General features: G+C 72.1%; 40 protein-coding genes, 1 rRNA gene and 1 pseudogene. 30 read left to right on the forward strand and 12 right to left on the reverse strand.

Annotation, left to right across the window (positions count from 1 at the left end):
• Positions 1–83: ribosomal RNA gene (gene rrf, locus P3T29_RS10615) — 5S ribosomal RNA — on the forward strand; the annotation flags it as partial.
• A gap of 64 nt (positions 84–147) precedes the next feature.
• Positions 148–987 carry a phosphatase PAP2 family protein gene (locus P3T29_RS10620; RefSeq protein WP_280716084.1) on the forward strand — a complete coding sequence of 280 codons (840 nt, stop codon included), beginning with the start codon at positions 148–150 and terminating at the stop codon, positions 985–987.
• Between the two features lie 78 nt (positions 988–1,065).
• Here P3T29_RS10620 and P3T29_RS10625 read toward each other — a convergent pair whose 3' ends face one another.
• On the reverse strand, positions 1,066–1,629 hold the full coding sequence (locus tag P3T29_RS10625) for an acetate uptake transporter (RefSeq protein WP_280716085.1): 564 nt from the start codon (positions 1,627–1,629) through the stop codon (positions 1,066–1,068).
• A gap of 320 nt (positions 1,630–1,949) precedes the next feature.
• Complete coding sequence (locus tag P3T29_RS10630; RefSeq protein WP_280716086.1) at positions 1,950–4,523, reverse strand: SpoIIE family protein phosphatase; 2,574 nt, start codon at positions 4,521–4,523, stop codon at positions 1,950–1,952.
• Between the two features lie 515 nt (positions 4,524–5,038).
• Here P3T29_RS10630 and P3T29_RS10635 point away from each other — a divergent pair.
• The 9 genes from P3T29_RS10635 (at position 5,039) to P3T29_RS10675 (ending at position 18,301) form a co-directional block, all read left to right on the forward strand.
• Positions 5,039–9,568 carry a HAMP domain-containing protein gene (locus P3T29_RS10635; protein WP_280716214.1) on the forward strand — a complete coding sequence of 1,510 codons (4,530 nt, stop codon included), beginning with the start codon at positions 5,039–5,041 and terminating at the stop codon, positions 9,566–9,568.
• Between the two features lie 253 nt (positions 9,569–9,821).
• A complete protein-coding gene (locus tag P3T29_RS10640) occupies positions 9,822–10,457 on the forward strand; it encodes a response regulator (protein WP_280716087.1) in 636 nt (211 codons plus the stop codon).
• A gap of 250 nt (positions 10,458–10,707) precedes the next feature.
• Entirely contained in the window at positions 10,708–13,422 is a 2,715-nt protein-coding gene (locus P3T29_RS10645) for a DNA translocase FtsK (RefSeq protein ID WP_280716088.1), read from the forward strand.
• Positions 13,423–13,684: 262 nt separating this feature from the next.
• A complete protein-coding gene (locus P3T29_RS10650) occupies positions 13,685–14,509 on the forward strand; it encodes a helix-turn-helix domain-containing protein (RefSeq protein WP_280716089.1) in 825 nt (274 codons plus the stop codon).
• A 94-nt stretch (positions 14,510–14,603) separates the two neighbouring features.
• On the forward strand, positions 14,604–16,115 hold the full coding sequence (rimO, locus tag P3T29_RS10655) for a 30S ribosomal protein S12 methylthiotransferase RimO (RefSeq protein WP_280716090.1): 1,512 nt from the start codon (positions 14,604–14,606) through the stop codon (positions 16,113–16,115).
• The gene (gene pgsA / locus P3T29_RS10660; RefSeq protein WP_280716091.1) at positions 16,112–16,750 is read left to right on the forward strand and encodes a CDP-diacylglycerol--glycerol-3-phosphate 3-phosphatidyltransferase; all 639 of its coding nucleotides are present in this window, start codon (positions 16,112–16,114) and stop codon (positions 16,748–16,750) included. Before rimO ends, pgsA begins: the two co-directional genes overlap by 4 nt.
• Positions 16,747–17,286: a CinA family protein gene (locus tag P3T29_RS10665; protein WP_280716092.1), complete on the forward strand. Its 540-nt coding sequence runs from the start codon at positions 16,747–16,749 to the stop codon at positions 17,284–17,286. Before pgsA ends, P3T29_RS10665 begins: the two co-directional genes overlap by 4 nt.
• 287 nt (positions 17,287–17,573) lie before the next feature.
• On the forward strand, positions 17,574–17,942 hold the full coding sequence (locus P3T29_RS10670) for a helix-turn-helix transcriptional regulator (RefSeq protein ID WP_280716093.1): 369 nt from the start codon (positions 17,574–17,576) through the stop codon (positions 17,940–17,942).
• Positions 17,943–18,013: 71 nt separating this feature from the next.
• Positions 18,014–18,301 (forward strand): hypothetical protein, encoded by a 288-nt coding sequence (locus tag P3T29_RS10675; RefSeq protein ID WP_280716094.1) that lies wholly within the window; start codon positions 18,014–18,016, stop codon positions 18,299–18,301.
• Between the two features lie 18 nt (positions 18,302–18,319).
• On the opposite strand, the gene P3T29_RS10680 is transcribed toward P3T29_RS10675, so the two are convergent.
• Complete coding sequence (locus tag P3T29_RS10680; RefSeq protein WP_280716095.1) at positions 18,320–22,945, reverse strand: ATP-dependent helicase; 4,626 nt, start codon at positions 22,943–22,945, stop codon at positions 18,320–18,322.
• 289 nt (positions 22,946–23,234) lie between these two features.
• Between P3T29_RS10680 and P3T29_RS10685 the strand changes: the two genes are divergently transcribed.
• The 5 genes from P3T29_RS10685 (at position 23,235) to rny (ending at position 28,745) form a co-directional block, all read left to right on the forward strand.
• On the forward strand, positions 23,235–24,755 hold the full coding sequence (locus P3T29_RS10685; protein ID WP_280716096.1) for a S8 family serine peptidase: 1,521 nt from the start codon (positions 23,235–23,237) through the stop codon (positions 24,753–24,755).
• An 83-nt stretch (positions 24,756–24,838) separates the two neighbouring features.
• Positions 24,839–25,033 carry a DUF3046 domain-containing protein gene (locus P3T29_RS10690; RefSeq protein WP_280716097.1) on the forward strand — a complete coding sequence of 65 codons (195 nt, stop codon included), beginning with the start codon at positions 24,839–24,841 and terminating at the stop codon, positions 25,031–25,033.
• 187 nt (positions 25,034–25,220) lie between these two features.
• Positions 25,221–26,339: a recombinase RecA gene (gene recA / locus P3T29_RS10695; protein ID WP_280716098.1), complete on the forward strand. Its 1,119-nt coding sequence runs from the start codon at positions 25,221–25,223 to the stop codon at positions 26,337–26,339.
• 4 nt (positions 26,340–26,343) lie between these two features.
• On the forward strand, positions 26,344–27,129 hold the full coding sequence (gene recX / locus P3T29_RS10700) for a recombination regulator RecX (protein ID WP_280716099.1): 786 nt from the start codon (positions 26,344–26,346) through the stop codon (positions 27,127–27,129).
• Positions 27,130–27,278: 149 nt separating this feature from the next.
• The gene (gene rny, locus P3T29_RS10705) at positions 27,279–28,745 is read left to right on the forward strand and encodes a ribonuclease Y (protein WP_280716100.1); all 1,467 of its coding nucleotides are present in this window, start codon (positions 27,279–27,281) and stop codon (positions 28,743–28,745) included.
• A 24-nt stretch (positions 28,746–28,769) separates the two neighbouring features.
• Here rny and P3T29_RS10710 read toward each other — a convergent pair whose 3' ends face one another.
• From P3T29_RS10710 to P3T29_RS10730, 5 genes are all read right to left on the reverse strand, one after another.
• Complete coding sequence (locus P3T29_RS10710; RefSeq protein ID WP_280716101.1) at positions 28,770–30,452, reverse strand: FAD-dependent monooxygenase; 1,683 nt, start codon at positions 30,450–30,452, stop codon at positions 28,770–28,772.
• Between the two features lie 275 nt (positions 30,453–30,727).
• Positions 30,728–31,555: an amino acid ABC transporter permease gene (locus P3T29_RS10715; RefSeq protein ID WP_280716102.1), complete on the reverse strand. Its 828-nt coding sequence runs from the start codon at positions 31,553–31,555 to the stop codon at positions 30,728–30,730.
• Entirely contained in the window at positions 31,552–32,211 is a 660-nt protein-coding gene (locus tag P3T29_RS10720) for an amino acid ABC transporter permease (RefSeq protein WP_280716103.1), read from the reverse strand. The genes P3T29_RS10715 and P3T29_RS10720 overlap by 4 nt, the downstream gene beginning before the upstream one ends.
• A 43-nt stretch (positions 32,212–32,254) precedes the next feature.
• On the reverse strand, positions 32,255–33,151 hold the full coding sequence (locus P3T29_RS10725) for a glutamate ABC transporter substrate-binding protein (RefSeq protein ID WP_280716104.1): 897 nt from the start codon (positions 33,149–33,151) through the stop codon (positions 32,255–32,257).
• A gap of 154 nt (positions 33,152–33,305) precedes the next feature.
• Positions 33,306–34,034 carry an amino acid ABC transporter ATP-binding protein gene (locus P3T29_RS10730; RefSeq protein WP_280716215.1) on the reverse strand — a complete coding sequence of 243 codons (729 nt, stop codon included), beginning with the start codon at positions 34,032–34,034 and terminating at the stop codon, positions 33,306–33,308.
• 387 nt (positions 34,035–34,421) lie between these two features.
• Here P3T29_RS10730 and P3T29_RS10735 point away from each other — a divergent pair, with 387 nt between their 5' ends.
• The gene (locus P3T29_RS10735; RefSeq protein ID WP_280716105.1) at positions 34,422–35,204 is read left to right on the forward strand and encodes a response regulator transcription factor; all 783 of its coding nucleotides are present in this window, start codon (positions 34,422–34,424) and stop codon (positions 35,202–35,204) included.
• 6 nt (positions 35,205–35,210) lie between these two features.
• Entirely contained in the window at positions 35,211–36,638 is a 1,428-nt protein-coding gene (locus P3T29_RS10740; RefSeq protein ID WP_280716106.1) for a HAMP domain-containing sensor histidine kinase, read from the forward strand.
• 43 nt (positions 36,639–36,681) lie between these two features.
• Here the strand turns inward: P3T29_RS10740 and P3T29_RS10745 are convergent, their stop codons facing one another.
• Positions 36,682–37,692: a TAXI family TRAP transporter solute-binding subunit gene (locus P3T29_RS10745; RefSeq protein ID WP_280716107.1), complete on the reverse strand. Its 1,011-nt coding sequence runs from the start codon at positions 37,690–37,692 to the stop codon at positions 36,682–36,684.
• Positions 37,693–37,781: 89 nt separating this feature from the next.
• Between P3T29_RS10745 and miaB the strand changes: the two genes are divergently transcribed.
• Positions 37,782–39,275 (forward strand): tRNA (N6-isopentenyl adenosine(37)-C2)-methylthiotransferase MiaB, encoded by a 1,494-nt coding sequence (gene miaB / locus P3T29_RS10750; RefSeq protein WP_280716108.1) that lies wholly within the window; start codon positions 37,782–37,784, stop codon positions 39,273–39,275.
• Positions 39,276–39,449: 174 nt separating this feature from the next.
• A complete protein-coding gene (locus P3T29_RS10755; protein WP_280716109.1) occupies positions 39,450–40,148 on the forward strand; it encodes a class III extradiol dioxygenase subunit B-like domain-containing protein in 699 nt (232 codons plus the stop codon).
• Positions 40,149–40,201: 53 nt separating this feature from the next.
• Here P3T29_RS10755 and P3T29_RS10760 read toward each other — a convergent pair whose 3' ends face one another.
• Entirely contained in the window at positions 40,202–40,450 is a 249-nt protein-coding gene (locus P3T29_RS10760; RefSeq protein WP_280716110.1) for an antitoxin, read from the reverse strand.
• 165 nt (positions 40,451–40,615) lie between these two features.
• Between P3T29_RS10760 and miaA the strand changes: the two genes are divergently transcribed.
• The 5 genes from miaA to hflX all read left to right on the forward strand — a co-directional run bounded on the left by miaA (position 40,616) and on the right by hflX (position 47,353).
• Positions 40,616–41,578 carry a tRNA (adenosine(37)-N6)-dimethylallyltransferase MiaA gene (gene miaA, locus P3T29_RS10765; RefSeq protein ID WP_280716111.1) on the forward strand — a complete coding sequence of 321 codons (963 nt, stop codon included), beginning with the start codon at positions 40,616–40,618 and terminating at the stop codon, positions 41,576–41,578.
• 240 nt (positions 41,579–41,818) lie between these two features.
• Positions 41,819–42,298 (forward strand): hypothetical protein, encoded by a 480-nt coding sequence (locus P3T29_RS10770; protein WP_280716112.1) that lies wholly within the window; start codon positions 41,819–41,821, stop codon positions 42,296–42,298.
• Between the two features lie 49 nt (positions 42,299–42,347).
• Positions 42,348–43,250 carry a diaminopimelate epimerase gene (dapF, locus tag P3T29_RS10775; protein WP_280716216.1) on the forward strand — a complete coding sequence of 301 codons (903 nt, stop codon included), beginning with the start codon at positions 42,348–42,350 and terminating at the stop codon, positions 43,248–43,250.
• A 230-nt stretch (positions 43,251–43,480) separates the two neighbouring features.
• Complete coding sequence (locus P3T29_RS10780) at positions 43,481–45,778, forward strand: HD domain-containing protein (protein WP_280716113.1); 2,298 nt, start codon at positions 43,481–43,483, stop codon at positions 45,776–45,778.
• Between the two features lie 72 nt (positions 45,779–45,850).
• A complete protein-coding gene (gene hflX, locus P3T29_RS10785) occupies positions 45,851–47,353 on the forward strand; it encodes a GTPase HflX (RefSeq protein ID WP_280716114.1) in 1,503 nt (500 codons plus the stop codon).
• Between the two features lie 150 nt (positions 47,354–47,503).
• On the opposite strand, the gene P3T29_RS10790 is transcribed toward hflX, so the two are convergent.
• Positions 47,504–48,682 carry a hypothetical protein gene (locus P3T29_RS10790; RefSeq protein ID WP_280716115.1) on the reverse strand — a complete coding sequence of 393 codons (1,179 nt, stop codon included), beginning with the start codon at positions 48,680–48,682 and terminating at the stop codon, positions 47,504–47,506.
• Between the two features lie 305 nt (positions 48,683–48,987).
• Here P3T29_RS10790 and P3T29_RS10795 point away from each other — a divergent pair, with 305 nt between their 5' ends.
• From P3T29_RS10795 to P3T29_RS10815, 5 genes and pseudogenes are all read left to right on the forward strand, one after another.
• Positions 48,988–50,808: an IucA/IucC family protein gene (locus P3T29_RS10795; protein WP_280716116.1), complete on the forward strand. Its 1,821-nt coding sequence runs from the start codon at positions 48,988–48,990 to the stop codon at positions 50,806–50,808.
• Between the two features lie 20 nt (positions 50,809–50,828).
• Positions 50,829–51,350: pseudogene (locus P3T29_RS10800) on the forward strand (GNAT family N-acetyltransferase); the annotation flags it as partial.
• Positions 51,351–51,358: 8 nt separating this feature from the next.
• A complete protein-coding gene (locus tag P3T29_RS10805) occupies positions 51,359–52,741 on the forward strand; it encodes a SidA/IucD/PvdA family monooxygenase (protein ID WP_280716117.1) in 1,383 nt (460 codons plus the stop codon).
• A gap of 58 nt (positions 52,742–52,799) precedes the next feature.
• Positions 52,800–54,530, forward strand: coding sequence for an IucA/IucC family siderophore biosynthesis protein (locus tag P3T29_RS10810; RefSeq protein ID WP_280716217.1), 1,731 nt, complete (start codon positions 52,800–52,802; stop codon positions 54,528–54,530).
• A gap of 12 nt (positions 54,531–54,542) precedes the next feature.
• Positions 54,543–56,639, forward strand: coding sequence for an ATP-dependent DNA helicase (locus P3T29_RS10815; RefSeq protein ID WP_280716118.1), 2,097 nt, complete (start codon positions 54,543–54,545; stop codon positions 56,637–56,639).
• A gap of 123 nt (positions 56,640–56,762) precedes the next feature.
• On the opposite strand, the gene lexA is transcribed toward P3T29_RS10815, so the two are convergent.
• Complete coding sequence (gene lexA, locus P3T29_RS10820; protein ID WP_280716119.1) at positions 56,763–57,641, reverse strand: transcriptional repressor LexA; 879 nt, start codon at positions 57,639–57,641, stop codon at positions 56,763–56,765.
• Between the last annotated feature and the right edge of the window lie 30 nt (positions 57,642–57,671).

Consider the following 57,671-nt stretch of genomic DNA (forward strand, 5'->3'; position numbering starts at 1 on the left):
ACATTCCGAACCCGGAAGCTAAGCCTCGTAGCGCCGATGGTACTGCAGGGGGGACCCTGTGGGAGAGTAGGACGCCGCCGAACAATCATTCACAATGTAGCCCCCCTCCGGGAACGGATGGGGGCTACATTGCGTTAACCTCTGCGAATGCAGAACCTGACCCTCGACTGGCAGAGTGCCGGCGGAGCTGCCGTCGCCCTTTTCGGAGCGGCGTACGCGGCAAAGCGCGCGCACCGCCCGTCAGCTGCCTCGACTGCCGCCGTGCTGCGCGAGGCGGGTACGTTGCTCGCGCTCTTCGCCCTGTGGCAGTTGGTCGGCCATCTCTCCGTGATGAGTGCGGACCATGCGCTCGACCGGGCCGCCTGGATCCACCGGACCGAACTCACGCTGGGGTTCCCGGACGAGGCGGCCTGGCAGCAGGCGGTACTGCCGTACCCGTGGGTGGTCGCGGCGAGCAACTACTACTACGCGACCGTGCACTTCGCGGCGATGATCGCCCTGCTGGCCTGGGTCTTCCTGCGGCATCGCGAGTGGTACGGCTGGGTCCGGAACACCGTGGTGCTGACGACAGCGGCCTGCCTGGTCATCCAGTTCATCCCGATCGCGCCGCCCCGGATGCTCGCCGGCAGCGGGTTCGTGGATGTGGCGGCGCAGTACGGACAGTCGGTGTACGGCGGTGCGGTCGGCGGGGTGGTGCCGGACCAGCTGTCGGCGATGCCGTCGGTCCATGTCGCGTGGTGCTCCATCGTGGCGGTCACGGTGGTGAAGGTGGCCCGGGGGCCGTGGCGTTGGTTGGTGGTGCTGCATCCGCTCATCACGGTGTTCGTCGTCGTGGTGACGGCGAACCACTTCTGGGCGGACGGCCTGGTGGCCGTGGCGCTGCTGCTGGTCGCGTACCTGGTGCAGTACGCGTTCAGCGGCTGGCGTCCGGAGCAGCAGCAGAGCGCCGAGACGCCGGAGCCGGAGCGGACCTCGGTCGGTAGTTGAGCGCAGTGCAGCCAAAGGTGGGCCGGACCTCCCCCGGGAGGGTCCGGCCCACCAGCACGTGCGGTGCGGTGAGATGGGTTACCTGACCGGCAGTGCGGCCCTGCCCCACCCGCTGTTGACCAGCGAGGTGGTGGCCCAGTACCAGGCGGTCAGGCCGGAGACGGCGGCGATCCAGCCGGCGGCCTTGGTGAGCCCGCCGTTGCCGGCGAGGGTGGCTATGGCGTTGAGCAGCAGGGAGAGCGTCAGCAGGCCGTAGACGACGCGGCTGAACAGCCCGGCGTGCCAACTCGCCGCCGTCAGGGTCAGTGCGAGCAGGGCCCACAGCAGCAGGAACAGGCCTGCGGCGTCCTTGCTCATGCTGCCGCCGGCCGACCAGACCGCCCAGAAGGCGCCCAGGCTGGTGAAGGCGGTTCCGGTGAACCCGTCGCCGCCGCGCAGCTGCCAGAGGCCGGCGATGAACAGGGCGAGCCCGCCGAGCAGGTGGGCGAGGGAGGCGGCGTCCTTGACGCCGGCGCCGCTGATGACGCCGGTGCTGAGCAGGCCGTACGCGAGGAGGGTGAGGCCGAGTGCCAGGTATCCGAGCGGACCCGCGTCGGCTCCTGCGGGTCGGGCGTTCTGCGCCCCGGTAGCTTCGTTGCTCACCGGAGGCTCCTTTCACTCTGTGCGCCGGCATGGCGCGTTCAGTGCGATCAGGTGGGTGGTGGTGTGTCTGCCGGGCCGGGGCGCACGGAACCAGGGACTACTGGCGGAGTGCGGGCGGCTGCGGCTGAGTGAAGAACCAGCAGCTCGACAACCGCTGGTCGATGTCCCCTACCGGGGGATTCCCCGGTGACAGCGGTGTACCCGTCCCCACCACGCTTGTACCCTTGTGAATCTCACATTTTGTACAGTCGTCAGCTGTGGGGTGACGCCGATGGACGGTTGCTGAACGAGAGTGAGCAACCGGGTGACCGGACGGGCCGTCAGCCCTGGCGCTGGGTCGGGACCCGCAGGGTGAGGATGGCCATGTCGTCCGAGGGCGGCTCGGGTGCGAAGCGTTCGACGGCCCGCTGGACGCGCGCCGAGACCGCGCCGGCCGTCAGCCCGGTGCAGCCGGTGAGCACCTGGACGAGTCCGTCCTCGCCCAGCATCCGCAGCCCCTCCCGGCGTTCGGTCACGCCGTCGGTCACGCAGAGCAGGACCTCGCCGGGCAGCAGGACGAGATCCTCCGCCGTCAGCTCCAGGTCGTCCATCACCCCGAGCAGCGGCTGCGGGGAGGCGGCCAGGTCGACCTGGCCGTCGGTGCGCAGTCGCAGCGGCAGCGGGTGTCCGGCGCAGACCAGCGAGAGTGCGGTGCTGCCGTCCGTGCGAGGCGTCAACTCCCCGTACAGCAGGGTGAGGAAGCGGCTGCGGGCGCCCTCGTCCAGGATCGCCGAGTTGAGCCGGGTGAGGACCTGCGGGGCGTCCAGGCCCTCGCGGGCGAGCAGCCGGAGTGCGTGCCGGGCCAGGCCGGTGACGGCGGCGGCCTCCGGGCCGGTGCCGCAGACGTCGCCGATCGCGAAGCCGTAGGTGCCCTCGCGGATCGGGAAGATGTCGTAGAAGTCGCCGCCGACCTCGTTGCCCTCGCCGGCCGCCTGGTAGAAGACCTCCACCTCGACACCCGGGATCTTCGGCAGCTCGGGCGGCAGCAGGGCGCGCTGGAACGCCTGGCTGGTGGCGTTCCGCTCGGAGTAGAGCCGGGAGTTGTCGAGCGCGAGGGCGGCTCGGCGGGACAGGTCCTCGGCGAGTTCGAGGATCTCCTGACGGAACCGCATGCCCGCACCGACGCCGAGGACCAGCAACCCGATCACCCGGTTGCGGGCGGCGAGCGGCAGTACCACCGTCTCGCCGAGCAGGCCGGAGAGTTCGGGGCTGTCGGCCAGCCCGGAGGTCCGGGCGGTCTCGGTGGGGGCGGTCCAGAACCGCGCCCCGGGTGCCGGGTCGGTGTCGGGGGCGGGCGTCTTGTCGAGGAGCGCGCGCAGCGGGTCGATCCGGTCCTCGTCCTCGTGCAGGACGAAGGCGAGGTCGGCTCCGGCGCCCTGCTCGCCGGTGGTGTAGACGGCGCACCAGGACGAGAGGGTGGGCACGGCCATCTGTGCCATCAGGGCCAGCGTCTGTTCGTGTTCCAGCGTCCCGGCGAGCAGGTCGGAGGCTTCGACCAGGAAGGAGAGCGAGCCGCGGCGGAGGCGTTCGAGTTCGGCGAGCCGGGCGCTCTCCAGGGCCAGCGCGATCCGGTCGGCGGCGAACTGCAGCCGGAGCGCGTCCTCGTTGTCGAACCTGCCGGGGGCGGTGGCGGCGACGCCGAGCGAGCCGGTGAGCCGGCCCTCGACCTTGAGCGGTACGGTGATCAGCGAGCGCAGCCCGGTGCCGATCAGCAGCGGCGCGGCGGTGGGCCGGACGGCGAGGTCCTCGTGCACGGTCGGCAGCCGGGCGGAGTCGTAGCGGCCCGCGCCGGACTCGATCGGGATGGGGGCGAGTCGGCGGCCGGCGGCGGTGAGGCCGGTCGAGGCGCGCACCTCGAACTCGGTCTCGTCCTCGGTGGTGAGCATCAGGAAGGCGGCGTCGGCGTCGAGCAGGTCGCGGGCCCGCTCGACGATGCCCTGCAGCAGCTCGCCGAGGTCGTCGGGGTTGGCCGGGCCGACCAGCAGGTCCAGCGGTTCGATGGCGGCCGGCCTCTCGGCGGAGCCGTCGGGGGAGCGGAGCACGCCCTGGTCGGTCTCGCGGACCAGCAGGCAGAGGGTGGACGGGGTGCCGTGGGTGTCGCGGACCCGGACCTGGAGCCCGTAGACCTCCGCCACCGGCCCGGTGGCACGCCGCACCCCGAAGGTGCCCTCCCAACGGGCCAGCCGCAGCGTCTCGGTGAGTGCCAGCCCAGTCCCGAGAACACTGGCGGATTCCGCCGCCTGCGGCCAGACGGTGAGGTCGGCCCAGGGCCGGCCGAGTACCTGCTCGGCGGCGTGCAGGAAGAGCGCTTCGGCGTCCGGGTTCCAGGCCCGGACCAGGCCGTCCTCGCCGACCTGGACGACGCCGACCCGGACGGGGCTGGCGGCGTCGGGCAGTTCGCCACCGGGCAGGCTCGGTAGCGCGTACCGGGTGCCGGCCTCGTGCGCGGGCAGCAGCAGTCGGAACCAGACGGTCTTCTGCCCGGCGGAGTACTCGACACCCCAGCTGGACGAGAGGGCTGAGCACATCAGCAGGCCGCGACCGCCTTCGCCGTCGGGATCGGCGTACCGGTCGGCGGAGTTGGTGGGGACGTGCGCGAACGAGGGCAGGCCGCGTTCGGGGTGGCGGTCCGTCACCTCGATCCGTACGGTCTCCTCCTCGCGCAGGCAGCGGACCTCGGCTGCCGTGCCCGCGTGGACGACGGCGTTGGTGACCAGCTCGCTGACCAGCACGACCGCGTCGTCGACGACCTCGGGCAGGCCCCAGCCGAGCAGTGCGTCGCGGACGAAGCCGCGCGCTGCGGCGGCCGACCGGCCGACCGGTTCGAAGGTGGCGGCTGCGCGCGCGGTGACCACGTGCCACTTCTCCCATCAGGTCGACGTCTCTGCCCGGCTCGGCGGCGGATGTCCCCGCTGTCCGCGCCCGGAGGCGGGTGAGGCGGAGCACCCTTGGCGCGGTGCAGCGTTCCACCCTACTTTCCGGTTGGTACCCCGTGGGGCCAGGGCGCTGAAACAGGCACCTGCGGGTGATTCTGAACACCAGTTTCGCCCCTGTCACGTTGACCCTGTGCAACCCGACGGACACGCGACGCCGGGACTGACAGACTGGGGGGTCGGCAGTACCCCGGCCGGGGAAGTACGGTCGAGGCGCGGTAGGCCGCTGTCAGGAATCGGCGGGGCACGTAGCGGCAAGCGGCACACAGCAGCACGGAACAGTCACGATGTGGGAGGGCCCGTTGAGTTCGGCCACCAAGGACGTACCCGGTACGACTCCGGCGCCCGCGCCCGCGCGCGGCACCCGCGCGGCGACCTCGTCCCGCAGCGGGACAGGGCGGCGCCCGAACCACAACCGGGGCGCCGAACCGGCCGACCTGCGCAAACTGCTCGCCGCGCTCACCGCGATGCGGGACGGGAACTTCCGCCGCCGGCTGACCGTGCCGGGGGACGGGCCGCTGGCCGAGATCGCGGCGGTGTTCAACGAGGTCGCCGAGCGCAACCAGCACCTGACGGGCGAGCTGGCCCGGGTGCGCCGCGCGGTCGGCCGGGAGGGCCGGCTCTCCGAGCGCCTGGAGAGCGGGGTCGGCGAGGGCGCCTGGATGGCGGCCGTCGACAACTGCAACGCGCTGATCGACGACCTGGCCCGCCCGATGGCCGAGGTCGGCCGGGTGCTCAGCTCGATCGCCGAAGGTGACCTGGACCAGCGGATGGAGCTGCGGTCCGTCCACACCAACGGGGTGAGCCACCCGCTGCGCGGCGAGTTCCTCAAGGTCGGGCGGACGGTGAACGGGCTGGTCGACCAGCTCTCGGAGTTCACCGACGAGGTGACCAGAGTCGCCATCGAGGTCGGTACCGAGGGCAAACTCGGCGGCCAGGCCCGGGTGAAGGGTGCGACCGGCAGCTGGAAGGACCTGGCCGACTCGGTCAACACGATGGCCGGCCGCCTCACCGCCCAGGTGCGCAACATCGCCGAGGTGACCACGGCGGTCGCCAAGGGCGACCTCTCGCACAAGGTCACGGTGGACGTGGCCGGCGAGATGCTGGAGCTGAAGAACACCGTCAACACGATGGTGGACCAGCTCAACGGCTTCTCCGCCCAGGTGACCAGGGTCGCCCGCGAGGTCGGCACCGAGGGGCGGCTCGGCGGTCAGGCACAGGTTCCGGGCGTTGCCGGGGTGTGGCGGGACCTCACCGACTCGGTGAACTTCATGGCGAACAACCTGACCGGCCAGGTGCGCAACATCGCCCAGGTGACGACGGCGGTGGCCAAGGGCGATCTCTCGCAGAAGATCGAGGTGGACGCCCGGGGCGAGATCCTGGAGCTCAAGAACACCATCAACATCATGGTGGACCAGCTCTCCGGCTTCGCCGAGCAGGTCACCAGAGTGGCCCGCGCGGTCGGTACCGAGGGCATTCTCGGCGGTCAGGCGGAGGTGCCCGGCGTCGCGGGCGTCTGGAAGGACCTGACCGAGAACGTCAACTCGATGGCGAACAACCTGACCGGCCAGGTGCGCAACATCGCCCAGGTGACGACGGCGGTGGCCAAGGGCGATCTCTCGCAGAAGATCCAGGTGGACGCGGCCGGCGAGATCCTGGAGCTGAAGAACACCATCAACACCATGGTCGACCAGCTCGGCGCCTTCGCCGACGAGGTCACCAGAGTCGCCCGGGACGTGGGCACCGAGGGCATCCTCGGCGGCCAGGCGAGCGTGCCGGGGGTGTCCGGTACCTGGAAGGACCTGACCAACAGCGTCAACCTGATGGCCAACAACCTGACCAGCCAGGTCCGTAACATCGCCGAGGTGACCACGGCCGTCGCCCGGGGGGACGTGTCGAAGAAGATCACGGTCGACGCCCGTGGTGAGATCCGCGAGCTGGTGATGACGGTCAACACCATGGTCGACCAGCTGTCCGCGTTCGCCGACGAGGTCACGCGCGTCGCCCGCGAGGTGGGGACGGAAGGCAACCTGGGCGGTCAGGCCCGGGTGAGCGGTGTGTCCGGCATCTGGCGGGATCTGACCGACAACGTCAACTTCATGGCCTCCAACCTGACCAGTCAGGTCCGTAACATCGCCGAGGTCGCCACGGCGGTGGCCCGGGGTGACCTGTCGAAGAAGATCACCATCGAGGCGCAGGGCGAGGTCGCCGCGCTGGCGGGCACCCTGAACACCATGGTCGACCAGCTGTCGGCCTTCGCCGTCGAGGTGACCCGCGTCGCGCGCGAGGTGGGCACCGACGGCATCCTCGGCGGCCAGGCCGGCGTGCCCGGAGTCGCCGGGATCTGGAAGGACCTGACGGACAACGTCAACCAGATGGCCAACAACCTGACCGGGCAGGTCCGAAACATCGCCCTGGTCATCACCGCCGTCGCCCGTGGCGACCTTTCGCAGAAGATCGACGTGGACGTCCGGGGCGAGATCCTGGAGCTCAAGACCAGCATCAACACCATGGTCGACCAGCTCGGTGCCTTCGCCGACGAGGTCACCCGGGTCGCCCGCGAGGTCGGTACCGACGGCCGCCTCGGCGGCCAGGCCCGCGTCCCGGGCGTGGACGGCACCTGGCAGGACCTCACCGAGTCGGTGAACGAACTCGCCAACAACCTGACCCGCCAGGTCCGCGCGATCGCACTGGTCGCCACCGCCGTGACGCGCGGCGACCTGTCCCTGCGGATCGACGTGGACGCGTCCGGAGAGCTCGACGAGCTCAAGGACAACATCAACCAGATGATCGCCAACCTGCGCGAGACCACCCGCACCAACCAGGAGCAGGACTGGCTCAAGACCAACCTGGCCCGGATCTCCGGCCAGTTGCAGGGCCGCCGCGACCTGGAGGCCGTGGCCGCGCTCATCATGACCGAGCTGACCCCGGTGGTCTCCGCCCAGCACGGCGCGTTCTTCCTCGCCCAGCCGGCCGGCCGGACCGCCGAGCTGATCAACGAGGACGACGACGAGAACGACACCGTGCTGCGCCTGATCGGCAGTTACGGCTACCAGCGCCGTGCGATGCCGACCACCTTCCGCCCCGGCGAGGGCCTGGTCGGGCAGGCGGCCATCGAGAAGCGTTCGATCATTCTCAAGGGGACGCCGCCCGGCTACCTGAAGATCGCCTCCGGGCTCGGCGAGGCGTCACCGGCCCATGTGGTGGTGCTCCCGGTGCTGTTCGAGGGCCGGCTGCTCGGGGTGATCGAGCTGGCCACCTTCAGCTCCTTCACCACCGTCGCGCTGGACTTCCTCAACCAGATCGCCGACCTGATCGGCGTCACCGTCAACACCATCAGCGTCAACACCAAGACCGAGGGCCTGCTGCTGGAGTCGCAGCGGCTCACCGCCGAACTCTCCATGCGGTCGGCCGAGTTGGAGGCTCGCCAGGAGGAGTTGGAGCGCACCAACGAGGAGCTCCAGGAGAAGGCCGAGCAACTCGCCCAGCAGAACCGCGACATCGAGATCAAGAACAGCGAGATCGAGGAGGCCCGCCAGGTCCTGGAGGAGCGCGCCGAACAACTCGCGCTCGCGTCCCGGTACAAGAGCGAGTTCCTCGCCAACATGTCGCACGAGCTGCGCACCCCGCTCAACTCGCTGCTGATCCTGGCCAAGCTGCTCTCCGACAACAACGAGGGCAACCTCTCCTCAAAGCAGGTCGAGTTCGCCGAGACCATCCACGGCGCCGGCTCCGACCTGCTCCAGCTGATCAACGACATCCTCGACCTCTCCAAGGTCGAGGCGGGCAAGATGGACGTCCGCCCGGCCAAGATCGCGCTCGTCCAGCTGGTCGACTACGTGGAGGCGGCGTTCCGCCCGCTCACCGCCGACAAGAGCCTGGACTTCGCGGTGGTCGTCTCGCCCGACCTCCCGGTGACCCTGCACACCGACGAGCAGCGCCTCCAGCAGGTGCTGCGCAACCTGCTCTCCAACGCGGTGAAGTTCACCGATACCGGAGCGGTCGAACTACGAATCCGCCCGGCAGACGGGACCGTCCCGCAGCACGTCCGCGAACAGCTGCTGGAGAGCGGCGCGATCACCGACCCGGACGAGCAGCTGATCGCCTTCTCGGTCTCCGACACCGGGATCGGCATCCCGGACAACAAGCTGCGGGAGATCTTCGAGGCGTTCAAGCAGGCCGACGGCGGGACGAGCCGCAAGTACGGCGGTACGGGGCTCGGGCTCTCGATCAGCCGGGAGATCGCCCGGCTGCTCGGCGGCGAGATCCACGCCGAGAGCGAGCTCGGCCAGGGCTCCACCTTCACGCTCTACCTGCCGCTGCGCAGCGAAGCCCCCGGCGCGGTGGCGCTGGAGCGCCCCTCGGGGCCGCCGATCCGGGCCGTCGTCGCCGTCACCCCGATGGGCACACCCGTGCCGGTGGGGGAGAACCCGGCGGAGCACTGGGCCCAGGAGGTCCGGGAGTTGGCGGAGGAGCGGCGCCGAGGAGCAGCCGCCCGGCGGCGGGCGGCTGCCGAGGAGGAGGCAGGCCAGCGGCAGCAGGCCGAGTCCGCCTCCCGCCCGGCGGCGCCGGCGCAGTTCCAGGGGCGCTTCCACGGCGAGCAGGTGCTGATCGTCGACGACGACATCCGCAACGTCTTCGCGCTCACCAGCGTGCTGGAGCAGTACGGGCTGACGGTGCTCTACGCGGAGAACGGCCGCGAGGGCATCGAGGTGCTCGAACAGCACGAGGACGTGGCGCTGGTCCTGATGGACATCATGATGCCGGAGATGGACGGCTACGCGACCATGAAGGCGATCCGCCGGATGCCCCAGTTCGCGAGCCTGCCGATCGTCGCGCTGACCGCCAAGGCGATGAAGGGCGACCGGGAGAAGAGCCTGGACGCGGGCGCAACCGACCACGTCACCAAGCCGGTCGAGACCGACCACCTGCTGGCGGTGATGCGGCACTGGCTGCCGACCCCGTGAAGTTGCCCGAACCCTGAACGTACTGGCGGGTCGAGCGGGGAACCCGATAGGGTCACCCATCGTTGCGAACAGTGACCGATCGGTGACTTGGCGCGTAGGGTCCGTCCCGTAGCGGGGCGCGGCCCGCCGGTGTGCCGGGCTGTATCGCCTATCGCGACGCGGCGGGCGAGGGGGTGCGGCTAGCATGACCGGGGCAGTGGTGGGTGGCACGCGGGTGCCTTCCCTCGGAAGACAACCGGCAGGAGGGCGGGTCGTGGTGCAGAAAGCGAAGATCCTCCTGGTAGACGACCGACCGGAGAACCTGCTGGCCCTGGAGGCCATCCTCTCCGCACTGGACCAGACCCTGGTCCGGGCCGCGTCCGGTGAGGAGGCGCTGAAGGCGCTGCTCACCGACGACTTCGCGGTGATCCTGCTCGACGTCCAGATGCCCGGCATGGACGGCTTCGAGACCGCCTCGCACATCAAACGGCGCGAGCGCACCCGGGACATCCCGATCATCTTCCTGACCGCGATCAACCACGGCCCGCACCACACCTTCCGGGGTTACGCGGCGGGCGCGGTGGACTACATCTCCAAGCCGTTCGACCCGTGGGTGCTGCGCGCCAAGGTCTCGGTCTTCGTCGACCTCTACATGAAGAACTGCCAGCTCAAGGAGCAGGCGGCGCTGTTGCGCCTCCAGCTGGAGTCGGGTGGGCAGCCCGCGCTGGGCGGCGCACTGCTCGGTGAGTTCTCTGCCAGGCTGGTCGCGGTCGAGGAGCAGACCGAGGCGCTCACCAAGCAGCTCGACGGCACGGCGGAGCCGGCCGTGGCTGCGACGGTGCTGCACCTGGAGCGCAAGCTGGCCGCTCTCCGGCAGGCGTTGGACGCCCTCCGGCCCGGAGCGAACTGAGCTGCGCTCAGCTGACTGCATCAGCCATGCACCTACCAGGCGCGGGGAGGTGCGCGACCGGGGCTCCACGGAGGTGCACGGTTGCGCGCGCAGTTCCCCGCGCCCCTGGTGTGCTTGCCGTCAGCGGTCATCCTCAGGTTCACCCCTGTGGGTGACGGCGGGTCGGGGTGACGGTGTGTCGGGGACACGTGGCGGGGTTTGTCCGTGGCCGCGTGTCCGGGGGAGACGCCCGCCGGTAGGCTGCTGACTCATGGCCACACGTACGCCCGGCAGCGCGGCACGCAACCCGAAGCCCGGACCGGCCAAGAAGGCTTCCGCGGCAGCCAAACCCCCCGCGAAGAAGGCCGCCGCCAGGCCCCCGGCGAAGCGGGCCCCGGCGAAGAAGGCCGTGGTCAAACCCCCGGTGGCACCGCCGCCCGCGACGCGGGCGCCCGCCTCCCGGCCGATCCTGTTCCGGGCCGTCCGGGCCGTCTGGCTCGGTCTCGCGCACAGTGTCGGCGCGCTCTTCCGGGGCTTCGGCGACGGTGCCAAGAACCTGCACCCCGCGCACCGCAAGGACGGCGTGGGGCTGCTGCTGCTGGCGCTGGCCCTGGTCACCGCCGCCGGGACGTGGTTCACCCCGCAGGGGTGGCTCGGCGAGGTGGCCACCACCGTGGTGGCCGGCCTGTTCGGCCGGCTCGACGTGCTCGTCCCGCTGCTGCTCAGCGGCATCGCTGTCCGGTGGTTGCGCCACCCGGAGCTGCCGGAGGCCAACGGCCGGATCGCGGTCGGCCTGAGCGCGCTGGTGGTCGGCGTGCTGGGGCTGGTGCACATCGGCTGCGGCGCGCCCGTGATGTCCAGCGGCGCGACCCGGATACGGCAGGCGGGCGGCATCCTCGGCTGGGCGGTGTCCACCCCGATGATGGCCGCCGCCGGGCCGCCGCTGGCGGTGCCGTTGTTGCTGTTGCTGGCCTTCTTCGGCCTGCTGGTGGTCACCGCGACACCCGTCAACCGGATCTTCGAGCGGCTCCGCCTCCTGGGCGAGAAGCTCGGCGTGGTCGAGCCCGGGTACCCGGAGGAGGGGTATGACGAGCAGGGCGCGGCCGACCACGAGTACTCCACCGACCCGCCGGAGGACGCCGACCCGTCGGCGCTGCCGATCACCGTCGAGGGCTCGCCGGAGGAGGAGATCGCCGGCCGTCGCCGCCGTCGTCGCAAGAAGCTGGACGAACCCGAGTTGGCCTCGGCCGTCCCCGACCTGTTCGGCAAGAACCCGCCGGGCGACGACCCGTACCAGACCAGGGACATCGCGGCCGGTGTCGCCGCCGACCTGGACGGCGCGCTGCTGTACGGGGTGCCCGCCTCCCCGGCGGTGGCCAGCATGATGCACCAGGTGCAGGACCGTACGGCGCCGCCCGAGGAGCCCGCCGTCCCGGCCGCCCGTAACGCCGACGCACCCAAGGGCGTCGACATGGAGAAGCACACCCCGGCGCCCGCCCGGATGGAGCAGCTCCAGCTCTCCGGCGGCACGTACACCCTGCCGCCGCTCGACCTGTTGGAGCGCGGCGGTCCCGGCAAGACCCGCAGCGCCCTCAACGACGAGGTGGTCGCGCAGCTCACGCTGGTCTTCTCGGAGTTCAAGGTGGACGCCCGGGTCAGTGGGTTCACCCGCGGCCCGACGGTCACCCGTTACGAGGTCGAGCTCGGCCCGGCGGTCAAGGTCGAGCGGATCACCGCGCTGGCGAAGAACATCGCCTACGCGGTGGCCAGCGCGGACGTGCGGATCATCAGCCCGATCCCGGGCAAGTCGGCGGTCGGCGTGGAGATCCCCAACAAGGACCGGGAGATGGTCAACCTCGGCGACCTGCTGCGCTCGCGCACGGCGGCCGAGGACGACCACCCGATGCTGGTCGGCATGGGCAAGGACGTCGAGGGCCACACCGTGATGGCCAACCTCGCCAAGATGCCGCACATCCTGGTCGCGGGCGCGACCGGTGCGGGCAAGTCCTCGTGCATCAACTGTCTGATCACCTCGGTGCTCGCCCGGGCCACCCCCGACGAGGTGCGGATGGTGCTGGTCGACCCCAAGCGGGTCGAGCTGACGGCGTACGAGGGCATCCCGCACCTGATCACGCCGATCATCACCAACCCGAAGAAGGCCGCCGAGGCGCTGCAGTGGGTGGTCCGCGAGATGGACCTGCGCTACGACGACCTGGCCGCGTTCGGCTTCCGGCACGTGGACGACTTCAACGCGGCCGTGAAGGCGGGCAAGATCACCCCGCCGCTCGGCAGCGAGCGCGAGCTGACGCCGTACCCGTACCTGCTGGTGATCGTCGACGAGCTGGCCGACCTGATGATGGTCGCGCCGCGTGACGTCGAGGACTCGGTGGTCCGGATCACCCAGCTGGCCCGGGCGGCCGGCATCCACCTGGTGCTCGCCACCCAGCGGCCCTCGGTCGACGTCGTCACCGGCCTGATCAAGGCCAACGTCCCGTCCCGGCTGGCCTTCGCCACCTCGGCGATGACCGACTCCCGGGTCATCCTGGACCAGCCCGGCGCCGAGAAGCTGATCGGCAAGGGCGACGCGCTCTTCCTGCCGATGGGCGCCAGCAAGCCCGTCCGGATGCAGGGCGCGTTCGTCACCGAGGCCGAGATCGCCAAGGTCGTCCAGCACTGCAAGGACCAGCTGACGGCGACCTACCGCGACGACGTCACGGTCGGCGGCGGGCCCAAGAAGGAGATCGACGAGGAGATCGGCGACGACCTCGACCTGCTGATCCAGGCGGTCGAGCTGGTGGTCTCCACCCAGTTCGGTTCCACCTCGATGCTGCAGCGCAAGCTCCGGGTCGGTTTCGCGAAGGCGGGCCGGCTGATGGACCTGATGGAGTCGCGTGGCATCGTGGGGCCGAGCGAGGGTTCGAAGGCGCGTGATGTACTCGTCACGCCCGAGGAGTTGGACGGAGTGATCCTCAGCATCCGGGGTTGATCCGGGGTGACTCTCGGGCCCTCTCACTCGTTCGGAGGAGTGGGGAAGCGCGGGAACCGGATCACCGGACCGTACGTCCACCCAGCGGGGGTGCTCATTCGGGCCTGTTCCGCTTGAGAAAGGCCCGTACCCCACCCCTAGACTGTCTTCTCAGCAGGTGGCCAACGCTCGAAAGGCGCGCCCAGTGACCATCGGCAAGTCCCCCCACCGAGACAACCGCCGGTCTTCCGCCCTCAACTCCGCTGCCCTCGAATCCTCTGCCGTGCCTTCAGGCGACCGTTCGGGCCGGGCCGCTGAGCCGGTCACCGACGTGGTGAGCATCGGCAAGGTGCTCGCCGGCGCCCGGTTGCGGGCCGGGTTGACGGTGGATCAGGTGAGCGCGGACACCCGGGTCCGGGTGCCGATCGTGCACGCCATCGAGGAGGACGACTTCGGGCGTTGCGGCGGCGACTTCTACGCCCGGGGGCACATCCGCGCGATCGCCCGGGCGGTCGGTGTGGACGGCGACGTGCTGGTCGTCCGGTACGACGCCGCGCACGGCGGAGCCCCCTCGACCAAGCCGCCCGCCCGGCTGATGGACACCGGCCCGATCAGGATCACCGATCACCGGCGCCCGAACTGGACGACCGCGATGATCATCGCCATCGCCGCGGTGATCGCGTTGATCGGCTTCAACCTGTTCACCGGCAAGTCGAGCCAGCCGTCGGCCGGCCTGGCCGGCGTACCGCTGCCGTCCAATTCCGCCTCGGCCGCGCCGCCCGTCCAGTCGCCCGCCCCGGTCGCGCCGACCGCCCCGAGCATCGCCGCCATCGCGGCGGCTCCGGCGGACAAGGTCACCGTGAAGCTGGTCGCCGAGAAGGACACCAGCTGGGTCTCGGCGCTGGACGGCAACGGCAAGTCGCTCTTCCAGAACAACCTCGACCAGGGCACCGACCAGACCTTCACCGACCCCAAGCAGATCAGACTGGTGATCGGGAACGCCGGTGCCGTGCACGTGTACGTCAACGGCAAGGACCTCGGCGCCGCAGGTGAGGACGGCCAGGTGGTGCACCTCACGTACACCCCTGGCGACCCGCAGGCAGGCTGAACCAGGCGGCCCGCAGCGGGTAAAGATCTTGCAAACCGAGGCGCGCGGCCTCCGGGGCGAACGGCACCGGAGGGCGCGCGTTAATCTTGGCGCTATGCCTGAACGCCGTACAGTCGCCCTTGTCACGCTCGGATGCGCCCGCAACGAGGTGGACTCCGAGGAACTCGCCGGGCGCCTGGAGGCCGATGGCTGGCTCCTGGTCGATGACGCCGCCGACGCCGATGTCGCCGTGGTCAACACCTGTGGCTTCGTCGAGGCCGCCAAGAAGGACTCCGTGGACGCCCTGCTGGAGGCCAACGACCTCAAGGGTCACGGCCGCACGCAGGCCGTCGTAGCCGTCGGCTGTATGGCCGAGCGCTACGGCAAGGAGCTCCAGGACGCGCTGCCCGAGGCCGACGCGGTGCTCGGCTTCGACGACTACGCCAACATCACCGACCGCCTCCAGACCATCCTCTCCGGCGGCCACCACGCCGCCCACCTCCCGCGCGACCGCCGCAAGCTGCTCCCGCTCACCCCCGTCGCGCGGCAGGCCGCCGCCGCCGAGGTGGCCCTGCCCGGCCACGGCGCCCCCGTCTCGGACGTCGAGGACCTGCCGGAGGGCGTCGCGCCCGCTTCCGGCCCGCGCACACTGCGCAAGCGCCTCGACAACAACCCGGTCGCCTCCGTCAAGCTCGCCTCCGGCTGCGACCGCCGCTGCTCCTTCTGCGCCATCCCGGCCTTCCGGGGCTCGTTCATCTCCCGCCGTCCGTCCGACGTGCTGCACGAGGCGCAGTGGCTGGCCGAGCAGGGCGTGCGCGAGGTCGTGCTGGTCAGCGAGAACAACACCTCGTACGGCAAGGACCTCGGCGACATCCGCCTGCTCGAGACGCTGCTGAGCGAGATCGCCGCCGTCGAGGGCGTCGAGCGCGTCCGGGTCAGCTACCTGCAGCCGGCCGAGATGCGTCCAGGCCTGATCGACGTGATGACCGGTACGCCCGGCGTCGTGCCGTACTTCGACCTGTCGTTCCAGCACTCCGCCCCGGCCGTGCTGCGCCGGATGCGGCGCTTCGGCAACACCGACCAGTTCCTCGACCTGCTCTCCACCATCCGGGGCAAGGCTCCAGAGGCCGGGGTCCGGTCGAACTTCATCGTGGGCTTCCCGGGTGAGACCGAGCAGGACTTCGCCGAGCTGGAACGGTTCATCACCAACGCCGGGCTCGACGCGATCGGCGTCTTCGGCTACTCGGACGAGGACGGCACCGAGGCGGCCGGCTTCGACGGCAAGCTGCCCCAGGACGTCGTCGTCGACCGTCTCGCCAAGCTCTCCCGGCTCGCCGAGGAGCTGACCGCGCAGCGCGCGGAGCAGCGGATCGGCAGCGAGGTCGAGATCCTGGTCGAGTCGGTCGAGGACGGTGTGGTCGAGGGCCGGGCCGCCCACCAGGCACCGGAGACGGACGGCCTGACCACTCTGCTCGGCCTGGACGACGCCGTGATCGGCCGGTACTACCGGGCCCGCGTGGTCGGCACCGAGGGTGTCGACCTGGTCGCGGAGCTCATCGCGGACGCCGACGCCGTGGCCGCCGAGGACCTGGCCGCCGACGCGGGCCGTACCGGGAGCGCGGCATGACCAAGGGGCCAGGTGCCCCGACGGCGGCCCATCCGGGCCGCTCGGGGGCCGCGGTGCCTCCGCAGGCCGGAATCTGGAACATCGCCAACATGCTGACGATGCTCCGGCTGCTGCTGGTGCCGGTCTTCGTGCTGCTGCTCTTCGCGGGCGGTGGGCACGACCCCAAGTGGCGCGCGGTGGCGTGGGCCTCCTTCGCCATCGCCATGATCACCGACCTCTTCGACGGTGAGATCGCCCGCCGCAAGGGCCTGGTCACCGACTTCGGCAAGATCGCCGACCCGATCGCCGACAAGGCGATCATGGGCGCGGCGCTGGTCAGCCTCTCCGTCCTCGGTGACCTGCCCTGGTGGGTCACGGCGGTCATCCTGGCCCGCGAGCTCGGGATCACCCTGCTGCGGTTCTGGGTGATCCGCTTCGGCGTCATCCCGGCGAGCCGGGGCGGCAAGCTGAAGACCCTCACCCAGGGCATCGCGGTCGGCATGTACGTGCTGGAGCTCACGGGCTGGCTGGCCACCGGCCGCGCCCTGCTGATGGGCCTCGCGGTGCTGCTGACCGTCGGCACCGGCCTGGACTACGTCGGCCAGGCCCTCCGGCTGCGCAGTGAGGGACTGGCGAAGGCCCGCGAGGGCCGATGAACGACCACGGGGGGACTCACGGGGGGCGTGCGGGGGCGTACGAGCTGGCTGAGCGGGCGCACGCGGCGCTGCGCGGGCGCGGGGCCACGCTGGCCGTCGCGGAGTCGCTGACCGGCGGGCTGCTGGCGGCCACGCTGGTCGACGTACCCGGAGCCTCGGCGAGCTTCCGGGGTTCGGTCACCGCGTACGCCACCGAGGTGAAGGCGTCCGTGCTGGGCGTGGACGAGGGCCTGCTCGCCGTCCGGGGACCGGTGCACCCGGTGGTGGCCCGTCAGATGGCCGAGGGCGTCCGGCGGCTGCTCGGTGCCACCTACGGGCTCTCGACCACGGGGGTGGCCGGCCCGGAGCCGCAGGACGGGCAGCCGGTCGGGACGGTGCACCTCGCGGTAGCCGGACCGACGGGAAGCCTGGTCGCCTCACCGCTGTTGTCGGGGTGTCGTGCCACGATCCGTGAGACGGCCGTCGTAGCCGCTCTGGAGCTGCTGCTGGCCCGGATTTCCGACGAAGTAGCCGACAACCTGAGCTTTTCCCACTGAGTTTTCCTGAATTAGGGCTGAACTGAGGACCACGGCAGGAGGATGGTGTTAGACCGGATGGTCTGGTTGGGCAGAAACCAGGCAGCAGACCAGCTAACTGACGAGTCGCGTGGCTCGTGCCACGGGTCCGGGGCGGGTGTTCGTACGGTCCGGTGGGGAACGAACAAGGGGAGGGGGCAGCAGTGCAGCCCAGAGTGAACACGACCACGGTCCCCGCACGGGATGCGGACAAGGCGGTACGGTGGGGGCGTGACATCTCGATCCGCAGTCCGAGGAGGGAGGCACCGATGATCCTGCTCCGTCGCCTACTGGGCGATGTACTGCGTCGGCAGCGCCAGCGCCAGGGCCGCACACTCCGCGAGGTGTCGGCGGCCGCCAGGGTTTCGCTCGGCTACCTCTCCGAGGTCGAGCGGGGGCAGAAGGAGGCCTCCTCCGAGCTGCTCTCCGCGATCTGCGACGCACTCGATGTCCGGATGTCCGAAGTCATGCGCGAGGTCAGCGACGAGCTGTCGCTCGCCGAACTTGCGGCGATGGCCACTCTCTCGGAGGGTGACCTGCTGAGGCCGGTCCTCGAACCGGTGTCGCTGCCGGCTCCCGGGGTCGACCGGATGAGTTCGATCTCGTCCAAGACCGCCGTCGACGTGGTGGCGGCCTGACCGAGCCTCGCCCTCCCCGGAGCACGGGGAGTGTGGGCCCGGACAAGGAGGCCGTGGTGCGGAGTGTCGCGATGTCGTGTGCCGCTACGGCGTCCGCCCTGCTCGGACGAATAGGCCCGCGTCGGCGCTGGGTGCTGAGCGCCGTGCTCGCCGCCGTGCTGGGAGTGCTCTGCTGGTGGCTGCTGCTCGGCAGCGGCCTGCGGACGGGCGGTGCCGCGCTCGGGCTGTTGGCAGCGGGCGGCTGGGGCCTCGGGCTCGTACCCATTCACAGCAACCGGCAACCGCCGACGGCGCCGCGCCGCCGTACGGGTGACTCCGCGCTCGGTACGGCATGCGCCGCTCCTCGAGGGCGCGAGTAGCAGGCCGGATCCTGGCGCTCAGCCGCGCAGGCGCAGGCCCCTCGGGGTCGGGTGGAAGCCGGCCGCCTCCAGAGCCCGGCCGAGCGCGGAGGTGAGCGCCGGCTCGCCGTTGGTGCGTTCGATGGTGACACTGCTGCCGAGGGCGCCCTGCCGGACGGCCGCCGCCAGTGCCTCGACGGCTGCGGGCTGTTCGCTCCACGCCAGTAGGGTCTTCCCGCCGCGCTCGACGTACAGCGCCGGTGCGCCGTCGACCAGCACCACCAGGGCACCCGCCTTCCGGCCCGGCCGGTGGCTGGTCGCGGGCTTCGTCTCCGCCGCCGGGGGATCGGGCCAGGGCAGCGCGGCTCCGTAGGCGTTGGCCGGGTCGGCCGCCGCCAGGACGAGAACCTCCGGGGGCTCCCCGGAGCCCGTCCCGGGCCACTCGGCGGCCGCTCCGCGCTCCAGCCTCCCGTTGACCGACCGCAGCCGGTCGGGCGCGCCGTCCATGGCGAACTGGGCGCCGCCCAGCCCCTCCACGAAGTAGCCCCGGCGGGCCCGGCCGCGCTCCTCGAAGGCAGACAGCACCCGGTACACCCCCGCGAAGCCGCCCGGCACCCGTTCGGCGGCCACCGCGCCCCGGGTGAGCACACCGTGCCGGTCCAGCAGGCTCTGGGCCTGCGCGGCGGCCCGGACGGTCGGATCGGTGGCGTACTCGGGCAGCAGCGACCAGCGGCCGGCGGTCGTCGGCAGGTTCGCGGTCCGGTTCAGGCCGCGCCCGGCGCCTCCGTAGCGGCCGCGCGGGGTGGGCCGGGGGGCGCGGTGCGCGGTGGCGCCCGCCGTCCGGCCGGAGCCGAGCAGGGCGCGCAGCGGGGCGAGCGTGTCATTGGTGACGTACCCGGCCCAGACCAGGTCCCAGAGCGCCTCGACGAGCTCGGGAACCGGGGTCTCGGGGAGCTGCGCGGCGAGCTGGCGGAAGAACAGGCCGTACCCGCCCGCCAAGGCGTCCAGCAGTGCCGTGTGCACGGGGGTGAGCGCGGGCGGCACGGGCTCGGGGCGGAGCAGGTGGGCGGAGTCGGGGAGGTGCAGGCTGACCCAGCCGTCCTTGCCCGCCAGCGCGCCCGCGCCGGACCAGCTGATCTCGCCCGCCGCCGTGAGTTCGTCCAGCATGACCGGGGTGTAGCCCGTCAGCCGGGCCGGCAGGATCAGTTTCTCCAGGGCGGAGGCAGGCACGGAGGTGCCCTGGAGCTGCTCGACCACCCGCAGCAGCCCGTCCGGGCCACGCAGGCGGTGGCCGCCCAGGTGCTGCCACTGCGGGAGGAAGGCCGCCAGCGCGCGCGGTGGCACCGCCTCGACCTCCTGGCGCAGCGCGGCCAGCGAGCGGCGGCGCAGCCTGCGCAGCACCTCGGCGTCGCACCACTCGACCAGGCCGGTGTGACCCTCGCCGGGCCGGAACTCGCCCTGGACCAGCCGGCCGCCGGAGGTCAGCCGGTGCAGGGTGCCGGTGACCACTGCGGTGCCCAGGCCGAAGCGGTCGGCCGCCTCGGCGGCGGTGAACGGGCCGTGGGTACGGGCGTAGCGGGCGAGCAGGTCGCCCAGCGGGTCCTTGACGGGCTCGGTGAAGGCCTCGGGCACGCCGACCGGCAGCGGGGTGCCCAGCGCGTCGCGCAGCCGCCCGGCGTCCTCGATCGCGGCCCAGCGCTGCTCGCCGCCGACCCGGACCTGGATTGCCCGGCGGGCCGCCCGGAGCTCGGCGGCCCAGGCCGGATCGGCCCCACGGGCCGTCAGCTCGGCGTCGCCGAGCGGGCCGAGCAGGCGCAGCGCATCGGCGACGCCCTCGGTGTCCTTGATCCGGCGATCGGGGGTGAGCCGCTGGAGCTCCGCCTCCAGCTCCGCGAGGACGGCCGGGTCGAGCAGCTCGCGCAGCTCGGCCTGGCCGAGGAGTTCGGAGAGCAGCCGGGAGTCGAGCGAGAGCGCGGCCGCCCGGCGTTCGGCGAGCGGGGAGTCGCCCTCGTACAGGAACTGGGCGACGTACCCGAAGAGCAGCGAGCGGGCGAAGGGGGACGGCTCGGGGGTGGTGACCTCGACCAGTCGGACGGCGCGGGACTCCAGATCGCCCATCAGCTCGACCAGGCCGGGCACGTCGAAGACGTCCTGCAGGCACTCGCGGACGGCCTCCAGCACGATCGGGAACGACCCGTACTCGGCGGCGACCTCCAGCAGCTGGGACGCCCGCTGGCGCTGCTGCCAGAGCGGCGTGCGGCGGCCCGGGCTGCGCCGGGGGAGCAGCAGTGCGCGCCCGGCGCACTCGCGGAACCGGGCTGCGAACAGCGCGGAGCCGCCGACCTGGTCGGTGACGAGCTGTTCGATCTCGCCGGAGTCGAAGAGGACGGCGTCGGCGCCGACCGGGGCTTCGTCGGGGGTCGGTTTGTCGGATGGGAAGTCGAGGAGGTCGGCGTCCGGGAGGCGGAGCACGATGCCGTCGTCGGCGTGCATCACCTGGGGGTCGAGGCCGTGCTTCTCGCGCAGCCGGGCGCCGAGGGCGAGTGCCCAGGGGGCGTGCACCTGTGCGCCGAAGGGGGAGTGGATGACGATCCGCCAGTCGCCGAGTTCGTCGCGGAAGCGCTCGACCACGATGGTGCGGTCGTCGGGCAGGTGGCCGCAGGCGGCGCGCTGTTCGGCGAGGTAGGTGAGGAGGTTGCTCGCGGCCCAGTTGTCCAGACCGGCCTGCTGGAGGCGCTCGGTGGCCTGATCAGGGGTCAGACCGCCCAACTCGCGGACGAAGGCGCCGAGGGCCCGGCCGAGTTCGAGCGGGCGGCCGAGGCTGTCGCCCTTCCAGAACGGGAGCCGCCCGGGCACGCCGGGGGCGGGGGTGACCAGGACCTTGTCATGGGTGATCTCCTGGATCCGCCAGGAGGTGGTGCCGAGGGTGAAGACGTCGCCGACGCGCGACTCGTAGACCATCTCCTCGTCCAGCTCGCCGACGCGGCCGCCGCCCTTCTTCGGGTCGGCGCCCGCGATGAAGACGCCGAACAGCCCCCGGTCGGGGATCGTCCCGCCGGAGGTGACGGCCAGTCGCTGCGCGCCCGGGCGGCCGGTGACTTGACCTGCGACGCGGTCCCAGACCAGGCGCGGCCGCAGTTCCGCGAAGGCGTCGGAGGGGTAGCGGCCCGCGAGCATGTCGAGCACGCCGTCGAAGGCGGACTGCGGGAGGGTGGCGAAGGGGGCGGCCCGGCGGACCAGGGCGAGCAGCTCGTCCACGTCCCAGGTGTCCAGGGCGGTGATCGCGACCAGCTGCTGGGCCAGCACGTCGAGCGGGTTGCGCGGGACGCGCAGCGCCTCGATCAGCCCGGCGCGCATCCGCTCGGTGACCACGGCCGACTGGACCAGGTCACCCCGGTACTTGGGGAAGACCACACCGGTGGAGACCGCCCCGACCTGGTGGCCGGCCCGGCCGACCCGCTGGAGGCCCGAGGCGACCGAGGGCGGGGACTCGACCTGGACGACCAGGTCGACCGCGCCCATGTCGATGCCCAGCTCCAGGCTGGAGGTGGCTACCACGGCGGGCAGCCGACCGGCCTTCAACTCCTCCTCGACCAGTGAGCGCTGCTCCTTGGAGACCGAGCCGTGGTGTGCCCGGGCCAACACCGGCGGAGCTCCGTTCGCGGCGCCCGAACCGCCCATCAGCAGCGCCGGGGCGTGTGCCTCGGGCAGGGCGGCGCCGGTGGCGCGTTCGACCGCGATCTCGTTCAGCCGGTTGCAGAGCCGCTCGGCGAGGCGGCGGGAGTTGGCGAAGACGATGGTCGAGCGGTGGGCCATCACCAGGTCGGCGATCCGCTCCTCGACGTGCGGCCAGATGGAGGCTTGCCGGGACGGGGAGTCGGTGTCGGCCGGGAGCTCGTCCAGGTCGGCCACCGGGACGACGACCGAGAGGTCGAACTCCTTGGCGGACGGGGGCTGGACGATCGCCGCGCCGCGCTGCGGGCTGAGGAAGCGCGCGATCTCGTCGACGGGCCGGACGGTCGCCGAGAGGCCGATCCGGCGGGCCGGGTGCTCCAGCAGCTCGTCCAGCCGCTCCAGGCTGAGGGCCAGGTGGGCTCCGCGCTTGGTGCCGGCGACGGCGTGCACCTCGTCCAGGATCACCGTGTCCACGCCGCGCAGCGCCTCCCGGGAGGCGCTGGTGAGCAGCAGGAAGAGGGATTCGGGGGTGGTGATCAGGATGTCCGGCGGGTGGGTCGCGAAGCGGCGGCGGTCGGCCGGCGGGGTGTCGCCGGACCGGATGCCGACCTGCACCTCGGGCTCGGGCAGCCCGAGCCGGACGGCGGCCTGGTGGAGCCCGGCCAGTGGCGCCCGCAGATTGCGTTCCACGTCCACCGCGAGGGCCTTGATCGGCGAGATGTAGAGCACTCGGCAGCGGCGCTTCGGGTCGGCCGGGGGCGGGGTGTGGCTGAGCCGGTCCAGGGCGGAGAGAAAGGCCGCCAGCGTCTTGCCGGAGCCGGTGGGCGCGACCACCAGGACATCCGTCCCACGGCCGATGGCGGCCCAGGCCTCGGCCTGGGCCCGGGTGGGCGCGCTGAACGCACCCGTGAACCAGGCCCTCGTCGCCGGGGCGAAGCCGGCGAGCGGGTCTGCTCCGTCGAGTGGATCTGTGGTGCTGCGTCGCGCCATGTCCCCATGGTGCCGGTTGGTACTGACAGGCGGGTGGTGGGTGCGGTCTGCGGCTCCGGATGACCTAGCCCGAGCAGGCAAGTCTGACATTCCGCTCATATGGTGATGTATCAGGTCCGCACCCCGGACGGGCCCGACGAGCGGAGACCGCGCGATGGATCGGGTGTGCCTGACCAACGGCGGTCCCGCGAAGCGCAGTGGTTCCGGCCACTCAGGCAGGCTGCGTGCCGGCAGGCCGCGTCCTGGTGGGCACCGTCCCGACCGGCACCGCAACGGCCCGGTCCGGGCGATGCTCGCGATGCTGCTGACCGCGCTGCTCCTCGGCGGCGTCGTCCCGTACGTCACCGGTCCCGGCCGCTCCTACCTCAGCTATCTGGTGCTGGCGGACCGCCCGGACGCCCAGGGTTCGGCGCGGGCCGCAGATCAGGTGCGGGTGGCGGGCGGGCGGATCGTCCAGGAGTACCCGCAGATCGGCGAGGTGCTCGCCTACGCCACCGGCGGCTTCGCCAACCGGCTGCGCGGCAGGCCCGGGATCGCCGCCGTCGGCGCGACCCGGACGGCCCCGGTGGCGAGCCCGCCGGGGCCGCTCACCGGCGCCGACGGCTTCCGCCGCAGCGCCGACGCCTTCGCGGCCGACGCCTTCGCGCGGAGCGGTGGACCGGCTACGGCGGGCGGGCCGTCGGCTATGGCGAGCCACGGCGAGGCCGGGTGGAGCGCCGACGGTGAGGCGACCGTGCCGGACCCGGGCGAGGGGATCAGCTGGAACCTCGCCATGATCGGGGCCACCGAGCGCCCGACCGGCTCCACCGCCCTGCTGCGCACCCTCGTCTCCCCTCGGGCCACGCTCTCCACCCAGGCGCTGCGCCGGGTGCTGGTCGCGGTGCTGGACTCCGGCGTCGACGACACCCACCCCGACCTGCGCAGCGCCGTCGACCCGTACGCCTCCGCCTCCTGCGCGGACGGCCGGCCCGACGCCAGGTTCGGCGCCTGGCGTCCGGACCCGGGGGTCACCGAGAGCGGGCACGGTACGCACGTCGCCGGGATCATCGGCGCGAACCGGGACGGCAAGGGCGTCACCGGGGTCGCCCCGGGGGTCCGGATCGGGGCGGTGCGGCTGCTCGGATCGCTCGGGCAGTACTACACCGAGAACATCGTCTGCGGCCTGCTCTGGGCGGCGGACCACGGTGCCAAGGCGATCAACGACAGCTACTTCGCCGACCCCTGGAAGTACAACTGCCCTGAGGACCAGGACCAGGCGGCCCTGATCAAGGCGGTCGGCCGGGCCGTCGCGTACGCCCAGCGGCAGGGGGCCGTGGTGGTCGCCTCGGCGGGCAACGACAGCCAGGATCTCACCGGGCCCCGGACGGATCGCCGCAGCCCGAACGACCGGTTCGCCGGCCCGCCGCAGACCCGCCGACTGGGCACCGAGTGCATCCGGCTGCCCGGCGAGCTGCCCGGCGTGCTGACGGTCGGCGCGGTGGACCGCAACGGGCTGCCCGCCACGTACTCCAACTACGGGCGCGGCCGGATCTCGCTCTCCGCGCCGGGCGGCGACCCGGACGGCGGCGTACGCGGCGCGATCGTCTCCGACTGGCCCGGGGGCCAGTACGTCGCGCTCGCCGGCACCTCGATGGCCGCCGCCCACGTGAGCGGTGCCGTCGCGGTCGCCGCCGCCGCCCACCCCGAACTGGGGCCGGACCGGCTGGCCGCCCTGCTGGCGGTGGCCGCCGCCGCGAACTGCCCGTTCGCGGCGGGCAGCTGCGCAGACCGTCAGTACTTCGGCGCCGGAGTGCTTGCGCTGGCGCACTGAGCGGCTCCGCCAGGAGGTACCTGTCCCGGGTGGGTGGCCCGGGTGCCTACGGTTCCGGCTGCCGGTTGGGGATACTGGGTCGCATGAGGTTGACCGAGTTCTGGCGGCGGATGTACGAGCACTTCGGCGAGGCGTACGCGGAGTCGTTCGCACAGGATCATCTGATGAGCGAGCTCGGGGGCCGGACGGTCCGCCAGGCGCTGGCGGCCGGCTGGGAGGCGAAGGAGGTCTGGCGGGTGGTCTGCCTGACCCAGGGGGTCTCGACACTGCTGCGGTAGCGGCCGCCGCCCGGGCGGGTCGGGTCGGGTCCTGGGTGTGGCCTTGTGTTCTATTCGAACATGTGTTCTTTATACTCTTCGGCGGTGAGTTTTCCACAGGCCGAGCCCGATTCGGGCCGATTGTCAGTGGGACGCAGTAGCGTCGAGGACGATGAAGCGCACAGCACAGAACCCGAGGGTGGAAGCCATGGCAGGTACGGACCGCGAGAAGGCCCTTGAGAACGCCCTCGCCCAGATTGAGCGGCAGTTCGGCAAGGGCTCGGTGATGCGTCTCGGTGACCAGACCAGGTCCCCGATCGACGTGATCCCGACCGGGTCCACGGCCCTGGACGTCGCACTCGGCGTCGGCGGCCTGCCGCGCGGCCGCGTGGTCGAGATCTACGGCCCGGAGTCCTCCGGTAAGACGACCCTGACCCTGCACGTGGCGGCCCAGGCCCAGAAGCTCGGCGGCACGGTCGCCTTCGTGGACGCCGAGCACGCCCTCGACCCGGAGTACGCCCGCAAGCTCGGCGTCGACACCGACGCCCTGCTGGTCAGCCAGCCGGACACCGGTGAGCAGGCCCTCGAGATCACCGACATGCTGATCCGCTCCGGCGCGGTCGACCTGATCATCATCGACTCGGTCGCGGCGCTCGTCCCGCGCGCCGAGATCGAGGGCGAGATGGGCGATTCGCACGTCGGTCTGCAGGCCCGTCTGATGAGCCAGGCGCTGCGGAAGATCGCGGGTGCGCTGAACCAGTCGAACACCACCGCGATCTTCATCAACCAGCTGCGCGAGAAGATCGGTGTGATGTTCGGCTCGCCCGAGACCACGACCGGTGGCCGCGCGCTGAAGTTCTACGCCTCCGTGCGTCTGGACATCCGCCGGATCGAGACCCTGAAGGACGGCACCGACGCGGTCGGTAACCGCACCCGCGTCAAGGTGGTCAAGAACAAGGTCGCCGCGCCGTTCAAGCAGGCCGAGTTCGACATCCTCTACGGCCACGGCATCAGCTGGGAGGGTGGCCTGATCGACATGGGGGTCGAGAACGGCTTCATCCGCAAGGCCGGCGCCTGGTACACCTACGAGGGCGACCAGCTGGGCCAGGGCAAGGAGAACGCCCGCAACTTCCTGCGCGACAACCCGCAGCTGGCCGAGGAGATCGAGAAGAAGATCAAGCAGAAGCTCGGCATCGGCCCGAAGGACGAGACCGCCGAGGACGCTGCCGCCCCGGCCGCCACCGACGTCGACGGCGCGGTGAAGCCGATCACCGCGACGGCCGCCAAGACCACCGCCGCCAAGAAGACGGCCGCCGCCAAGGCCTGAACCGTTGAAGCAGAGTGAGGAGTCCACCGAGTCAGGCGGCTGGGGCCCGCCGGACTGGTGGACGGGTGGGGCCGAGAGCCCCGAGCGGGCGGAGAGTCCTGCGGGGGCCTTCGGCGGCGGTATCGAGCAGCTGGAGGTCGTCCGGGCCTCCGAGCTGCCCGTCGGCCGCCGCCGTCGGCGCACCGCCGTCGCCGATGAGCAGCCCGCCGGGCGGCCGCCGGCCGATCCCCCGCCGGACCTGACGCGTGAGCGGCGGCGCAAGTCCCGGGCGGAGCAGCGGCCCGAGGAGTCCACCGACCCGGCGGCCCGGGCACGGGACATCTGCCTGCGGCTGCTCACCGGCACGGCCAAGACCCGCAAGCAGCTGGCCGACGCGCTGCGCAAGCGTGAGATCCCGGACGAGGTCGCCGAGGAGGTGCTCGACCGGTACGAGGATGTCGGGCTGATCGACGACGCGGCGTTCGCCGAGGCCTGGGTCGAGTCCCGGCACGCCGTCCGGGGGCTGGGCCGCCGCGCGCTGGCCCAGGAGCTCCGCACCCGTGGGGTGGCCGGTGAGCTGGTCGAACAGGCTGTCGCGCAGGTGGACGCGGAGGACGAGGAGCAGGCGGCGCGCGCCCTGGTCGACCGTAAGCTCCGGGCGACCGCCGGTCTGGACCGGCAGGTCCGGACTCGCCGCCTGGTCGGGATGCTGGCGCGGCGCGGCTACTCGGAGGGCCTGGCCTTCCGGGTGGTGCGGGCGGCGCTGAGCGCCGGAAGTGAGGGCTCCGAGGAGGCCGTGGAGGAGTGGTGACGTCCGGTCAGGGAAGAGTCCGGACGGAGAAGTGTCAAGTCTCGATCGCATCTTGACCGTTTCGTAACCTGCGCCTAGCCTCACAGGCAGTGAGAGATCACAAGCTGTGAGAGATCACTCCGTACGGGCAGGGACAGGAGTGGCGCCGGATGAGGATCGCGATGGCTGTCGGATCGGTGGCCTCCGTAGGACTGGCCGGGGTGCTCTGCCTGGTCCTGCTATTCACCTGGCTGATGATCCGTCGGCTCCAGTCCGCCCAGCGCCGGGCCACCGCCGAGGCCGACCGCACCCGGGAGTGGGCCGAGGCGCAGGCCGCCCGGCTGCGGGGTGAACTCGACCGCCGGGAGGACCGCCTCACCGAGGAGCTGACCCGGCTGCGCACCCGCGAGACCGGACTCGCCGAGCGGTCGGCCGAGCTGGACGTCCTGCGGGACGGCCTGCGCGCGGCGACCCAGGAGCTGGCGGCGGAGCGGCTGCGCGCCCTGGAGCGGGCCGCCGGTCTGACGGCCGCTCAGGCGCGGGCCGAGCTGGTGCGGGCGGCGGAGACCGAGGCCGAGCGCGAGGCCGCCGTCGCCGTGCGAGAGATCGAGCGGCGCGCGAAGAGCGAGGGGGAGCAGCGGGCCCGCGAGATCATCGTGAGCTCGATCCAGCGCCTCGCCGGTGAGCAGACCGCAGAGGCGGTGGTGACCGTCTTCCGGCTGGCCAGTGAGGACTTGAAGGGCCGGATCATCGGCCGTGAGGGCCGGAACATCCGGGCCTTCGAAGCCGTCACCGGAGTGAACCTGATCGTCGACGACACCCCCGAGCTGGTCCAGCTCTCCTGCTTCGACCCGGTACGCCGGGAGACGGCGCGGCTGACGCTGGAGGCACTGCTCGCCGACGGCCGGATCCATCCGGCCCGGATCGAGGAGATCCACGAACGCAGCCGGGCCGAGGTGGAGCGGCTCTGCGTGCGGGCGGGAGAGGACGCGCTGCTGGCGACCGACGTCGGTGCCATGCACCCGGAGCTGGTGCGGACCCTCGGCACGCTGCGGTACCGCACCTCGTACGGGCAGAACGTGCTCGGGCACCTGGTGGAGTCCGCGCACATCGCCGGGATGATGGCGGCCGAGCTGGGGGTGGACCACGGCCTGGTCAAGCGGGCCGCCCTGCTGCACGACATCGGCAAGGCGATGAGCCACGAGGTGGCGGGCAGTCACGCCGCGATCGGCGCGGAGTTCGCCCGGCGGCACGGGGAGTCCGCCGAGGTGGTGCACGCGATCGAGGCGCACCACGGCGAGGTGGAGCCCCGGACGGTCGAGGCGGTGCTCACCCAGGCCGCCGACAGCTGCTCGGCGGGCCGGCCGGGGGCACGGCGGGAGTCCGTGGAGTCGTACGTCCGGCGCTTGGAGCGCCTGGAGGAGATAGCGGGTGCGCACGTCGGCGTTTCGAAGGTGTTCGCCATGCAGGCGGGCCGGGAGGTCCGGGTGATGGTCCAGCCGGAGCTGGTGGACGACCTGCGGGCCCAGGTGATCGCCCGTGAGGTCGCCAAGCAGGTCGCCGAGGAGCTGACCTACCCGGGGCAGATCCGGATCACCGTGGTCCGCGAGAGCCGGGCCACGGAGTTCGCCCGTTAGCCCGGCAGGGGCCGCGCTCGACCGTCAGCTCGCGGGTTCGGCGCCGGCCAGCGGGGACGGGCCGCCTCGGGCGCGGTCGGCGAGGTCCTGGAGGTCTTCCGCACGGCAGCCCTGGGTGGTGCCGACCAGGTGGCCGTCCGGGCGGATGAGCAGGACGGTGTGCGGGTCGGCGCCGGGGTAGGCCTCCGTCACCAGTACCTCTGTCGGCACCGGCAGCGCGGCGGCGACCTCGGCCAGCCGGGGCATCAGCCCTGCGCCCAGCCAGTGCTGGGAGGACCAGACGGCCGTGCCGGGGGCGACCAGCAGCAGCAGGAAGCCGACGCCGAGCCGGGCCCGCAGCAGGTCGGACGAGCCCTCCGTGGTGACCACCGGCACGTCGGGGACGAGTACCCCGGGTGAGGTGGCGGGCAGCGTCTCGGTGAGCGTGGTGCCCCGCCCGGCGCCCCGCTGGACCGGGACGCGTCCGGGCACGCCGGACGGTGCCGCCGGGTACGCGGGTGCTCCGCCGAACCGGCCGGTGCCGAGCTGACCGTCCGCCAGCAGTGGTGCGTGCTTGCGGAACGAGCCAGTGAGCAGCGACCGGCGGGTCTGCTGCCAGCCGCGCAGCGGCCGCAGCAGCGGCATGCTCTGGTCGACCGCGCGCAGCCGCGCGCCGACCGCGCCGCGCCGCTCCGCCTCGTACCCGTCGAGCAGCGAGCCGCCGGGCTGCGGGCCGCCCGCGTGCAGGTGCCAGGCGAGGGCGAGGCGCCAGGACAGGTTGTCGGTGTCCCGGAGGCCGTCGACCAGGTTCTGCATCCCGAGCGCGCCGTGCAGGTGGGCGGCGTCCCCGGCCAGGAAGCAGCGGCCGACCCGGAAGCGGGCGGCCAGGCGCTGCTGGGCGGTGTGGTCGGCGGCGGCGAGCAGGTCGTACGCGGGGAGTTCGCCGCACCAGCCGGTCAGGGTGGATTTCACCCGGGCGAGCAGGGTGTCGCCGGTGACGACGCCGGGCCAGGTGGCATGCGGGTCGACCGGGGCGGTGGGGGCCGGCCGGCCGGGGGGCAGCCGCCAGTCGAGCCGCCAGAGCCCGTCCGGCAGCGGGCGGGCGGAGGCTTCGCGGTCGCCGCGCCACGGCGGTTCGCGGTGCACCCGGGCCTCGCCGGTGAAGGGCAGCTCCACCCGGACGGTGGCGACGGCGTGCCGGTCCACGGCGGGCCGGCCGGGGAAGCGGACCTTGAGCAGCTTGCGGACGGTCGAGCGCGCGCCGTCGCAGCCGACCAGGTGGCTGCCGCGCCACCAGGTCTGGGTGCCGTCCTTGGTGTGGCCGGTCCGGACGTTGACGCCGTCGCGGTCCTGTTCCAGCTCGGTCACCCGGCTGAGCGGCACCAGCTGGATCAGCGGGGTCGCGGTGACGGCGTCCCGCAGGCCGCGCTGCAGGCGGTGCTGCGGGAGGTGCAGCACCGGGTCGTCGTCGAGCGGCAGCCGCAGCACCTCGCTGCGGCGGCGCCAGACGGTGAAGGCGTCCCAGCGCGCGGCGTCCGAGGCGGCCCGGGTGTAGCCGAGCCGTCCGAGGAAGGCGGTGGTGTCACCGCCGAGCACGACGCTGCGCGGGCCCTCCGGGCAGACGCCGGCGCCCTCGTCGAGTACGACCGTCGGCACTTCGTGCCGGGCCAGCGCGAGCGCCAGGGCCAGGCCGACCGGCCCGGCCCCGACCACGATCACCGGGTCCACGGCAGCGCCTCCCGCCGCACGGACGGAACGGCTGATGCGGCGTCAGTAGGGCCTGGGCCCTGTCCGGCCGATCCTGCCGGGCGCACGACGCCGGGCATCCCGCCTGGACGCACCGGCGAAGCGCCCAAGTACGACCCGGTACGAGGGGGCTCCGCCGGCACGCCCAGCCGGGCGCCCAACGCCGCGCGCTGAGCCGACAAGATCGGCCGGACAGGGCCTGGGGAGGTACCGGGTGGTGTCACGAAGAGCAATGCAACAGATCACCTGCGTGTCCGTCAAGCAGCGACAGGTGTACGCCGGTTCGCGCCGCGACGGCCGCGTGCCTCGATCCACTTTGCCAACGCGGTAAGCAGGAGGCACATGCCGATGTAGATCGGGCCGATCACCAGCACCACGGGGATGTAGGGATAGCCGTCGGGGGTGGCCGTGTTACTGGCGATCAGCTTTCCGGCGTAGAGCAGTTCGGTGTAGGTGATCACGAAGCCGAGCGAGGTGTCCTTGAGGGTGACGACCAGCTGGCCGATGATGGCCGGCAACATCGAGCGGACGGCCTGCGGCACCAGGATGGCCGTCATCACCTGGGATTTGCGCATCCCGAGCGCGTACGCGGCCTCACCCTGTCCGCGCGGCACCGCGTTGACGCCACTGCGGATGATCTCGGCCTGCACCGCGCCGTTGTACAGCGTCAGGCCGGTCACCAGCGCCCAGAGCGGCGAGGTGGTGAAGAAGGACTGGTAGAGCGCGAAGATCATGATCAGCAGGGGCATCGCCCGGAAGAACTGGACGATCGCGGCCGCCACGGCCCGGACCGGCCGGTGGTCGGAGAGCCGCCCGGCGGCCAGCAGCGCGCCGAGCACCAGCGAGAACGCGGCGGCCAGGCCGAACGCCTTCAGCGTGTCCAGCAGCCCGTTGACGATCAGCTGCTGGACGGCGGTGTACTGGAACGGGTCCCACATGGCGGCCGAGAACTGGTTCCGGCTCGCCAGGCTGTCGTACGCGTACCAGAGCAGCCCGGCGATCCCGAGCACGGCGAGCACGCCGAACGCGCGGTAGCGGGCCTTGGCCCGGGGGCCGGGCGCGTCGTAGAGGACACTCGAACTCATCGGGCCACCGCCAGTCGGTTCACTCGGTTCTCGATGACACGGAACAGCAGGCCGACCGCCGCGCTGATCACCAGGTAGGCGAGCGCCACCCAGAAGAAGATCGCGAAGATGGCGTACCCGCGATCGCTCAGCGTCTGCTGCACGTTGTAGAGCTCGGGGACGCTGAACGCGCCCGCGATGGCGGAGTTCCTCGGCAGCGCGATGAAGACGCTGCTCAGCGGCGACAGCACGGATCGGGCCGCCTGCGGCAGCACCACCAGCGTCAGGGTCTGGCCGAACGTCATCCCCAGGCTCCGGGCGGCCTCGGCCTGGCCCAGCGACACGGTGTTGATGCCCGAGCGCAGCACCTCGCAGACGAAGCTGCCGGTGTACGCGCTGAGCGCGATCGCCGCGAAGACGAACGGGGAGAGGTGGACATCGAGCTGCGGGAGCCCGAAGTTCACCGCGATGAACAGCAGCGTCAGCGGGGTGTTGCGGAAGATGTTGACCCAGACGGTGCCGAACACGCGCAGCGCCGGCACCGGGGAGACCCGGAAGGCCGCCAGCAGGATTCCGAGCAGCAGCGCGAGCACGGCGCTGACCGCGCTGAGCTCGAGCGTCCGCAGGAAGCCGTCGCGGAACAGCGTGAAGTTGCCGTGTTCGAAAAGTATGCCCATGCCGGCGGCCCTCCTCTCGATCTAAGGGGCTGTCAGAGCCGGATCAGTAACGGTCGAGGGTGGGGATCGGTGCGGCGGCGGAACCCGAGAGACCGAGCGTGGCGTCGTACGCCTTCTTCCAGTCGCCGTTGTCCTCGTGGGCCTTGATGGAGTTGTTGATGGCGTCCCGGAGCGCCTTGTCGTCCTTGCCCAGGCCGATGCCGTACGGCTCCTGGGAGAACGGCTTGCCGATCACCTTGAGCTTGCCGGGGTTCTTGGCGGCGAAGCCCTTGAGGATGGTGTCGTCGGTGGTGACCGCGTCGACCTCGTTGGTGAGCAGCTTGTCCACGCACTGCGCGTAGGTGTCGTACGTGACGGTCTTGCCGCCGAGCGAGTTGATCCGGTCGATCGAGGTGGAGCCGGCCACCGAGCAGACGGTCTTGCCCTTGATGGAGTCGCTGCCGGTGATGTCGGTGTTGCTCTTGAGTACCAGCAGGTCCTGGCCGGCCACGTAGTAGGGCCCGGCGAACGAGACGGACTTCTTGCGCTCGTCGTTGATGGTGTAGGTGCCGACGTAGTAGTCGATCTGGCCGCCGGAGATCGCGGTCTCGCGGTTGGCCGTGACGATCGTCTTCCAGTTGATCTGGTCGGGCGTGAAGCCGAGGTCGGCCGCGACCATCTTGGCGATCTCGATGTCGAAACCGTTGCGGGTGTTGGTCGTCAGGTCCTCGAAGCCCAGGAACGGCTGGTCGGCCTTGGCACCGATGGTCAGCTTGCCCGCCTGCTTGGCCTTGACCCAGGTCGGCGAGGAGTCCAGCTTGAAGCCGGTGTTCACCTGGTACGTCGGGAGCTGCGGGGCGCCGGGGGGAGCCGCGTTCGGCGACCCGCTCTTGCCGCAGGCGGCGACGGCGGTCAGCGCGAGCACCGACATGGCGGCGGCGATGGTGCGACGAGTCCTCATGAGGGTCTGTTCTCCTCGGTCTTGGCCACGGGTCAACCGGGCACTTCGGGGCTTGGGTTCCGGGTCGGGCGCGGCACGACGTACCGGCCGGTCGGCCGGACACGCCCTCGGGCCCGTGCCCCGGAGCAGCACTGACGCTAGATCAGGGTGGTGCTCAGTGGTGAAGGATCTTGGAAAGGAAGTCCTTCGCGCGGTCACTGCGGGGCGCGGTGAAGAAGGCCTCGGGGGTGTTCTCCTCGACGATGCGGCCGTCGGCCATGAAGAGCACGCGGTTGGCGGCGGAGCGGGCGAAGCCCATCTCGTGGGTGACCACCACCATCGTCATGCCCTCGGCGGCGAGCGAGCGCATCACCTCCAGGACCTCGTTGATCATCTCGGGGTCCAGCGCGGAGGTCGGCTCGTCGAAGAGCATCACCTTGGGGTTCATGGCCAGCGCGCGGGCGATGGCGACCCGCTGCTGCTGGCCGCCGGAGAGCTGGGCGGGCAGCTTGTCGGCCTGCGCGGCCACGCCGACCCGCTCCAGCAGCGCGCGGGCGGTCTCCTCGGCCTGGGTGCGCGGGATCTTCCGCACCTTCACCTGGCCGAGCACCACGTTCTCCAGCACGGTCTTGTGGGCGAAGAGGTTGAAGCTCTGGAAGACCATCCCGACCTCGGCCCGGAGCTTGGCCAACTCCTTACCCTCGGCGGGCAGCGGGTGGCCGTCCAGGGTGATCGTCCCGGAGTCGACCGTCTCCAGCCGGTTGATCGTCCGGCAGAGCGTGGACTTGCCCGAGCCCGACGGGCCGATCAGCACCACGACCTCGCCCTGCACGATCTCCAGGTTGATGTCCTGCAGCACGTGCAGCGCCCCGAAGTGCTTGTTTACGCCGCTGAGCACCACCAGGGGGGAAGGACGCGAGTCGCTGGGGGTGGTCTCGGTCATCGCGGATAGCTCCCTCGGATCTGACCCCGGGTCAACTCCCATGGGTCGCAGTGCTGGTGGTGCTGGTCGTGCGGGCGCTGGTCCTACAGGTGCTGGTCCGGGGGCCGAGAGCCGGCGGAGCCCGCAGCCCCCGGTGGGCCGACCCTAGAAGGCCTGACCATGTCACGTCTGCCGATCTGAGCGGAACTTGAGCATCACGATCCGGCCACACCGTCCCCACACGGCCCCCCGAGCGTGTCCAGGGGCGGTGGCCCCGTGACAGGAAGCGCGGACTGGACAATACTCCGCAAGGACCGGGCCCACCCCGGAGCCCTGACATGCTGGAACAGCCCACGAAAGGAGGCCGGGATGCGCTTGCTCCTCGTCGAGGACGACGAACGGGTCGCCGCAGCGCTGGTCGCGGTGCTGAGCCGGCACGGCTTCCAGGTCCGCCATGCCCGCAGCGGGCACGAGGCACTGGACGCACTCGTGCCGGACGGCAGCGACCCGTACCGGGTCGTGCTGCTCGACCTCGGCCTGCCCGACCGGGACGGCTTCGAGGTGTGCAGCCGGATCCGGGCCCACAGCGGCGTCCCGGTGATCATGGTCACCGCGCGGGCGGACATCCGCTCCCGGATCCACGGCCTCAACCTGGGCGCCGACGACTACGTCACCAAGCCGTACGACATGGGCGAGCTCCTCGCCCGGATCCACGCCGTGGCCCGCCGTGGCATCGCCGCCGGGCCCGAACAGGGACCGGACGAGCAGCCCGCCCAGCCCGGACCACTGGAGTCGCGCGGCATCAGCATCGACCGCGAGCGCCGCCGGGTCAGCGTGCAGGGCCGCGACGTACCGCTCACCCGCAAGGAGTTCGACCTGCTCGCCCTGCTCGCGCAGAGTCCCGGCGTGGTCTACCGGCGCGAGCAGATCTTCAGCGAGGTCTGGCGCAGCGGCTGGGAGGGCAACGGGCGCACCCTCGAGGTGCACATCGGCTCGCTGCGCACCAAGCTGGCCCTGCCCGGTCTGGTCGAGGCCGTCCGGGGCGTCGGCTACCGGCTGATCCCGGAGCAGCCCGCCGAGCCCGAGGGGCCTGCCGCCACCGTGCCCGGCGCTGCCGAAAAGCCCGCCGACGGTACCGAAGCGGAGCGCTGACCGCTCGTGCGCAACCGTCTGCTCGGCATCCTGCTCTCCCTGATGGCCTGCGTCCTAGCCGCGCTCGGGGTGCCGCTTGGCGTCGCCATCGCGGCCGCCGAGCAGAGCCGGGTGGAGGTCGACCGGATCGACGACGCGGCGCGTTTCGCCCAGGACCTGCCCACCGCCGGTCAGCCGACCGTGGGCGCCGCGCTGAAGGGCGACTCCACGCCCGCCCCCGGTGACACCGGCCGCGTACACGCGCTGGCCGCCGAGGCCGCCCGGTACTACGAGCTGTACGGCATCCGGGTCGGGGTCTTCCACCGGGACGGCAGCGCGGTCGCCATCGCCCCCGCCGACTGGCGGCTGCCCCGAACCGGGCGCGGTGTCGAGGCGTTCCAGGAGGCGCTGGACGGGCGGCGCAGCCACAACCCGCTCCAGGTCTGGCCGTGGACACCGGACCGCACCCTCACCGTCGCGGCCCCCGTGGTCCGGGACGGCGACGTGATCGCGGTGGTGCTCACCGAGTCCCCCACCGGGCCGCTGCGTTCCCGGGTGCTGCACCGTCTGCTGCTGCTCGGCGGCGGTGAGTCGCTCGCCATGATCGCCGCGATCCTGCTCGCGGTGCGGCTCACCGGTTGGGTGCTGCGTCCCGTCCGCACCCTGGACCGGGCCGCCCACGACATCTCCACCGGCCGGATGAACGCCCGGGTCGCGGCGAGCATCGGCCCGCCCGAACTCCGGCGACTGGCCCGTTCGTTCAACGACATGGCGGACAACGTGCTGCTCGCCCTGGACCAGCAGCGGGCCTTCGTCGCCGACGCCTCCCACCAGCTGCGCAACCCACTCGCGGCGCTGCTGCTCCGGGTCGAGCTGCTCGGCATGGAACTGCCCGAGGGCCACGACAACGAGCTCGCCGGAGTCCGGGAGGAGGGGGTCAGGCTGGCCCGGGTGCTGGACGACCTGCTCGGCCTGGCGACCGCCGAACACGCCAGGCCGGTGCCCGAGTGCGTCGACCTCACGGCGCTGGTGCTCAGCCGGATCGATGCCTGGCGGCCGGTCGCCGAGCAGCGTGGCATCCGCCTCGACTGGGAGGGCCCGGCGCTGGCGGTCGGCCTGGCCGACCCGATCGGGCTCGGCAGCGCGCTGGACGCGGTGCTCGACAACGCGCTCAAGTTCACCCCGGCCGGGGAACACGTCCGGCTCGGCATCGAGACCACCAAGCGGGAGATCAGCGTGACGGTCTCCGACGCCGGCCCCGGCCTCACCGAGGAGGAGCTGGCCCGGGTCGGCGACCGCTTCTGGCGGAGCCCCCGGCACCAGAACGTGGACGGCTCCGGGCTCGGACTCTCGATCGCCCGTACCCTGCTGCTGGCCGGCGGCGGCTCGCTCGACTTCGCCCCTGTGGAGCCCACCGGCCTGGCCGTCCGGCTCACGGTGCCCCGGCCTCGGTAGGGCCGGCCTCGGTAGGGTCGGCCGGAGCCGGGGTCTGCCGGAGCTAGGGCTTCACGGAGGTGTAGTAGCGCCGGGCGCCTTCGTGCAGGGGCAGTGGGTCGGTGTAGACGGCGGTCCTGAGGTCCACCAGCTGGGCGGCGTGCACCCTGGCGCCGATCAGGTCCCGGCTGTCCAGCACCGCCCTGGTGATCCCCTCCACCAGCCGGGGGTCCACGTCGTCCCGGGTGACCAGCAGGTTCGGCACCGCGAGGGTCGCCACCGCGGTCTGGGCGGGGTACGCCTTCGGGTAGGCGTCGGCCGGGATGGTCGCGGCCCGGTACGCGTCGGTGCCGCCGCCCTCCTGCTGCTGCACCGCCTCGGCGAGATCACCGAGCGGGACGATCCGGATCGGGAACTGGTTGGAGAGGTCCGTCAGCGCGCTGGTCGGCAGGCCACCGGACCAGAAGAACGCGTCCAGCTTCCCGGCGCGCAGCTGGTCGGCGGCGTCGCCGACCCCCAACTGCGCGGGGGTGATGTCCCGGTCCGGGTCCAGCCCGGCGGAGGCCAGCAGCCGCCGGGTCACCAGGTTCACCCCGGACAGGCTCTGGCCCACCCCCACCCGCAAGCCCTTGAGGTCCGCCGCCCGCCGCACCGGCGAGTCCGCCGGGACCACCAGCTGCAGGTAGTCGTCGTAGAGCCGGGCGATGGCCCGCAGCCGGGGCTTGCCGGGGCCCTGGTACTCGGCGACGGCGTCGGCGGTCGCTATCGCGAACGAGTCCCGGCCCGAGGCCACCCGCTCCAGGTTGTCGATCGACCCCTCGGAACGGTCCAGCCGCAGCCGGACCCCGGGCATCGCGGTGGTCAGGTAGTCGCGCAGCAGCTGGCCGTAGTTGTCGTAGACGCCGCTCTCCACACCGGTGGCGAACCCGCTCTCGCCCGTGGGGTAGCCGGCCGAGCCGCCCGAGGAGAGCCACCACCCGCCGATCGCGCCCGTCACCAGCAGCAACGCGGCCACGGCCCGGCAGAGCCGGCTGTGGGCGGTGGCACGCAGCAGGGCGCCGGGGGTGGAGGTCATGCGCTGGAGTGTGCCAGGCCCGGGCCGCGAACGGGAGAGGGTGACGGGTGCGGACCGTGCTCTCGCACTCTTCTCGTACTCTTGGGTCCGTGGGTACGAGCCAGGATTCCAAGAGCTACAAGGTCGTCACGTACGGCTGTCAGATGAACGTCCACGACTCCGAGCGCCTCTCCGGGCTGCTGGAGGACGCCGGATACGTCAAGGCCACCCAGGAGGGTGATCCCGACCTGGTGGTCTTCAACACCTGCGCGGTGCGCGAGAACGCCGACAACAAGCTGTACGGCAACCTCGGGCAGCTCGCGCCGGCGAAGACCCGGAACAAGGACATGCAGATCGCCGTCGGCGGGTGCCTGGCGCAGAAGGACCGCGACACCATCGTGCGCAAGGCGCCGTGGGTCGACGTGGTCTTCGGCACCCACAACATCGGGCACCTGCCCGCGCTGCTGGAGCGGGCCCGGATCGAGCAGCAGGCCCAGGTGGAGATCCTGGAGTCGCTGGAGACCTTCCCCTCCACACTGCCCACCCGCCGTGAGTCGGCGTACGCGGCCTGGGTCGCGATCTCGGTCGGCTGCAACAACACCTGCACCTTCTGCATCGTCCCCGCGCTGCGCGGCAAGGAGGAGGACCGCCGCCCCGGTGACGTCCTCGCCGAGATCGAGGCGCTGGTCGGCGAGGGCGTCATCGAGGTCACGCTGCTCGGTCAGAACGTCAACTCCTACGGCTCCGACCTGGGCGACCGCGAGGCGTTCTCCAAGCTGCTGCGGGCCGCCGGGCAGATCGACGGTCTGGAGCGGATCCGCTTCACCTCGCCGCACCCGCGCGACTTCACCGACGACGTGATCGCCGCGATGGCCGAGACCCCGAACGTGATGCACCAGCTGCACATGCCGATGCAGTCCGGTTCGGACAAGGTGCTCAAGGCGATGAAGCGCTCGTACCGGCAGGAACGGTTCCTCGGCATCATCGAGAAGGTTCGGGCCGCGATGCCGGACGCCGCGATCTCCACCGACATCATCGTCGGCTTCCCCGGCGAGACCGAGGAGGACTTCGAGCAGACCATGCACGCGGTCCGCGAGGCGCGCTTCGCCAACGCCTTCACCTTCCAGTACTCCAAGCGGCCCGGCACCCCCGCCGCCGAGATGGACGACCAGATCCCCAAGACCGTGGTGCAGGAGCGCTACAACCGGCTGATCGCCCTCCAGGAGGAGATCTCCTGGGAGGAGAACAAGAAGCAGGTCGGCCGCACGCTGGAGGTCCTGGTCGCCGAGGGCGAGGGCAAGAAGGACGACCGTACGGACCGGCTCTCCGGCCGCGCCCCCGACAACCGGCTGGTGCACTTCACGCGGCCGACGTCGCCGGTCCGCCCGGGTGACGTGGTGACGGTCGAGATCACCTACGCGGCCCCGCACCACCTGCTCGCCGAGGGCCCGACCCTCGCCGTCCGCCGCACCCGCGCGGGCGACGCCTGGGAGAAGCGGCAGGCGGCCCCGGCCGCGAAGCCGGCCGGGGTGATGCTCGGGCTGCCGACGATCGGCGCGCCCGTGCCCGTGCCTCCGGCGGCTGGTGGCTGCTGCGGCGATTGAGGCTCACGTACAGGACGGGGGTACCTGGCAGGGGCGCGCTTGACTTACTGCGTGCGCGACCAGGGCACGACGTACGTTGGCGGTTGCGCGCGTACGCAGTTGATCCAACAGGGCCCCGCGCCCCTGTTGTAGTTGCCGTAGGCGGTCACACGGCTGCTCGCTAGAGTGATCCGCATGCTTGTTGCCGCCGCCGTCTGCCCATGCCCGCCGTTGCTCGTGCCCGAGGTCGCCGCCGGGGCGGCTCCTGAACTGGAGCCGCTGCGGGCGGCCTGTGCGGAGGCGCTCGGCGAGTTGCTGGCGTCCGGGGCCGAGCTGATCGTGGTGGTCGGGACCGGGCCCGCACCGGAGGTCTGGACCGAGGGTGGGGCGGGGTCGTTCCACCGGTACGGCGTCGAGCTGGCGGTCCGGCTGCCTTCGGGCGGGGTGGACGGGCCCGAACTGCCGTCCTCGCTCACCGTCGGCGCCTGGCTGCTCGACCGGGCCGGTGCGGCGCTGCCCACGCACGCCTGTGCCGTACCCGTCGACGCCGCGCCCGACCGGATGCTCGGCCTCGGCCGGGGCCTGGCCGAACTCGCCGACCGGGTCGGGCTGCTGGTGCTCGGCGACGGCAGCGCCCGCCGGTCGGTGAAGGCCCCCGGCTACCTGGACGAGCGCGCCGAGGGTTACGACGTGGCGGCGGCGCAGACACTGGCCACCGCCGATGTCGAAGCCCTGGCGGCGCTCGACCCGGTGCTCTCCGCCGAACTGCTGGCGGACGGCCGGGCGCCCTGGCAGGTGCTCGCCGGCGCCGCACGCGGAGCCGGGCTCGGCGCCCGGCTGCGCTATGACGACGCGCCCTACGGCGTCGGCTACTTCGTCGCCTCCTGGAGCTGACTGGAGCCTCCTGGAGCCGGTTCGAGCCGGCGCAGTCGGTCCGCCGGTCGGCGTCAGGACGCTGCGGGGCCCTGGCCGTTGCCCTCGTCCTTGGGCTTGGCCGCGAAGTGGTCGACCGCGTCCTTGGCCTTGCTGGTGCCGTGCTCGATCTTGTCGCTGTACTTGTGCTTGGTGGCCTTGTCCACCGCCGCGCCGGCCTTCTCCACCACTTCGTCGATCTTCTCGTTGTGCTTGCCCGCGAGCTCGCTGGCCTTGTCCTTGAGCTCGTCGGCCTTGCCCTTGAGGTTGTCCATCAGGCCCATGGCTGCTGTCTCCTAGTTCGGGTCGGCTGCGTCACCCGGTCCAACGCCTGGGTCGCCCCGGTCGTTCACGGGCGGCCATCCGGTCGTACCGGGTGAAATCACCCATATCCTTCCACGATCACCTGCCCTGACACGTGTCCGTCGGGCTTTTGGGAGACTGGGACCGTGAGCAGCTCCCAGCCAGTCCCGCCCGGCGCCTCGTCCGGTGCCCCGCCCCGTGTCGTCTCCGTCGTCGGCGCCACCGCCGCCGGCAAGTCCGATCTGGCCGTCGCCATCGCCGGCAGCCTCGGCGGCGAGGTGATCAACACCGACTCGATGCAGCTCTACCGGGGCATGGACATCGGCACGGCCAAGCTCACCCAGGAGGAGCGCGGTGGCATCCCGCACCACCTGCTGGACATCTGGGACGTCACGGAGGCGGCCAGCGTCGCCGAGTACCAGCGGCTGGCCCGCGCCGAGATCGACCGGCTGCTGGCGGCGGGCCGTACGCCCGTCCTGGTCGGCGGCTCCGGGCTGTACGTCCGGGCGGCGATCGACGAGATGGAGTTCCCCGGTACCGACCCGGCCGTCCGCGCCAGGTTGGACGAGGAGCTGACCGAGGCCGGTTCCGGCGCGCTGCACCTGCGACTGGCCGGGTTGGACCCGGCCGCCGCTGCCGCCATCCTGCCCAGCAACGGGCGCCGGATCGTCCGGGCCCTGGAGGTCATCGAGATCACCGGCCGGCCGTTCACCGCCAATCTGCCGGGGAACACCGCCGTGTACGAGACGGTGCAGATCGGTGTCCAGGTCCCGCGCCCCGAGCTGGACGAGCGGATCGCGCTCCGGGTGGACCGGATGTGGACGGCGGGGCTGCTGGACGAGGTGCGCGAACTGGAGAAGGCGGGGCTGCGGGACGGCCTCACGGCGCCCAGGGCGCTGGGCTACCAGCAGGTGCTGGCGTACTTCGCGGGCGACTGCACCGAGGACGAGGCCCGGGCCGAGACGGTACGGGCGACCAGGCGTTTCGCCCGCCGCCAGGAGTCCTGGTTCCGCCGGGACGACCGCATCCACTGGCTCGCCCGCCCGGTCGGCGCGGACCCGGCCGAGCTGCTGGAACGGTCGCTGGAACTGATCCGGAATCAGGTTTAAGGCTGCATTCAGACTCCGTACGAGCGAATCAAGCCATCGGCCGGTGCATTTGCAGGTGCATGACGAACCGGGGGTTACGGCCGCATCACGTCATGGCCACGGATCACCCGTGTTCCCGGTGGGACGCCCTGTCGACGGCCCTGGACATGCCATCATCGAGAGCATCAGAGGTCGGTCGCGGGGGCCGGCCTCACCGCTCGCGAGTCCGTGAACTCGTGTCGAACCGTCAGGGGAGGCCGCGTGTCGACCGGTACCGGCCCTGAGACCGAGCAGTTGCCGCACAACGCGGACAGCCCCGAACTCACTCTGCCCGGACAGCTGCTGAGCACCTCGTACGCACTCGCGATGCCCGCGCTCACCGAGGTCGCCCCCGGGTTCGTGCACGAGCGGGAGATCCGCCCGCTCCGCAGACTCCGCTGGTGGCAGATCCTGCCGATCGTCCTGCTGGCCGCTGTCGGCTCGCTGATGTTCGGCTTCCCGCTCGCCTTCGGCTCGGGGGACGGCGCCTCGGCGATGATCGGGATGCTCGGCCTGCTGCTCACCGCCGCCTCGCTCGGCTGGGGCGCGATGGCGGCCCGGATGGCCGGGTACAAGTGGCCGGGTGTGCCCAGGCGCGGCAGTGGCCGCCGGGCCAGCCGCCGGGCCATCGGCAGCTACACCCTGGCGGTGGCGGTGGCCGTGGCGCTCGCCGTCTGGCGGGTCGTCCACCTGCGCGGCTGAGGCTCCACCGGTAGGTGCGGCGATCAGGTTTACGGAGTCGCTAAGTACCATCGACCGTGTGAGCGCATCGACTACCCAGGGCGTGCCCTTCCTCAAGGGCCACGGCACCCAGAACGACTTCGTGATCGTCCCCGACCCGGACGGGCAGCTCGACCTCGGTCCGGCAGCCGTCGCGGCGCTGTGCGACCGGCGGGCCGGTATCGGCGGCGACGGGCTGCTGCGGGTGGTGCGCTCCGCCGCCGATCCGGCCGGTGCCGAGCTGGCCGACCGGGCCGAGTGGTTCATGGACTACCGCAACTCCGACGGATCGATCGCCGAGATGTGCGGTAACGGCGTCCGGGTCTTCGCCCACTACCTCGTCCGGGCCGGCCTGGCGAAGCCGGGGACGATCGCGATCGCGACCCGAGCCGGGGTGCGACAGGCCCTGGTCGCCGAGGACGGGCCCGACGGGGCGCCCGGTGAGATCACCGTCGACATGGGGCGCGTGGCGCTGCCCGGCCCCGAGGGCATCGAGGTCGCGGTGGGGGAGCGGCGCTGGCCGGCCCGCAACGTCAACATGGGCAACCCGCACGCCGTCGCGTTCGTCGCCGACCTCGATCACGCCGGTGACCTGTACTCGGCGCCGCTGACCACCCCGGCCGGGGTGTACCCCGAGGGCGTCAACGTCGAGTTCGTGGTGGACCGGGGGCCCCGGCACGTCGCGATGCGGGTACACGAGCGGGGCTCCGGCGAGACCCGCTCCTGCGGCACCGGCGCCTGCGCGGTGGCCGTCGCCGCCGCCCGCCGGGACGGTCTCGACCCGGCCGTCACCGGCGAGAGCGTCACGTACACCGTCGACCTGCCGGGCGGACGCCTGGTCATCACTGAGCACCCGGACGGGCGCGTCGAGATGACCGGACCGGCCCAGATCGTCGCCGAGGGTTTCATCGCTCCGGGCCTGCTGGCGCTCTGACCTGCTGGTGCCCTGGCCTGCTGGTGCCCTGGCCGGCTGGTGCCCTGGCCGGCTGGTGCCCTGGCCGGCTCGCCGAGGAGTCCGCTTTCCCCCGTTCCGCGACGCGTGAATCCCCCCTATCGAGTGATCTCGGTAGCGGACGGGAAGCAACGCGTCGCGGAACGTGCTGTGCTCGGTAGCATGTACCACCGGGGCGGGAGTCGCTCCGGTGACGGCTGCCGGAGGTGCAGATGACCATCCGCCCCGAGCTGGAGGCCGGTCACGAGGTGGGCCGGTCCGGTACCGGCCACCCCGTCGAACCCAGGCGCACGCTGGGCAGCCTGAGCCGCGCCACGCTCGGCCGCGCCGGGCGCGCCGCCCTGCTCGCCACCAGCCGTCAGCCACTGCCTGACGCGGTCGAGCCGGTCGTCGAGGCGCACCGCAGGCACCACCCGCAGGCCGATCTGGCCCTGCTCAGCCGGGCCTACCGCACCGCCGAGGCCAGCCATCGCGGGCAGAAGCGCAAGAGCGGCGAGCCGTTCATCACCCACCCGCTCGCGGTGACGATGATCCTGGCCCAACTCGGCGCGGGCACCACGACCCTGGTCGCCTCGCTGCTCCACGACACCGTCGAGGACACCGAGGTGACGCTGGATCAGGTGGCCGCCGAGTACGGACCCGAGGTGGCGTACCTGGTGGACGGCGTCACCAAGCTGGAGAAGGTCGACTTCGGCGCCGCCGCCGAGGCCGAGACCTTCCGCAAGATGCTGGTGGCCACCGGTGACGACGTCCGGGTCATGGTGATCAAGCTCGCCGACCGCCTGCACAACATGCGGACGATCCGTCACATGAAGCCGGCCAGCCGGATCCGGATCGCCAAGGTCACCAGGGACGTGCTGATCCCGCTCGCCGAGCGGCTCGGCATCCAGGTGCTCAAGGCGGAGCTGGAGGACATCGTCTTCGCCACCCTGCACCCGGAGGAGTACGCCCGCACCCGTGCTCTGGTGACGGCCTACGAGAGCGCGCCGGACGGGCTGCTGCAGCCCTTCGCGGACGCCCTGAACAGGCAGCTCGCCGAGTCCGGGGTCGCCGCCACCGTCACCGTCCGGCCCCGGCACTGCGTCTCGCTGCACCGGGTGCTGCTCAAGCGCACCGCCGCCGCCGGGCCCGACGGACTGCCGCAGGGCCTGCAGCCCGCCGACTTCGGCCGGCTGCTGGTGGTGGTCGAGGAGAACGCCGACTGCTACGCCGTGCTCGGCGAGCTGCACACCTGTTGGACGCCGTTGCCCGGCGAGTTCAAGGACTTCGTGGCCTCGCCCAAGTTCAACCTCTACCAGTCGCTGCACACCGCCGTGGCGCTGGCCGGCGGCGAGGTGGTCGAGGTCCTGGTGCGGACGCGGGAGATGCACCGGGTGGCCGAGTTCGGCGTGGTCGCCCTCGGCGACCCGCACCAGGGCGAGCCGCCGCAGCCGGACGACCCCGACCAGGGGGACGTCAACCGCAGCGATCCCGCCCGTCCCGGCTGGCTCAGCCGGCTGTTGGAGTGGCAGCAGGAGACGCCCGACCCGGACACCTTCTGGTCCGCCCTCACCGCCGACCTCTCGGACGACCGCGAGATCACCGCCGTCACCGAGGACGGCGAGACCCTGCACCTGCCCGCGATGGCCAGTTGCGTCGACGCCGCGTACCTGCTCGGCGAGGAGACCGGCCACCGATGTCTGGGCGCCCGTGTCAACGGGCGGCTGGTCGCGCTCTCCACCACCCTCGGGGACGGTGACGTCCTCGAAGTCCTCACCGAGCCGAACGGCGAGCCGTCCGGGCCGTCGCCCGAGTGGCTCGACCATGTCCGCACGCCGGGCGCGCGGCTGGCCATCGAGCGCTGGCTGGCCGACCACCCCGCCCCCGAGGCGGTGGTGGAGACCTGCCGCCCGGGCGGTCAGCTCCAGCCGGCCGCCTCGCCCGCCGCCGAACGGGGCGAGTCCCCGGTGGCCGTCGTCGGCAGACCAGGTGCGGTCGTCCGGCTGGCCCGCTGCTGCACACCCGTCCCGCCGGACGAGGTCACCGGTTTCGCGATCCGGGGCGGCGCCGTCGCGGTGCACCGCACCGGCTGTCCGGACGCCGAGCAACTGCGCGAGGCCGGGCGCGGCCCGGTCCGGGTCACCTGGGTCCCTGGGGTGATCCCGCTGTCCGGCTACCGCGTCACGCTGCGGGCCGAGGCGCTCAACCGTCCCCGGCTGCTCGCCGACCTGACCGCCGCGATGTCCGCCGAGGGGATCGGCATCATCTCGGCCGCCGTCGAGCCCCCGCAGGAACTGCGGGTCCGGCACACCTACACCATCGAGCTGCCGGAGGCCCGGACGCTGGCGGCGGTGATGCGCGCGATGCTGCGGGTCTCCGGGGTGTACGACGTCTTCCGGCCCGGCTTCCGCAGCGGAAATGGGGATGACCCGGTCACCCCGGGCATGCGACCATCGACGGGAATGCACGGCCGGTCCGCGGCGTTCACCGGAGGAAGTGGTGCCGGTGTCGATCGCGACCTGCAGGGGTAGCTCAGCTCTTGTTGGGTAGCTCCCAGGTGCGCGTGGCAGTGCACCGGCTCTCCCTATACCGCAAAGGACAAGATGACCTCCACGTTCGACAGCCGCAACCAATCCGACGAGTCCGCCAAGCGGCTCACCGGCCTCAGGGCGGAAGCCCTCATGGACGAGGACCTCGCGGCGATCGACGAGGACCTCGACCAGCACTACGACGGTGACCAGTACGACCGCAGCGAGCGCGCTGCCCTGCGCCGCGTCGCCGGTCTCTCCACCGAACTCCAGGACGTCACCGAGGTCGAGTACCGCCAGCTCCGTCTGGAGCGCGTGGTACTCGTCGGCGTGTGGACGGACGGCACGGCGGAGGAGGCCGAGAACTCCCTCGCCGAGCTGGCCGCGCTGGCCGAGACCGCCGGTTCCGAGGTGCTCGACGGCGTGATCCAGCGCCGTGACAAGCCGGACGCCGCGACGTACATCGGTTCGGGCAAGGCGAAGGAACTGCGGGACATCGTCGCCTCCACCGGCGCCGACACCGTGGTCTGCGACGGTGAACTCACCCCGGGCCAGCTGATCCAGCTCGAGGACGTCGTAAAGGTCAAGGTGGTCGACCGCACCGCCCTGATCCTGGACATCTTCGCCCAGCACGCCAAGTCCCGGGAGGGCAAGGCCCAGGTCTCGCTGGCGCAGATGCAGTACATGCTGCCGCGCCTGCGTGGCTGGGGTGCCTCACTGTCCCGGCAGATGGGTGGTGGTGGCTCCGGCTCGTCCGGCGGCGGTATGGCCACCCGTGGTCCCGGTGAGACCAAGATCGAGACCGACCGTCGTCGGATCCGCGAGCGGATGGCGAAGCTCCGCAAGGAGATCGTCGACATGAAGAAGGGCCGCGACACCAAGCGCCAGGAGCGCCGTCGCAACCAGATCCCCTCGGTCGCCATCGCGGGCTACACCAACGCCGGCAAGTCCTCCATCCTCAACCGGCTGACCGGCGCGGGCGTGCTGGTGGAGAACTCCCTGTTCGCCACCCTCGACCCGACCGTGCGCCGGGCCCAGACCCCGAGCGGCCGGGTCTACACCCTGGCCGACACCGTCGGGTTCGTCCGGCACCTGCCGCACCACCTGGTCGAGGCGTTCCGCTCCACCATGGAGGAGGTCGCCGAGGCGGACCTCATCCTGCACGTGGTGGACGGCTCGCACCCCGAGCCGGAGACGCAGCTGGCCGCCGTCCGCGAGGTGATCGTCTCGGTCGAGGCGCACAACGTGCCGGAGATCGTGGTGATCAACAAGGCCGACGCCGCCGACCCGCACATGCTGCAGCGTCTGCTGCGGCGTGAGCCGCACGCCATCGTGGTCTCCGCCCGCACCGGGCTGGGCATGGACGAGCTGCTCAAGCTGATCGACGACGAGCTGCCGCGCCCCGCGATCGAGGTCCAGGCCCTCGTCCCGTACACCCGGGGCGACCTGGTCTCCCGTGTGCACGCGGAGGGCGAGCTGATCTCCACCGAGCACACCGGCGAGGGCACCCTGGTGCGCGCCAAGGTCGCCGCCGAGCTGGCGTCCGAGCTGGAGCGGTTCGCCGTCGTCACGCAGTAGCCGGGTAGCCGTTCAGTACGGGACACCCCCAAGGGCGCGGGGCTCTGCTCAATCACTACGTGCGCGAAATCGGAAGGCTCCGGCCTGTTGCCTTCCGCATCGCGCACGTAGTTGATTGAGCAGAGCCCCGCGCCTCTGTTTTGTTGCTCCCTACTTCTGCGAGAGGTACGTGAGCGCCTGCTGGGCCACGCTCTCCAGGTACGGGCCGCTGAGGGACGTGTGGTCCGCCGTCCCGATCGAGGTGTTACTGACCAGGGCGAGCCGGCCGTCCGGCATGGTGGCGAACCAGCCGCCGCCGCTCGCGCCCGCCGTCATGGTGCAGCCGATGGTGAGCATCGGGGGCCGGGTGGGGTCGTAGGAGAGGCGGACGGGCGTGCCGCCGTCGCAGCGGTCCAGCTCCTGGCCGTCGAAGGGTTTGACCGCCGGGTAGCCCCAGGCGGAGACCTTCAGCTGGTCGCGCGGTGCGTTGAACCAGACTGGCAGGGCGGTGCCGACCGTCTCCTCGAGGGACTTCCCGCCGCCGTCCGGGTTGTGCACCCGCATGACGGCGAAGTCGTACTGGCTGGCCGAGTTGCCGCTGCGGCCGCCCTCGGCCATCCACTGCGGCGAGGTGACGATCGTGTCGGCCCACCACTCGCCGAGCGGTGCCACCTGGTCCAGGGTGGCGTGCTTGCCCTGGCTCGCCGCGCCGGAGCTGTTGTAGGCGGGGACGAAGATGATGTTCTTGTACCAGTCGCCGCCCTTGCCCTCGTGCACGCAGTGACCGGCCGTCCAGACCAGGTTGCTCTTGCCCGGGTGCGCCGGGTCGGCGATCACGGTGGCGGAGCACTGGCCGGTGCCGTTGTTCTCCGGCGTGCTGGTGAAGATCTTCCCGGAGGCCGGGGTCGCGGTGTACGGGCGCGGCACCGGGACGGCCTGGACCGGGGACGGGTCGGGGTCGGTGCCGCCGGTCGCGCTGTTGCCGGGGGAGGGGGCGGCCGGGGCGCTCGGCGGGGCGGGCTCCTGCGGCTGCGCGCCCTTCATCTTCTCCGCGTTCCAGAGGTTCTTCACGACCGGGTTGTGGAAGACGTGCTTGGACGCCCACTTGTCCCAGTCGTCGAACTTCCACTTCTTCAGGTCGTCCCAGCTCTTGGGCAGCCCGTCGAGCAGCCCGGACGGGATGCCGGTCGGCAGCTGCGGCTTGCCGCTCGCGGCAGCGGTGGCCGACGCCGCGTCCGGACCGCCGGGAGTGGGACCGGACGAGCCGCAGGCCGTCGCGCCGAGCAGCAGCGCGGCGACGAGGGCGGCCCGGCCCGTCCGGCGGATCGGTGACTTGGGTATCGATGACATGAGGTGAGCTCCCCCGACGCGTGCACGTGGACGGGGTCGAGTCTCCCACGGCCGCGCACCAGTGCCCTGACGCATGGTCACCGGCCATGGTTACCGGTCGGATCACTCCAACGGGTGGGTGATCCACCGGTATTCACCACAACGAGTGAGCTGATCTTGTGATCACCGCGCAGGGGTAGGTAACCCTTAGTTGTCGCGTACCGGAAGCTCCCGCAGTCCCCGACTCCCAGTCCCCGCCTCCCCGCGCTCGACTCCTACCCATCGACTCCCAGCGCCCGCACCCCCACGCGCCCCAAGGAGCAGCCTTGAGCACCGCCCTCACCGGAGCCCCGCCCGCCGTACCGCACCAGCCCCGACCCGAGCCTGCGGACCTGCTGCTCCATCCGGACCCGGCCGTGGCGGCCGAGCACGCCGGGGTGGAGAGCCTGCTGCGCTGCTGGGTGCGCGAGACCGGCGTGCTGCCCGCCGCCGACGGGCAGTTGCTGATCCCAGTGCTGGGCGGTGCCGCGCGGCTCGCCGCGCCCGTCCGGTACTGGTCTCCGTGCGGCTGGCACCGCTTCGGCGCGGTCACCCTGCTCGGAGCCGGCGGGCGGGGAACCGAGGGTCAGCCGGACGCGCCGCTGGACGCCGTCACCGTCGCGGCCCTGGTCGCGAGCGCCGCAGCCGAGCGCCCCGACCCGGGCCGGATCGCCGACCTCGCGGCCCGGGTCGCCGACTCGGCGGTCCGTACGGCGGACGTGCTCGCCTACCGCCGCCGCGCTCCGGAGCAGACCGACTGGCCCTTCCTGCGGGCCGAGCAGGCCTTGCTGCTGGGCCACCCGCTGCACCCCACCCCGAAGAGCCGGGACGGCCTCGGGCCCGCGCAGAGCGCGGCGTACTCGCCCGAGCTGCACGGCTCCTTCCGCCTGCACTGGTACGCCGTGGACCGCGAACTGCTCGCCACCGACTCGGCCACCGGCCTCGACGCCGACCAGCTGACGGAGCAACTCCTCGGCGACCCCGGCCTGTTGCCGCCCGGCACCGCCGCACTGCCGCTGCACCCCTGGCAGGCCCGCGAGCTCGCCCTGCGCCCGGCCGTCGCCGAGCTGCTGGCGTCCGGACGGCTGCGCGACCTCGGCCCGCAGGGCGAGCCGTGGCACCCGACCTCCTCCGTCCGCACCGTCTGCCGCCCCGGCACGCCCTGGATGCTCAAGCTCTCGCTCGGCCTGCGGATCACCAACTCACGCCGGGAGAACCTCCGCAAGGAGCTGCTCCGGGGCACCGAGGCGCACCGGTTGCTGGAGTCCGGCCTCGGCGCCGAGTGGCACGCCGCCCACCCCGGCTTCGACATCGTCCGCGACCCGGCCTGGATCGGCGTCGACCTCCCGGGCGCAGACCTCTCCGGCGTCGACCTCCCGGGCCTCGGCGACCCGAACGGGCTGGACGCGGTGCTGCGGCAGCAGCCCTTCGGGCCGGACGAGCGTGTGTACTGCGTCGCCGGGCTGGTCGCCGAGCGACCGTTCGACCGGCTCGACTCGCTGCTCGGCGGCGTCCTGCGGACCCTGGCCGTGCGCTGCGGACGCCCGCTGCGCACCGTCGCGACCGAGTGGTTCCTGCGCTACCTGGAGGCGATGGTGCTCCCGGTGCTCTGGCTCGACGGCCAGGCCGGCGTCGCGCTGGAGGCCCACCAGCAGAACAGCCTGGTCCTGCTGGACGAGGCGGGCTGGCCGGTCGGTGGCCGGTACCGGGACAACCAGGGCTACTACTTCCGCGACTCGTACGCCGCCCGGCTGGACGCCCGGCTCCCGGGCATCGGCCGGGCCAGCGACACCTTCGTCGACGACCAGGTGATCGACAAGCGCTTCGCCTACTACCTCGGCATCAACCACGTCCTCGGGCTGATCGGCGCGTTCGGTTCCCAGGGGCTGGCGGACGAGCGGGTGCTGCTGGCCGCGCTGCGCCGGTTCCTGGCCGGCCCGGAGGCGGCCGCCACCGGCTCCACCCTGCCGGGCCTCCTGCTCGAGTCGCCGACCCTGCACAGCAAGGCGAACCTGCTGACCAGGCTGAACGGCATGGACGAGCTGGTCGGCCCGGTCGCCACCCAGTCGGTCTACGTCGACATCCCCAACCCGGTGGCCAACCCGTGACGCTTCTGGGCGCCATGCGGACCGCCGCCGGGGTGTTCGAACTCCACCCCGTACGGCTGCCGGACGACCTGCCGCTGCTGACCGGGTGGATGAACGATCCTGCGGTCGCGGCCTTCTGGCACCTGGCCGGCCCGCCCGCCATCACCGAGCGTCACCTGCGCCGGGTGGCGGAGAGCGGTGCCTCCGCCCTGCTCGGCCTGCTCGACGGCACCCCGATGAGCTACTGGGAGGTCTACCGCGCCGACCTCGACCCGCTCGCCCAGCACTACCCCGCCGAGCCCCAGGACACCGGCCTGCACCTGCTGCTCGGCCCCGCCGACACGCGCGGCCGGGGCCTCGGCTCCACCCTGCTGGCCGCGCTCACCGAACGGATCCTGCAGGTCAGGCCGGTGTGCGGGCGGGTGGTCGCCGAGCCGGACCTCCGCAACACCCCGTCGGTACGGGCGTTCCGCAAGGCCGGATTCGAGCTCGCCGCCGAACTCGACCTGCCCACCAAGCGCGCGGCCCTGATGATGCGCCGCCGCGCGCTGCCCCTCTCCTGAAGGACGGCATGGACAACCCGCAGCCCGAGCCCTACGACCTCCTCGGGGTCGGTATCGGCCCGTTCAACCTGTCCCTGGCCGCGCTGGCCGACCAGGTGAGCGGCCTCGACGCGCTCTTCTGCGAGGCCAGGGCGGAATTCCGCTGGCACCCGGGGATGCTGGTCGACGGCGCTCGGATGCAGGTTCCGTTCCTGGCCGACCTGGTCTCGCTGGTCGACCCGACCAACCCCTGGTCGTTCCTCAACTACCTGCGTGACCAGGGGCGGCTCTTCCCGTTCTACTTCGCCGAGCGGTTCCAGCTGCCCCGGCGCGAGTACGACCACTACTGCCGCTGGGCCGCCGAACGGCTGGTCAACTGCCGCTTCGGCACCGCCGTCACCGCGCTGCACTGGTCCGCCGAGCACGAGCTCTTCCGGGCCGAGACGGGCGGGGGCACCGGGGCCGGCGAGGTCTGGGCCCGCAACGTCGTGCTGGGCGTCGGTACCAGCCCCGTCCACCCGGAGCCGTTCGCGACCCTGCGCGGGCACCCCGCCGTCTGGCACTCCGCCGACTACCTGGAGCGCCGCCGCACCCTGGCCGGCGCGCGCGACATCACCGTGATCGGCTCCGGCCAGTCCGGCGCCGAGGTCTTCCTCGACCTGCTGCGCACCAGGGGCGGCGACGGCACCCGGCTGCGCTGGCTGACCAGGACCCGGGCGCTCGCCCCGATGGAGTACTCCAAACTCGGCCTGGAGCACTTCACCCCCGACTACACCCGCTACTTCCACACCCTGCCCGCCGAGGTCCGTGACCACCTGGTCGAGGCCCAGTGGCAGCTGCACAAGGCCGCCAGCGCCGAGACCCTCGCCGAGATCCACGACCACCTGTACGAGCGCACCGTCGGCCGCCCGATCGACGCCGACCCGGTCGAGATCATCCCCGGCACGGCCGTCACCGAGGCGACCGCCGGGCCCTGCGGCGGCCTCGAACTCAGCTGCCGCCACACCGACTCCGGTGCCGACCACCTGGTCCGGACCGACGCCGTCGTCCTTGCCACCGGCTACCGCGCCGTCCGCCCCGCCGCGCTCGACCCGATCGCCGAGCTGATCGACTGGGACGAGCACGGCCGTTACCGCGTCGACCTCGACCACCGGGTGGCCACCCGCCCGCAGCTCACCGGCGGGCTCTACGTCCAGAACGCCGAGCTGCACAGCCACGGCGTCGGCACCCCGGACCTCGGCCTCGGCGCGCACCGCGCCGCCGTCATCCTCAACGCCGTCGCGGGGAAGACCGTCCACCGGCTGCCCACCCGCACTGCCTGGACCAGCTTCGCCCCGCCCGCGTCCTCCGTCGCAGCTACCGTCCTCCCACGACCCCAGGAGGGGAACCGTGCCGCAGCAGCCGCCCGCTGACCAGCTCCAGCTGCCCCCGCAGCTCACCCCCGAGCACTGGCAGCGGGCCCGCCGGGCGATGCTGGCCAAGATGCTCGGCGAGTTCGCGTACGAGGAGCTGATCACGCCGGTGGCGGACGCCGAGGGCTACCTGCTGGAACTCCCCGGGGCCGGCTACCGGTTCACCGCCCGCCGGGGCGCGTACGGGAGCTGGCGGGTCGACCCGGCCTCCGTCCGTTGCTCCGCCGACCCGGACGTGGACCCGCTGCGCTTCGTCCAGTGCGCCCGGCACGCGCTCGGCCTGTCGGGCGACACCCTCGGCCACCTGCTGCGCGAACTCACCGCCACCCTGCTCGCCGACGCGCACCAGCTCGCCACCGAGCTGACCGCCGCCGAGCTGGCCGCCCTCGGGCACGTGGAGCTGGAGGGCCGGCAGAACGGCCACCCGTGGATCGTCCCCAACAAGGGCCGGCTCGGCCTCTCGGCCCGGGACACCGCCGGCTGGACGCCGGAGGCCCGCACCCCGCAGCGCCTGCCGTGGCTCGCCGTACACCGGAACCTCGCCGACTACCGGGGCGAACCCGGCCTGTACGAGCAGGAGTTGGACCGCCCGGAGCTGTTCCGCGAGCTGCTCGGCGATCGGGCCGACGAGTACCTGCTGCTGCCCGTCCACCCCTGGCAGTGGGACGAGGTCGTCGTCCCGCTCTTCGCGCCGTGGATCGCCTCCGGCGAGATCGTGCCGCTGCCCAGCGACGGCGACCTGAGGCTGCCTCAGCAGTCGATCCGCAGCTTCTTCAACCTCAGCCGCCCGGACCGCTGCACCGTCAAACTGCCGCTCTCCATCCTCAACACCCTGGTCTGGCGCGGCCTGCCGACCGAACTGGCCCGCGCCGCCCCGGCCGTCACCGCCTGGATCCACGGGCTGCGCGACGCCGACCCCTTCCTGCGCGACGAGTGCCGAGTGATCCTGCTCGGCGAGATCGCCTCCGTGACCGTCGACCACCCGCTCTACCGCGAGCTGCCCGAGGTGCCCTACCAGTACAAGGAGTTGCTCGGCGCGATCTGGCGCGAGCCGCTCGGCCGCTACCTGGAGCCCGGCGAGCGGGCCCGCACCCTGGCCGCTCTGCTGCAGACCGGCTCCGACGGGCGGTCCCTGGTCGCCGAGCTGGTGGCCCGCTCCGGTCTGCCCGCCCGGGACTGGCTGCGCCGGCTGTTCGCGGTGATGCTGCCGCCGCTGCTGCACTTCCTCTACCGGTACGGCACCGTCTTCTCACCGCACGGCGAGAACGCGATCGTGGTCTTCGACGAGCTGGACCGGCCCGTCCGGCTGGCGGTCAAGGACTTCGTGGACGATGTCAACATCAGCGACCGGGACCTGCCCGAGCTGGCCGGCCTGCCGGCGGAGGCCGCCCGCGTCCTGCCGCGCAAACCGCCCAAGGCGCTCAACCAGTACCTGCACGCGGGGCTGTTCATCGGCGTCTACCGCTTCCTGGCGCCGCTGGTCGAGGAGCAGCTGGGCGTGCCGGAGGAGGAGTTCTGGACGCTGCTCCGTGAGCGGATCATGGCCCACCAGCGGCGTTTCCCCGAGCTGGCCGAGCGGTTCGAGCTCTTCGACCTCTGCACCCCCCGGATCGACCGGCTCTGCCTCAACCGCAACCGCCTGCTGCTGGACGGATACCGGGACCGCCCCGAGCGCCCGTTCGCGGCGGTGCACGGCGAGGTGGACAACGCCCTGCACCCCGGCGGGCCGGGCTTGCTGCCGCTGCCGCGCGAGCGCGAGCGGGACCGGATTGTCACTCCGGCGCCGTAGGGTGGGAGCGTCATGACGAACGACTCCGAACCCCAGCCACTGCCCGGCGCACCCGAGACGCCGCAGGCCGTCCCCAGGGCCCTCCTCCCCGAGCTGCTGCACGCCGCGGTCGAGGCCGTCGGCGGCGTCGAGCGCCCCGGCCAGGTCAGGATGGCCGAGGCCGTCGCCGACGCCGTCGAGGCCGGCGAGCACCTGCTCGTCCAGGCCGGCACCGGCACCGGCAAGTCCCTCGCCTACCTGGTGCCCGCCCTCGCCCACGGCGATCGCGTGGTGGTGGCGACCGCCACCCTGGCCCTGCAGCGCCAGCTGGTCGAGCGCGACCTGCCGCGCACGGTGGACGCGCTGCACCCCGTGCTGCGCCGCCGCCCGCTCTTCGCGATGCTCAAGGGCCGCTCCAACTACCTCTGCCTGCACCGCGCCAACGAGGGCACCCCGAGCGACGAGGGCGAAGGTCTGTTCGACCCGGTGGACGCGCTCGGCGGCCCGAGCGGCAAGCTCGGCAAGGACGTCCTGCGGCTGCGCGAGTGGGCCGGTGAGACGGAGACGGGCGACCGCGACGATCTCTCTCCCGGCGTCTCCGACAAGGCCTGGGCGCAGCTTGCCGTCACCTCGAAGGAGTGCCTGGGCGCGAGCAAGTGTGCGTACGGGCAGGAGTGCTTCGCCGAGCAGGCCCGTGAGCGCGCGAAGTTGGCCGACGTGGTGGTCACCAACCACGCGATGCTGGCGATCGACGCGATCGAGGGCGCCCCGGTGCTGCCCGACCACGCGATGCTGATCGTCGACGAGGCCCACGAGCTGGTCAACCGGGTCACCGGCGCGGCCACCGCCGAGCTGACGGTCGGCGCGGTCAACCGGGCCGTCAAGCGCGCCGCCAAGCTCGCCAACGAGAAGGCGGTGGACGCCCTCCAGGCGGCCGCCGAGAGCTACCACGGCCTGATGGAGACGGCTCAGCCCGGCCGGGTCGAAGAGCTGCCCGAGTACCTCTCGTACGCGGTGGCGGCGATCCGGGACGCCGCCCGGCAGGTGATCACCTCGCTCGGTGAGACCCGTGACAAGGCGCTGACCGACGAGGACGCGGTGCGCAAGCAGGCGATGGCCTCCGCCGAGCAGCTGCACGAGACGACGGACCGGCTGCTGTCGGAGTCGGCGTACGACGTGGTCTGGATCGAGCGCAGCGACCGCTTCGGGCCCGGTACCGCGTCGCTGCGGGTCGCTCCGCTGAACGTGGCCGGCCTGCTGCGGGAGAACCTCTACAAGGAGCGCTCGGTCGTCCTGACCTCCGCCACCCTCAAGCTGGGCGGCGACTTCAACGGCGTGGCCGCCTCGGTCGGCCTCCCGGGCGAGGGCCGACTGCCGGACGTCCGGAGCGACGCGGAGCCCGCCGTGCAGGAGGGCGAGGACGCCCCGCCGTACTGGCGCGGGATCGACGTCGGCTCGCCGTTCGCCTACCCCAAGCAGGGCATCCTCTACGTCGCCAAGCACCTGCCGCCCCCGGGCCGCGAGCCGGACCGGCCGGAGATGCTGGACGAGCTGGCGGAGCTGATCGGCGCGGCGGGCGGGCGCACGCTCGGGCTGTTCTCCTCGATGCGGGCCGCCCAGACGGCGGCCGAGGCGCTGCGCGGGCGCCTCGACAACCGGATCCTGCTGCAGGGCGAGGACACCCTCGGCGAGCTGATCCGCGAGTTCGCCTCCGACCCCGAGACCTGCCTCTTCGGCACGCTCTCGCTCTGGCAGGGAGTCGATGTGCCGGGCTCCGCCTGCCAGTTGGTGGTGATGGACCGCATCCCCTTCCCGCGCCCCGACGACCCGCTGATGAGCGCCCGTCAGAAGGCGGTCGAGGAGGCGGGCGGCAACGGCTTCATGGCGGTGGCGGCGACGCACGCAGCCCTGCTGATGGCTCAGGGAGCCGGCCGTCTGGTCCGGGCCGGCGACGACCGGGGCGTGGTCGCGGTACTCGACCCGAGGCTCGCCACGGCCCGCTACGGCGGCTTCTTCCGCTCCTCGATGCCGGACTTCTGGTACACCAACGACCGTAACCAGATCCGCCGTTCCCTCGCGGCGATCGACGCGGCGGCCCCGGCGATCCGCCCGGTCCCCCAGCGCGGTTAGCTGCGCAGAGAGCCAACAGGGGCGCGGGGAACTGCGACTGACAGCCACAGGCTGTCAGTCGCAGTTCCCCGCGCCCCTGGGGTACCCGGTTGCCCAGGCCCAACGAATGACAGCCGCAGGCTGTCAGAGACGGCGGAGGACCGCGACGACCTTGCCGAGGATGGTGGCGTTGTCGCCCGGGATGGGCTCGTAGGCCGGGTTGTGCGGCATCAGCCAGATCTTGCCGTCCTCGCGCTTGAGGCGCTTGACGGTGGCCTCACCGTCGATCATCGCCGCGACGATGTCGCCGTTCTCGGCGACCGGCTGGCGGCGGACGGTGACCCAGTCGCCGTCGCAGATCGCGGCCTGGATCATCGAGTCGCCCTGCACGGTGAGCGCGAACAGCTCGCCCTCGCCGACGAGTTGACGGGGGAGCGGGAATACGTCCTCGACCGTCTGCTCGGCCAGGATCGGGCCGCCGGCGGCGATCCGGCCGACCAGCGGCACGTACGAGGTGGAGGGGCGGCCGGCGGCCTCGGCGGTGTTCGGGCGGGTGACCTCGACGCCACGGACCTCGTACGCGCGGGGGCGGTGCGGGTCGCGGCGGAGGAAGCCCTTGCGCTCCAGGGCCATCAGCTGGTGCGCGACGGAGGAGGTGCTGGACAGGCCGACGGCCTGGCCGATCTCGCGCATGCTCGGCGGGTAACCCCGGCGCTGGACCGAGTCCCTGATGACCTCGATGACGCGGCGCTGGCGTTCGGTCAGTCCGGCTTCGTCGGTGCGGATGCCGGGCGGGCGGCCCGGGAGCGAGCGGGTCGGGACGGGCTGGCCGAGCGCTCCGTCCTGGGCGGCGGCGTGCTCGATCGGCTGGTCCGGGAGGCGGCCCGAGGCGTTCAGGGCGGCACCGGCCAGGCGGTGGTCTTCGCTGCGGCTCATGCTGTGGTCCACGCTCTGCTGGTCCATGGTGCGCGCGGAACGCTCCTGCACCGGGATGGAGTTGCTCTTGGCTTCTACGGTGTTCATTGGCTGCCCCTCTTAGACAGACGTTCTCCC

The sequence above is a fragment of the Kitasatospora sp. MAP5-34 genome (assembly GCF_029894335.1).
In the GTDB taxonomy this organism is placed as follows: domain Bacteria; phylum Actinomycetota; class Actinomycetes; order Streptomycetales; family Streptomycetaceae; genus Kitasatospora.

What these genes read in the sequence shown, in the direction of transcription:
- P3T29_RS10620 (WP_280716084.1), top strand. Translation starts at nt 148, where the DNA reads ATGCAGAACCTGACCCTCGACTGGCAGAGTGCCGGCGGAGCTGCCGTC.
- P3T29_RS10645 (WP_280716088.1), top strand. Translation starts at nt 10,708, where the DNA reads ATGGCCACACGTACGCCCGGCAGCGCGGCACGCAACCCGAAGCCCGGA.
- rimO (WP_280716090.1), top strand. Translation starts at nt 14,604, where the DNA reads ATGCCTGAACGCCGTACAGTCGCCCTTGTCACGCTCGGATGCGCCCGC.
- pgsA (WP_280716091.1), top strand. Translation starts at nt 16,112, where the DNA reads ATGACCAAGGGGCCAGGTGCCCCGACGGCGGCCCATCCGGGCCGCTCG.
- P3T29_RS10665 (WP_280716092.1), top strand. Translation starts at nt 16,747, where the DNA reads ATGAACGACCACGGGGGGACTCACGGGGGGCGTGCGGGGGCGTACGAG.
- P3T29_RS10670 (WP_280716093.1), top strand. Translation starts at nt 17,574, where the DNA reads ATGATCCTGCTCCGTCGCCTACTGGGCGATGTACTGCGTCGGCAGCGC.
- P3T29_RS10675 (WP_280716094.1), top strand. Translation starts at nt 18,014, where the DNA reads ATGTCGTGTGCCGCTACGGCGTCCGCCCTGCTCGGACGAATAGGCCCG.
- P3T29_RS10680 (WP_280716095.1), bottom strand. Translation starts at nt 22,945, where the DNA reads ATGGCGCGACGCAGCACCACAGATCCACTCGACGGAGCAGACCCGCTC.
- P3T29_RS10685 (WP_280716096.1), top strand. Translation starts at nt 23,235, where the DNA reads ATGCTCGCGATGCTGCTGACCGCGCTGCTCCTCGGCGGCGTCGTCCCG.
- P3T29_RS10690 (WP_280716097.1), top strand. Translation starts at nt 24,839, where the DNA reads ATGAGGTTGACCGAGTTCTGGCGGCGGATGTACGAGCACTTCGGCGAG.
- recA (WP_280716098.1), top strand. Translation starts at nt 25,221, where the DNA reads ATGGCAGGTACGGACCGCGAGAAGGCCCTTGAGAACGCCCTCGCCCAG.
- rny (WP_280716100.1), top strand. Translation starts at nt 27,279, where the DNA reads ATGAGGATCGCGATGGCTGTCGGATCGGTGGCCTCCGTAGGACTGGCC.
- P3T29_RS10715 (WP_280716102.1), bottom strand. Translation starts at nt 31,555, where the DNA reads ATGAGTTCGAGTGTCCTCTACGACGCGCCCGGCCCCCGGGCCAAGGCC.
- P3T29_RS10720 (WP_280716103.1), bottom strand. Translation starts at nt 32,211, where the DNA reads ATGGGCATACTTTTCGAACACGGCAACTTCACGCTGTTCCGCGACGGC.
- P3T29_RS10725 (WP_280716104.1), bottom strand. Translation starts at nt 33,151, where the DNA reads ATGAGGACTCGTCGCACCATCGCCGCCGCCATGTCGGTGCTCGCGCTG.
- P3T29_RS10735 (WP_280716105.1), top strand. Translation starts at nt 34,422, where the DNA reads ATGCGCTTGCTCCTCGTCGAGGACGACGAACGGGTCGCCGCAGCGCTG.
- P3T29_RS10745 (WP_280716107.1), bottom strand. Translation starts at nt 37,692, where the DNA reads ATGACCTCCACCCCCGGCGCCCTGCTGCGTGCCACCGCCCACAGCCGG.
- P3T29_RS10755 (WP_280716109.1), top strand. Translation starts at nt 39,450, where the DNA reads ATGCTTGTTGCCGCCGCCGTCTGCCCATGCCCGCCGTTGCTCGTGCCC.
- P3T29_RS10760 (WP_280716110.1), bottom strand. Translation starts at nt 40,450, where the DNA reads ATGGGCCTGATGGACAACCTCAAGGGCAAGGCCGACGAGCTCAAGGAC.
- P3T29_RS10780 (WP_280716113.1), top strand. Translation starts at nt 43,481, where the DNA reads ATGACCATCCGCCCCGAGCTGGAGGCCGGTCACGAGGTGGGCCGGTCC.
- hflX (WP_280716114.1), top strand. Translation starts at nt 45,851, where the DNA reads ATGACCTCCACGTTCGACAGCCGCAACCAATCCGACGAGTCCGCCAAG.
- P3T29_RS10790 (WP_280716115.1), bottom strand. Translation starts at nt 48,682, where the DNA reads ATGTCATCGATACCCAAGTCACCGATCCGCCGGACGGGCCGGGCCGCC.
- P3T29_RS10805 (WP_280716117.1), top strand. Translation starts at nt 51,359, where the DNA reads ATGGACAACCCGCAGCCCGAGCCCTACGACCTCCTCGGGGTCGGTATC.
- P3T29_RS10810 (WP_280716217.1), top strand. Translation starts at nt 52,800, where the DNA reads ATGCTGGCCAAGATGCTCGGCGAGTTCGCGTACGAGGAGCTGATCACG.
- P3T29_RS10815 (WP_280716118.1), top strand. Translation starts at nt 54,543, where the DNA reads ATGACGAACGACTCCGAACCCCAGCCACTGCCCGGCGCACCCGAGACG.
- lexA (WP_280716119.1), bottom strand. Translation starts at nt 57,641, where the DNA reads ATGAACACCGTAGAAGCCAAGAGCAACTCCATCCCGGTGCAGGAGCGT.